The organism is Pseudonocardia sp. (genome assembly GCF_029263155.1).
GTDB lineage: Bacteria > Actinomycetota > Actinomycetes > Mycobacteriales > Pseudonocardiaceae > Pseudonocardia.
This window is the reverse complement of sequence record NZ_JAJCYB010000073.1, coordinates 1-55580: the sequence shown is the minus strand read 5'-3', so window position 1 is coordinate 55580 and position 55580 is coordinate 1. Positions and strand designations below refer to the sequence as shown.

57 protein-coding genes (1 of these 57 running past the window's edge) are annotated in these 55580 nt (G+C 72.6%); 33 read left to right on the top strand and 24 right to left on the bottom strand.

Going from position 1 to position 55580, the window contains the following annotated elements; translation table 11 throughout:
* Both Q1K26_RS14395 and Q1K26_RS14390 read right to left on the bottom strand, forming a co-directional pair.
* Positions 1 to 276, bottom strand: the 5' portion of a protein-coding gene (locus Q1K26_RS14395; RefSeq protein WP_300012014.1) for a DUF779 domain-containing protein. The gene continues 102 nt to the left of window position 1, outside the view; only the first 276 of its 378 coding nucleotides appear in the window; its start codon is at positions 274 to 276; the stop codon falls past the left edge of the window.
* Positions 276 to 1799 carry an aldehyde dehydrogenase family protein gene (locus Q1K26_RS14390; protein ID WP_300012011.1) on the bottom strand — a complete coding sequence of 508 codons (1524 nt, stop codon included), beginning with the start codon at positions 1797 to 1799 and terminating at the stop codon, positions 276 to 278. Before Q1K26_RS14390 ends, Q1K26_RS14395 begins: the two co-directional genes overlap by 1 nt.
* Before the next feature lie 165 nt (positions 1800 to 1964).
* Here Q1K26_RS14390 and Q1K26_RS14385 point away from each other — a divergent pair, with 165 nt between their 5' ends.
* Positions 1965 to 3422 carry a GAF domain-containing protein gene (locus tag Q1K26_RS14385; RefSeq protein WP_300012009.1) on the top strand — a complete coding sequence of 486 codons (1458 nt, stop codon included), beginning with the start codon at positions 1965 to 1967 and terminating at the stop codon, positions 3420 to 3422.
* On the opposite strand, the gene Q1K26_RS14380 is transcribed toward Q1K26_RS14385, so the two are convergent.
* Entirely contained in the window at positions 3409 to 4107 is a 699-nt protein-coding gene (locus Q1K26_RS14380) for an alpha/beta hydrolase (RefSeq protein WP_300012007.1), read from the bottom strand. The genes Q1K26_RS14385 and Q1K26_RS14380 overlap by 14 nt on opposite strands.
* A gap of 60 nt (positions 4108 to 4167) precedes the next feature.
* On the opposite strand from Q1K26_RS14380, the gene Q1K26_RS14375 reads away from it, so the two are divergent.
* Positions 4168 to 4812 (top strand): helix-turn-helix domain-containing protein, encoded by a 645-nt coding sequence (locus tag Q1K26_RS14375; RefSeq protein WP_300012005.1) that lies wholly within the window; start codon positions 4168 to 4170, stop codon positions 4810 to 4812.
* Here the strand turns inward: Q1K26_RS14375 and Q1K26_RS14370 are convergent.
* The 4 genes from Q1K26_RS14370 to lysS form a co-directional block, all read right to left on the bottom strand.
* The gene (locus Q1K26_RS14370) at positions 4798 to 5796 is read right to left on the bottom strand and encodes a YihY/virulence factor BrkB family protein (RefSeq protein ID WP_300012002.1); all 999 of its coding nucleotides are present in this window, start codon (positions 5794 to 5796) and stop codon (positions 4798 to 4800) included. The genes Q1K26_RS14375 and Q1K26_RS14370 overlap by 15 nt on opposite strands.
* Positions 5797 to 5933: 137 nt before the next feature.
* Entirely contained in the window at positions 5934 to 8477 is a 2544-nt protein-coding gene (locus tag Q1K26_RS14365; RefSeq protein WP_300011999.1) for an ATP-dependent Clp protease ATP-binding subunit, read from the bottom strand.
* A gap of 228 nt (positions 8478 to 8705) precedes the next feature.
* Positions 8706 to 9047 (bottom strand): Lsr2 family protein, encoded by a 342-nt coding sequence (locus tag Q1K26_RS14360; protein ID WP_300011996.1) that lies wholly within the window; start codon positions 9045 to 9047, stop codon positions 8706 to 8708.
* Positions 9048 to 9117: 70 nt separating this feature from the next.
* Positions 9118 to 10575 carry a lysine--tRNA ligase gene (lysS, locus tag Q1K26_RS14355; RefSeq protein ID WP_300012121.1) on the bottom strand — a complete coding sequence of 486 codons (1458 nt, stop codon included), beginning with the start codon at positions 10573 to 10575 and terminating at the stop codon, positions 9118 to 9120.
* Positions 10576 to 10993: 418 nt separating this feature from the next.
* Here lysS and Q1K26_RS14350 point away from each other — a divergent pair, with 418 nt between their 5' ends.
* The gene (locus tag Q1K26_RS14350; protein ID WP_300011994.1) at positions 10994 to 11746 is read left to right on the top strand and encodes a class I SAM-dependent methyltransferase; all 753 of its coding nucleotides are present in this window, start codon (positions 10994 to 10996) and stop codon (positions 11744 to 11746) included.
* On the opposite strand, the gene Q1K26_RS14345 is transcribed toward Q1K26_RS14350, so the two are convergent.
* From Q1K26_RS14345 to Q1K26_RS14320, 6 genes are all read right to left on the bottom strand, one after another.
* A complete protein-coding gene (locus tag Q1K26_RS14345; RefSeq protein ID WP_300011991.1) occupies positions 11665 to 12507 on the bottom strand; it encodes a type III pantothenate kinase in 843 nt (280 codons plus the stop codon). The genes Q1K26_RS14350 and Q1K26_RS14345 overlap by 82 nt on opposite strands.
* Before the next feature lie 5 nt (positions 12508 to 12512).
* The gene (gene panD, locus Q1K26_RS14340) at positions 12513 to 12920 is read right to left on the bottom strand and encodes an aspartate 1-decarboxylase (RefSeq protein ID WP_300011988.1); all 408 of its coding nucleotides are present in this window, start codon (positions 12918 to 12920) and stop codon (positions 12513 to 12515) included.
* 11 nt (positions 12921 to 12931) lie between these two features.
* Positions 12932 to 13795, bottom strand: coding sequence for a pantoate--beta-alanine ligase (gene panC / locus Q1K26_RS14335; RefSeq protein ID WP_300011985.1), 864 nt, complete (start codon positions 13793 to 13795; stop codon positions 12932 to 12934).
* Positions 13792 to 14685, bottom strand: a complete 894-nt coding sequence (locus Q1K26_RS14330) for a DUF2520 domain-containing protein (protein ID WP_300011982.1) — start codon at positions 14683 to 14685, stop codon at positions 13792 to 13794. The genes panC and Q1K26_RS14330 overlap by 4 nt, the downstream gene beginning before the upstream one ends.
* A gap of 311 nt (positions 14686 to 14996) precedes the next feature.
* Positions 14997 to 16076 (bottom strand): inositol-3-phosphate synthase, encoded by a 1080-nt coding sequence (locus Q1K26_RS14325; protein ID WP_300011979.1) that lies wholly within the window; start codon positions 16074 to 16076, stop codon positions 14997 to 14999.
* Positions 16077 to 16089: 13 nt separating this feature from the next.
* Positions 16090 to 16668 (bottom strand): PadR family transcriptional regulator, encoded by a 579-nt coding sequence (locus tag Q1K26_RS14320; protein ID WP_300011976.1) that lies wholly within the window; start codon positions 16666 to 16668, stop codon positions 16090 to 16092.
* A 157-nt stretch (positions 16669 to 16825) separates the two neighbouring features.
* On the opposite strand from Q1K26_RS14320, the gene Q1K26_RS14315 reads away from it, so the two are divergent.
* The 4 genes from Q1K26_RS14315 (at position 16826) to Q1K26_RS14300 (ending at position 21988) form a co-directional block, all read left to right on the top strand.
* Entirely contained in the window at positions 16826 to 17236 is a 411-nt protein-coding gene (locus tag Q1K26_RS14315) for a DUF5318 family protein (RefSeq protein WP_300011973.1), read from the top strand.
* 314 nt (positions 17237 to 17550) lie between these two features.
* Positions 17551 to 19872 (top strand): transglycosylase domain-containing protein, encoded by a 2322-nt coding sequence (locus Q1K26_RS14310; RefSeq protein ID WP_300011970.1) that lies wholly within the window; start codon positions 17551 to 17553, stop codon positions 19870 to 19872.
* 80 nt (positions 19873 to 19952) lie between these two features.
* Positions 19953 to 21464, top strand: coding sequence for a glycosyltransferase 87 family protein (locus Q1K26_RS14305; protein WP_300012118.1), 1512 nt, complete (start codon positions 19953 to 19955; stop codon positions 21462 to 21464).
* Positions 21392 to 21988 (top strand): CoA pyrophosphatase, encoded by a 597-nt coding sequence (locus tag Q1K26_RS14300; protein WP_300011967.1) that lies wholly within the window; start codon positions 21392 to 21394, stop codon positions 21986 to 21988. Before Q1K26_RS14305 ends, Q1K26_RS14300 begins: the two co-directional genes overlap by 73 nt.
* Here the strand turns inward: Q1K26_RS14300 and Q1K26_RS14295 are convergent.
* Together Q1K26_RS14295 and Q1K26_RS14290 are read right to left on the bottom strand one after the other, a co-directional pair.
* Positions 21942 to 23306: a glycosyltransferase 87 family protein gene (locus tag Q1K26_RS14295; RefSeq protein ID WP_300012115.1), complete on the bottom strand. Its 1365-nt coding sequence runs from the start codon at positions 23304 to 23306 to the stop codon at positions 21942 to 21944. The two genes, Q1K26_RS14300 and Q1K26_RS14295, sit on opposite strands and share 47 nt — an antisense overlap.
* Before the next feature lie 47 nt (positions 23307 to 23353).
* Positions 23354 to 24124: a deoxyribonuclease IV gene (locus tag Q1K26_RS14290; RefSeq protein WP_300011964.1), complete on the bottom strand. Its 771-nt coding sequence runs from the start codon at positions 24122 to 24124 to the stop codon at positions 23354 to 23356.
* A gap of 251 nt (positions 24125 to 24375) precedes the next feature.
* On the opposite strand from Q1K26_RS14290, the gene rpsF reads away from it, so the two are divergent.
* From rpsF to dnaB, 5 genes are all read left to right on the top strand, one after another.
* Positions 24376 to 24714: a 30S ribosomal protein S6 gene (rpsF, locus tag Q1K26_RS14285; RefSeq protein ID WP_300011961.1), complete on the top strand. Its 339-nt coding sequence runs from the start codon at positions 24376 to 24378 to the stop codon at positions 24712 to 24714.
* Positions 24715 to 24724: 10 nt separating this feature from the next.
* The gene (locus tag Q1K26_RS14280) at positions 24725 to 25246 is read left to right on the top strand and encodes a single-stranded DNA-binding protein (protein ID WP_300011958.1); all 522 of its coding nucleotides are present in this window, start codon (positions 24725 to 24727) and stop codon (positions 25244 to 25246) included.
* 52 nt (positions 25247 to 25298) lie between these two features.
* Positions 25299 to 25535 (top strand): 30S ribosomal protein S18, encoded by a 237-nt coding sequence (gene rpsR, locus Q1K26_RS14275; protein ID WP_094923024.1) that lies wholly within the window; start codon positions 25299 to 25301, stop codon positions 25533 to 25535.
* Positions 25536 to 25549: 14 nt separating this feature from the next.
* Positions 25550 to 25999 carry a 50S ribosomal protein L9 gene (gene rplI, locus Q1K26_RS14270; RefSeq protein ID WP_300011955.1) on the top strand — a complete coding sequence of 150 codons (450 nt, stop codon included), beginning with the start codon at positions 25550 to 25552 and terminating at the stop codon, positions 25997 to 25999.
* Positions 26000 to 26513: 514 nt separating this feature from the next.
* Positions 26514 to 27968 carry a replicative DNA helicase gene (gene dnaB, locus Q1K26_RS14265; protein ID WP_300011952.1) on the top strand — a complete coding sequence of 485 codons (1455 nt, stop codon included), beginning with the start codon at positions 26514 to 26516 and terminating at the stop codon, positions 27966 to 27968.
* Between the two features lie 184 nt (positions 27969 to 28152).
* Here the strand turns inward: dnaB and Q1K26_RS14260 are convergent, their stop codons facing one another.
* The 4 genes from Q1K26_RS14260 to Q1K26_RS14245 all read right to left on the bottom strand — a co-directional run bounded on the left by Q1K26_RS14260 (position 28153) and on the right by Q1K26_RS14245 (position 30869).
* Complete coding sequence (locus tag Q1K26_RS14260; protein ID WP_300011949.1) at positions 28153 to 28422, bottom strand: DUF3040 domain-containing protein; 270 nt, start codon at positions 28420 to 28422, stop codon at positions 28153 to 28155.
* 112 nt (positions 28423 to 28534) lie between these two features.
* Positions 28535 to 29299 carry a 3-oxoadipate enol-lactonase gene (gene pcaD, locus Q1K26_RS14255; protein ID WP_300011946.1) on the bottom strand — a complete coding sequence of 255 codons (765 nt, stop codon included), beginning with the start codon at positions 29297 to 29299 and terminating at the stop codon, positions 28535 to 28537.
* The gene (locus tag Q1K26_RS14250) at positions 29296 to 30027 is read right to left on the bottom strand and encodes a CoA-transferase (RefSeq protein ID WP_300012112.1); all 732 of its coding nucleotides are present in this window, start codon (positions 30025 to 30027) and stop codon (positions 29296 to 29298) included. Before Q1K26_RS14250 ends, pcaD begins: the two co-directional genes overlap by 4 nt.
* 32 nt (positions 30028 to 30059) lie before the next feature.
* Positions 30060 to 30869 (bottom strand): CoA-transferase, encoded by an 810-nt coding sequence (locus Q1K26_RS14245; RefSeq protein WP_300012109.1) that lies wholly within the window; start codon positions 30867 to 30869, stop codon positions 30060 to 30062.
* Positions 30870 to 31013: 144 nt separating this feature from the next.
* On the opposite strand from Q1K26_RS14245, the gene Q1K26_RS14240 reads away from it, so the two are divergent.
* The 9 genes from Q1K26_RS14240 (at position 31014) to Q1K26_RS14200 (ending at position 38228) form a co-directional block, all read left to right on the top strand.
* Positions 31014 to 31856 carry an aldo/keto reductase gene (locus Q1K26_RS14240; protein ID WP_300011942.1) on the top strand — a complete coding sequence of 281 codons (843 nt, stop codon included), beginning with the start codon at positions 31014 to 31016 and terminating at the stop codon, positions 31854 to 31856.
* A 188-nt stretch (positions 31857 to 32044) separates the two neighbouring features.
* Positions 32045 to 32857 carry an ABC transporter ATP-binding protein gene (locus tag Q1K26_RS14235; protein WP_300011939.1) on the top strand — a complete coding sequence of 271 codons (813 nt, stop codon included), beginning with the start codon at positions 32045 to 32047 and terminating at the stop codon, positions 32855 to 32857.
* The gene (locus tag Q1K26_RS14230) at positions 32854 to 33654 is read left to right on the top strand and encodes an ABC transporter ATP-binding protein (protein ID WP_300011936.1); all 801 of its coding nucleotides are present in this window, start codon (positions 32854 to 32856) and stop codon (positions 33652 to 33654) included. Before Q1K26_RS14235 ends, Q1K26_RS14230 begins: the two co-directional genes overlap by 4 nt.
* Positions 33654 to 34532: a branched-chain amino acid ABC transporter permease gene (locus Q1K26_RS14225; RefSeq protein ID WP_300011933.1), complete on the top strand. Its 879-nt coding sequence runs from the start codon at positions 33654 to 33656 to the stop codon at positions 34530 to 34532. Before Q1K26_RS14230 ends, Q1K26_RS14225 begins: the two co-directional genes overlap by 1 nt.
* 94 nt (positions 34533 to 34626) lie before the next feature.
* Positions 34627 to 35754 (top strand): branched-chain amino acid ABC transporter permease, encoded by a 1128-nt coding sequence (locus Q1K26_RS14220; protein ID WP_300012106.1) that lies wholly within the window; start codon positions 34627 to 34629, stop codon positions 35752 to 35754.
* Positions 35751 to 37031 (top strand): ABC transporter substrate-binding protein, encoded by a 1281-nt coding sequence (locus tag Q1K26_RS14215; protein WP_300011930.1) that lies wholly within the window; start codon positions 35751 to 35753, stop codon positions 37029 to 37031. The genes Q1K26_RS14220 and Q1K26_RS14215 overlap by 4 nt, the downstream gene beginning before the upstream one ends.
* 137 nt (positions 37032 to 37168) lie before the next feature.
* Positions 37169 to 37396 (top strand): PspC domain-containing protein, encoded by a 228-nt coding sequence (locus tag Q1K26_RS14210; protein ID WP_300011927.1) that lies wholly within the window; start codon positions 37169 to 37171, stop codon positions 37394 to 37396.
* Between the two features lie 114 nt (positions 37397 to 37510).
* Positions 37511 to 37780 carry a prevent-host-death protein gene (locus Q1K26_RS14205; protein ID WP_300011924.1) on the top strand — a complete coding sequence of 90 codons (270 nt, stop codon included), beginning with the start codon at positions 37511 to 37513 and terminating at the stop codon, positions 37778 to 37780.
* Positions 37770 to 38228 carry a type II toxin-antitoxin system VapC family toxin gene (locus Q1K26_RS14200; RefSeq protein ID WP_300011920.1) on the top strand — a complete coding sequence of 153 codons (459 nt, stop codon included), beginning with the start codon at positions 37770 to 37772 and terminating at the stop codon, positions 38226 to 38228. The genes Q1K26_RS14205 and Q1K26_RS14200 overlap by 11 nt, the downstream gene beginning before the upstream one ends.
* Positions 38229 to 38308: 80 nt before the next feature.
* Here the strand turns inward: Q1K26_RS14200 and groL are convergent, their stop codons facing one another.
* Positions 38309 to 39949 (bottom strand): chaperonin GroEL, encoded by a 1641-nt coding sequence (groL, locus tag Q1K26_RS14195; protein WP_300011917.1) that lies wholly within the window; start codon positions 39947 to 39949, stop codon positions 38309 to 38311.
* A gap of 193 nt (positions 39950 to 40142) precedes the next feature.
* On the opposite strand from groL, the gene glp reads away from it, so the two are divergent.
* The 8 genes from glp (at position 40143) to Q1K26_RS14155 (ending at position 48851) form a co-directional block, all read left to right on the top strand.
* Positions 40143 to 41354, top strand: a complete 1212-nt coding sequence (gene glp, locus Q1K26_RS14190; RefSeq protein WP_300011914.1) for a gephyrin-like molybdotransferase Glp — start codon at positions 40143 to 40145, stop codon at positions 41352 to 41354.
* A 359-nt stretch (positions 41355 to 41713) separates the two neighbouring features.
* On the top strand, positions 41714 to 42442 hold the full coding sequence (locus tag Q1K26_RS14185; protein WP_300011911.1) for a phosphatidylserine decarboxylase: 729 nt from the start codon (positions 41714 to 41716) through the stop codon (positions 42440 to 42442).
* Between the two features lie 4 nt (positions 42443 to 42446).
* Positions 42447 to 43445 carry a phosphatidylcholine/phosphatidylserine synthase gene (locus tag Q1K26_RS14180; RefSeq protein ID WP_300011908.1) on the top strand — a complete coding sequence of 333 codons (999 nt, stop codon included), beginning with the start codon at positions 42447 to 42449 and terminating at the stop codon, positions 43443 to 43445.
* A gap of 71 nt (positions 43446 to 43516) precedes the next feature.
* On the top strand, positions 43517 to 43963 hold the full coding sequence (locus tag Q1K26_RS14175; protein ID WP_300011905.1) for a hypothetical protein: 447 nt from the start codon (positions 43517 to 43519) through the stop codon (positions 43961 to 43963).
* Position 43964: 1 nt separating this feature from the next.
* A complete protein-coding gene (locus Q1K26_RS14170) occupies positions 43965 to 44780 on the top strand; it encodes a hypothetical protein (protein ID WP_300011902.1) in 816 nt (271 codons plus the stop codon).
* Positions 44781 to 44807: 27 nt separating this feature from the next.
* A complete protein-coding gene (locus Q1K26_RS14165; protein WP_300011899.1) occupies positions 44808 to 47075 on the top strand; it encodes an AAA family ATPase in 2268 nt (755 codons plus the stop codon).
* 112 nt (positions 47076 to 47187) lie between these two features.
* Positions 47188 to 48405 carry an aminoglycoside phosphotransferase family protein gene (locus tag Q1K26_RS14160; RefSeq protein WP_300011896.1) on the top strand — a complete coding sequence of 406 codons (1218 nt, stop codon included), beginning with the start codon at positions 47188 to 47190 and terminating at the stop codon, positions 48403 to 48405.
* A gap of 86 nt (positions 48406 to 48491) precedes the next feature.
* The gene (locus Q1K26_RS14155) at positions 48492 to 48851 is read left to right on the top strand and encodes a hypothetical protein (RefSeq protein ID WP_300011893.1); all 360 of its coding nucleotides are present in this window, start codon (positions 48492 to 48494) and stop codon (positions 48849 to 48851) included.
* Between the two features lie 6 nt (positions 48852 to 48857).
* Here Q1K26_RS14155 and Q1K26_RS14150 read toward each other — a convergent pair whose 3' ends face one another.
* Both Q1K26_RS14150 and Q1K26_RS14145 read right to left on the bottom strand, forming a co-directional pair.
* On the bottom strand, positions 48858 to 49568 hold the full coding sequence (locus Q1K26_RS14150) for a LytR C-terminal domain-containing protein (protein WP_300011891.1): 711 nt from the start codon (positions 49566 to 49568) through the stop codon (positions 48858 to 48860).
* 47 nt (positions 49569 to 49615) lie between these two features.
* Positions 49616 to 49921 (bottom strand): DUF3263 domain-containing protein, encoded by a 306-nt coding sequence (locus Q1K26_RS14145; protein WP_300011888.1) that lies wholly within the window; start codon positions 49919 to 49921, stop codon positions 49616 to 49618.
* Positions 49922 to 50050: 129 nt separating this feature from the next.
* Here Q1K26_RS14145 and Q1K26_RS14140 point away from each other — a divergent pair, with 129 nt between their 5' ends.
* Positions 50051 to 50626 (top strand): peptide deformylase, encoded by a 576-nt coding sequence (locus tag Q1K26_RS14140; RefSeq protein ID WP_300011885.1) that lies wholly within the window; start codon positions 50051 to 50053, stop codon positions 50624 to 50626.
* Between the two features lie 28 nt (positions 50627 to 50654).
* On the opposite strand, the gene Q1K26_RS14135 is transcribed toward Q1K26_RS14140, so the two are convergent.
* Together Q1K26_RS14135 and Q1K26_RS14130 are read right to left on the bottom strand one after the other, a co-directional pair.
* Positions 50655 to 51245, bottom strand: coding sequence for a Uma2 family endonuclease (locus Q1K26_RS14135; protein WP_300011882.1), 591 nt, complete (start codon positions 51243 to 51245; stop codon positions 50655 to 50657).
* Between the two features lie 80 nt (positions 51246 to 51325).
* On the bottom strand, positions 51326 to 51766 hold the full coding sequence (locus Q1K26_RS14130) for a nitroreductase family deazaflavin-dependent oxidoreductase (protein WP_300011879.1): 441 nt from the start codon (positions 51764 to 51766) through the stop codon (positions 51326 to 51328).
* A gap of 154 nt (positions 51767 to 51920) precedes the next feature.
* Between Q1K26_RS14130 and thiD the strand changes: the two genes are divergently transcribed.
* The 3 genes from thiD to Q1K26_RS14115 all read left to right on the top strand — a co-directional run.
* Positions 51921 to 52757 (top strand): bifunctional hydroxymethylpyrimidine kinase/phosphomethylpyrimidine kinase, encoded by an 837-nt coding sequence (thiD, locus tag Q1K26_RS14125; RefSeq protein ID WP_300011876.1) that lies wholly within the window; start codon positions 51921 to 51923, stop codon positions 52755 to 52757.
* Between the two features lie 139 nt (positions 52758 to 52896).
* On the top strand, positions 52897 to 55158 hold the full coding sequence (locus Q1K26_RS14120) for a xanthine dehydrogenase family protein molybdopterin-binding subunit (protein WP_300011873.1): 2262 nt from the start codon (positions 52897 to 52899) through the stop codon (positions 55156 to 55158).
* On the top strand, positions 55155 to 55580 hold a 426-nt coding region (locus Q1K26_RS14115; RefSeq protein ID WP_300011870.1), incomplete at its 3' end, for a (2Fe-2S)-binding protein. The genes Q1K26_RS14120 and Q1K26_RS14115, both read left to right, overlap by 4 nt.

The window sequence follows — 55580 nt, the reverse complement described above, 5'->3', positions numbered from 1 at the left end:
GCCGGGCACCACGTCGACGGTGAGGTGGGTGTGGCGCCAGTACGCGAACTGGGACTCCGACATGTGGAACCCGATCGGCGCGTCGAGCCCGTCGACGACCAGGTCGCCGAGATGGACGTCGGATCCGCCGATCGTGAAGTCCCCGGCCGGGTAGCACATGGGTGAGCTGCCGTCGCAGCACCCGCCGGACTGGTGGAACATCAGCGGGCCGTGGATCTCCGTCAGCTTCACGAGGAGATCCGCAGCCGCCGGCGTGAGGACGACCCGCCGCGCCATCAGAAGAAGCCCTGGGCGTTCTGCGAGTAGCTGACCAGCATGTTCTTGGTGTTCTGGTAGTGGTCGAGCATCATCTTGTGGTTCTCCCGACCCACGCCGGACTGCTTGTAGCCGCCGAACGCCGCGTGCGCGGGGTAGGCGTGGTAGTTGTTCACCCATACCCGGCCCGCCTGGATGTCGCGCCCCGCGCGGTAGGCCACGTTGCCGTCGCGCGACCAGACCGCCGCGCCGAGGCCGTACAGCGTGTCGTTGGCGGTCGAGATGGCGTCGTCGTAGTCGGAGAACCGGGCCACCGACACGACCGGACCGAAGATCTCCTCCTGGAAGATCCGCATCGAGTTGTCGCCCTCGAAGACGGTCGGCTGCACGTAGTAGCCGCCGGACAGCGCCCCGCCAAGGTCGGCGCGCTCACCGCCGGTGAGCACCTTCGCGCCCTCCTGCCGGCCGATGTCGACGTAGGACAGGATCTTCTCGAGCTGGTCGTTGGACGCCTGGGCACCCATCATGGTGTCGGTGTCGAGCGGGTCGCCCTGCTTGATCTGCTCGGTGCGCTTCACCGCGTCCTGGAGAAAGTCCGTGTAGATGTCGCCCTGGACGAGCGCGCGCGACGGGCAGGTGCAGACCTCGCCCTGGTTGAGGGCGAACATCGCGAAGCCCTCGAGGCACTTGTCGTAGAAGCTGTCGTTGTGCGCCGCCACGTCGTTGAAGAAGACGTTGGGGCTCTTGCCGCCCAGCTCCAGCGTCACCGGGATCAGGTTCTCGCTCGCGTACTGCATGATCAGCCGGCCGGTGGTGGTCTCCCCGGTGAAGGCGATCTTGCGGATGCGCTTGTTGGCCGCCAGCGGTTTGCCGGCCTCCACGCCGAAGCCGTTGACGATGTTCAGCACGCCCGCCGGCAGCAGGTCCCCGACCAGCTCGTTGAGCACGTGGATCGACGCCGGGGTCTGCTCGGCGGGCTTGAGGACGACGCAGTTGCCCGCGGCCAGTGCGGGGGCGAGCTTCCAGATCGCCATGAGGATCGGGAAGTTCCACGGGATGATCTGCCCGACGACGCCGAGCGGCTCGTGGAAGTGGTAGGCGATCGTGTCCTTGTCGATCTCGGAGATGCCGCCTTCCTGCGCGCGGATCGCGCCGGCGAAGTACCGCAGGTGGTCGATCGCGAGCGGGATGTCGGCGGCCAGGGTCTCGCGGCAGGCCTTGCCGTTCTCCCAGCTCTCCGCGATGGCGATCATCTCGAGGTTGGCCTCGATGCGATCGGCCATCTTGTTCAGGATGTTGGCGCGCTCGGTGACCGAGGTCCTGCCCCACGCGTCGGCGGCCCCCCACGCGGCGTCGAGCGCGAGCTCGACGTCCTCCGCGGTGCTGCGCGCGACCTCGCAGAAGTTCTCACCGGTCTGGGGCGTGGGGTTCTCGAAGTACTGGCCCCTGACCGGGGCCGAGTACTCCCCGCCGATGAAGTTCTCGTAGCGGGGCTTGAAGCTGACGACACTGCCGGGCTGACCCGGAGCCGCGTACGTGGCCATCTGTGGTCCTTCCACATCGTCTTCGGACAGGTGATGTCGGACACTAGGAAGGTGGGGGTTGCAGACGGGTTGCACGCACATGCGGTGCGTCTAACCTGTCCATACCGCCAGTGCGATTTCAAGTCAGGTTTGCCTGCACTGACTTGATGGCGGACGATGGAGGCCGTGCCGGCCGACGACGAGCTGCGGCGCGCCCGCATCCTCGCGCGGGCGCGGGAGGACGTGCTGTCCGGTGACCGGCCTGCGGCCACACCGCGCGAGATCGTCTCGGAGTCGTGGCGGCGCTCGCTCGCGGCGCGTGTCGACCCGGAGCGAGGCGACCCGCCGCACGTCTACTCCCCGTCGGAGATCGGCGGCATCAGGGGTCGCCACCCGCTGGCGGGAGTGATCCCGGTCCTGCGGGAGACGTTGGTGGCCATCGCCGACGAGGCGATGCACATGATGATCGTGACCGACGCACAGGGGCACATCCTGTGGCGCGAGGGCCAGCGCGACGTACTGCGCCGGGCCGAGGGTGTCGGGCTGGTGGAGGGCACTCGTTGGACCGAGGACAGCATCGGCACCAACGCCATGGGCACCGCGCTCGCCGCCGACCGGGCTGTACAGATCCACTCCGCCGAGCACCTCGTCCGGACCTACCACAGCTGGACGTGCGCGGCCAGCCCGATACACGACCCCGACTCCGGCGAGGTGATCGGCGCCGTCGACGTCACCGGGCCGGTGCGGACGTTCCACCCCACGACGCTCGCGCTCGTCGTCGCCGCGGCCCGGCTGGCCGAGAGCCACCTCGGCGCGCAGCTGGCCGTGCGCAACGAGCGGCTGCTGGCGCGCAACCTGACCCACCTCATCGGTCTGCGCGACGAGCCCGGTGCCCTGCTCACCCCGACGGGGCGGGTGCTCGCCGCCAATCCACCGAACTGGCTGCCCTCGAGGGTCGAGCTGCCCGACGTCGGCGACCGGGTGGCGCTGGGCGACGGCGGCGAGGGCGTGCTGGAGCAGCTGGCCGAGGGATGGCTGATGCGGCTGCACCGCACCGGGTCCCCGCCGCGTCCGGTGCTGTCGCTGCCCTTTCTCGGGACCACCCGCGCGATCGCCTGCCTCGACGGTGGGCCCGTGCGACTGACGCTGCGTCACGCCGAGGTGCTCACCCTGCTCGCCCTGAGACGCGACGGTCTCACCGCCGACGAGCTCGCCGCCGCGCTGCACGGAGACGCGGGCAAGGCCGTCACGGTCCGGGCGGAGATGCACCGCCTGCGGGTCGCACTCGGGGCGGGGATGCTGCGCACGCAGCCCTACCGACTGCGGGCCCGCGTCGACGCCGACTTCGTGTCGGTCCGCGCCGCGCTGGCCGCGGGGCACGTCCGCGACGCCGCCCGCGCCTACCGCGGCCCGCTGCTGCCCCGCTCGGAGGCACCCGGTGTCCGGGAGGAGCGCGAGCTGCTCGCCGCGGCACTGCGCCGCGCGGTGCTCGACAGCCGCGACGTCGAAGCGATGTGGGCGCTGGCCGGGACCGCCGACGGCGCCGACGACCCGGAGCTCTCCCAGCGCCTCCTGCGCGCGCTCCCGGCCTGCGACCCCCGCCGTCCCGTCCTCACCGCACGCCTCACGATCACCGCGCCCTGACCCCGCGGCCGTCCCGGAGTCCCGACTCGCGCGCACGCAGCCCCCGACTCGCGCGCACGCAAGGTGACCGCCGGCCATCTCGTCGGGCTCGATGCCGAGGCGCTCGCGGGCGACGCGGCGCTGGAACCCGACCGGGAAGAAGCGGTCCTCGCGGGGTGGCGAGCACGCGGATGGGGGCCGCGGGCCACCCGTCGGCGGGCCAGGCGTCCACGAGGACCCCTTCCTCCTGCGCGAAGGGGCGCGCGAACGCCTGCGCCGCCACCTCCGGCGGCACGTCGTGGAACATCGTCTCCCGCTGGTCGGGATCCGCTGCGAGGTCCCGGCCGTCCCGCGCGGCGGCGTCGGTGATCGCCGCCTCGAATCCGGTGGTCTCCCACCACTCGCCCGCCGTCTCGCCCGGCATCGGGATCATCGCGTTGACCAGTACCAGCCCGACGGCCTCCAGCGACCGGCAGGCCGGCGGGGCGCTGAACCCGCCCAGGGAATGGCCCACGACGACCACGCCGCGGCGCCCGTCCGCTGCGGCGACCACCGCGTCGACGTAGTCGGTGAGGCGGGCGGAGGGGTCGGCCGCCGGCAGGTCGACGGCGGTCGCCCGATGACCGCGACGCCCGAAGGTTGCGCCACCTGCGCCGGGGACCAGCACGAACTCGTTGGCTGCGGACGCGTGGGCGACCCGCGTCATCGATCGCATGCTACTAAATTAGAAGTAACTAGTCCTGATAAGCAAGCTACTGTTGCGGGCATGCGGAGCTACGACGATCCCTGCGGCGTCGCGCGAGCGCTGGACGCCGTCGGTGAGCGCTGGTGCTTGCTGGTGGTGCGCGACCTGCTGCTCGGGCCGAAGCGCTTCACCGATCTCGCCGCCGGGCTGCCGGGGATGAGCCAGAACGTCCTCGTGCAGCGGTTGCGCGACCTGGAGGGCCGCGGCCTCGTGCACCGCCGGGTCCTCGGACCGCCGTCCGGGGCCCGGGTCTACGAGCTCACCGGTGCCGGGTACGAGCTGGAGGACGTGCTGGTCGCGCTGGCCCGCTGGGGCAGCCGGGCCCCGCTCGTGCCGCGCGCCGCGCTCACCGCCGACGCGCTCGCCCTCGCCCTGAGCACCACCTTCGACGTCGCGGCGGCCGGCGACCTGCGGGCCACGGTGGCCCTGCATCTGGGCGCGGACCGGCTGGTAGCCGAGGTCGCCGGGGGACGCTTCCGGATCTCCCGACGCGAGACCTCCGACCCCGATGCCGTGCTCACCGTCGACGCCGGCACGCTGCAGGGGATCGTGTTCGGCGGAGCGGAGCTGCCCGCCGCGGCCGTACGCGGCGACCGGAGACTGGCGGAGCGCTTCGTGCGGCTCTTCCCGCGCCCCCGACCGCGCGCGGTGTCAGCGGGCGGGTGAGCCCGGGTGCTCGTCGAGCTGGTCGGGGATGCCGTCGTCGTCGCTGTCGAGCAGCAGCGGATCGGGTATCCCGGCCCGCACGGCCTCCAGCTGCGCGGCCAGCGCGATGCCGGCGAGCAGGGCGATGCCGGTGAGGTTGGCCCAGATCAGCAGGGCCATGACGGCGGTGAGCGGGCCGTAGGTCTCGTCGAACCCGGCCGCGGCCACGACGTAGAGGGCGAGCAGCCCGGACCCGGCGAGCCAGGCGAGCACGGTCACGCTCGCCCCGACCGCGAGCCAGCTCAGCTTCGGCTGGCGCCGCCGCGGGGCGAAGCGGAACAGCATCGTGACGGCGACGACGAGGGCGGCGAGGCCGATCGGCCAGCGCACGACGTCCCAGACGGTCTCGGCGGCGTCGCCCCAGTCGTACACCTCCTCCAGAGCCTCCCCGAACGGCTCGCCGGCCACGATCAGCAGCAGCCCGACGGCCATCGCGACGCCTGCGGAGGCCGTCAGCAGCGCGGCGCGCCCGTACTTGCGCAGGACCGGGCGGTCGCGCTTGGTGCCGTAGATCCGGTTGATGCCGCGCTCGAGCTGCGCGAACGCCGACGTGGCGGCCAGGAAGGCGGTGACCAATCCGAGCACCAGCACGACCTCGCCACGCTCGCTGCCCTCCTCGTCGGCGTCGATCACGTCGGCGAGCAACGCGTCGCTGCTGCCGGGTGAGATCGCCACGACGGTGCGCGCCACGACCTCGGCGATCGACTCGGCGCCGAGCGAGGTGGCCAACCCCGCCCCGGCGATGACGAGCGGCACGGCGGCGAGCGCGAGCTGCAGGCCGAAGGCCCGCGCGTGGCTGAACCCGTCGCCGTAGCGGAACCGGACGAAGGCGGTGGCGAACAGGGGCCCGAGATGGATGCGGCGAACCGTGTGCCAGGCGTCGTCGGCGGAGAGCTCCTCGCCCGACATCAGTTCCGTCTCCGGGACGGCCCGCACCGAGCTCACGGGAAGGAATGTAGCCGCACGGGGCCCTGAGAGCCCGACTCGCGCGCACGCAGGGCCCGACTCGCGGGGTGGGATACGGCGAACGGCCCGCCGGGACCGGGGTCCGGGCGGGCCGTTCGGGTCGTGCCTGGGCGTGGTTACTCGTCGCCCGACTTCGCCAGGTCGACCGGCGGGGAGTCGGGGACCGTGACGGGCTTGGGCTCACCGCGGAAGGTGAACACGGCCTTGTCGTCGGCGTTCCTGGACTCGGCCGCGTCCGGGTCGATCCCCTCGACGTCGACGACCACGATCTGGCCGGACTCGATCTCCCCGAACAGGATCTTCTCGGAGAGCTGGTCCTCGATCTCGCGCTGGATGGTGCGGCGCAGCGGCCGCGCTCCCAGCACCGGGTCCCACCCGCGGCGGGCCAGCAGGCCCTTCGCGGCTGGGGTGAGCTCGATGGCCATGTCCTTGTTGGCCAGCGCAGCCTCCACGCGGGTGATCATCAGGTCCACCATCGTGACGATCTGCTCCTGGGTGAGCTGGTGGAACACCACGACGTCGTCGATGCGGTTGAGGAACTCCGGGCGGAAGTGCTTCTTCAGCTCGTCGTTGACCTTGTTCTTCATCCGCTCGTAGTTCGACTGCTCGTCGTTGCCCTGGGCGAACCCGAGACCGACCGCCTTCGAGATGTCCTGGGTGCCCAGGTTCGAGGTGAAGATGATGACGGTGTTCTTGAAGTCCACCGTGCGGCCCTGGCCGTCGGTGAGGCGACCGTCCTCCAGCACCTGCAGGAGCGTGTTGTAGATCTCCTGGTGCGCCTTCTCGATCTCGTCGAACAGCACCACCGAGAACGGCTTGCGACGCACCTTCTCCGTGAGCTGGCCGCCCTCCTCGTAGCCCACGTACCCGGGAGGGGCACCGAACAGCCGCGAGGCGGTGTAGCGGTCGTGGAACTCGCCCATGTCGATCTGGATGAGCGCGTCGTCCTCGCCGAACAGGAAGTTGGCGAGCGCCTTGGACAGCTCCGTCTTCCCGACGCCGGACGGGCCGGCGAAGATGAACGAGCCGGACGGGCGCTTGGGGTCCTTCAGGCCGGCACGCGTGCGGCGGATCGCCTTCGCGACCGACTTGACGGCCTCCTCCTGCCCGATGATCCGCTTGTGGAGCTCGTCCTCCATCTTGAGCAGACGGGTCGTCTCCTCCTCGGTCAGCTTGAAGACCGGGATACCCGTCCAGTTCGCCAGGACCTCGGCGATCTGCTCCTCGTCGACCTCGGCGACGACGTCGAGGTCGCCGGACTTCCACTGCTTCTCCCGCTCGCCCTTCTGGCTGAGCAGTGTCTTCTCCGAGTCGCGCAGGTGCGCGGCCCGCTCGAAGTCCTGCGCGTCGATCGCGGACTCCTTGTCCCGACGCACGTTCGCGATCTTCTCGTCGAACTCGCGCAGGTCCGGCGGCGCGGTCATCCGGCGGATGCGCATCCGGGCGCCGGCCTCGTCGATCAGGTCGATCGCCTTGTCCGGGAGGTACCGGTCGGAGATGTAGCGGTCGGCCAGCGTGGCCGCCGCGACCAGCGCGTTGTCGGTGATGGTGACCCGGTGGTGCGACTCGTACCGGTCGCGCAGGCCCTTGAGGATCTCGATCGAGTGCGTGACCGTCGGCTCGCCCACCTGGATCGGCTGGAAGCGGCGCTCCAGCGCCGGGTCCTTCTCGACGTACTTGCGGTACTCGTCGAGCGTGGTGGCGCCGACGGTCTGCAGCTCGCCACGGGCCAGCATCGGCTTGAGGATGCTGGCGGCGTCGATCGCGCCCTCGGCGGCACCCGCACCCACCAGGGTGTGGATCTCGTCGATGAACAGGATGATGTCGCCGCGCGTGCGGATCTCCTTGAGCACCTTCTTGAGACGCTCCTCGAAGTCACCGCGGTAGCGGGACCCGGCGACCAGCGAACCCAGGTCGAGCGTGTAGAGCTGCTTGTCCTTGAGCGTCTCGGGCACCTCGCCCTTGACGATGTCCTGGGCCAGGCCCTCGACCACGGCGGTCTTGCCGACGCCGGGCTCGCCGATCAGGACGGGGTTGTTCTTGGTCCTCCGGGAGAGGACCTGCATGACCCGCTCGATCTCCTTCTCCCGGCCGATGACCGGGTCCAGCTTGCCCTCGCGGGCCTGCTGGGTGAGGTTGCGACCGAATTGGTCGAGCACCAGCGACGAGCTGGGGGTGCCCTCGCCGCGGCCACCGGAGGTGCCCTCGGCGGGCTCCTTGCCCTGGTAGCCCGACAGCAGCTGCAGGACCTGCTGGCGGACGCGGTTGAGATCCGCCCCCAGCTTGACCAGCACCTGCGCCGCGACGCCCTCGCCCTCGCGGATCAGGCCGAGCAGGATGTGCTCGGTGCCGATGTAGTTGTGACCGAGCTGGAGCGCCTCGCGGAGGGACAGCTCCAGCACCTTCTTGGCCCGCGGCGTGAACGGGATGTGCCCGCTCGGTGCCTGCTGGCCCTGGCCGATGATCTCCTCGACCTGCTGTCGGACGCCCTCCAGGGCGATCCCGAGGGACTCCAGGGCCTTCGCGGCCACGCCCTCGCCCTCGTGGATGAGGCCGAGGAGGATGTGCTCGGTGCCGATGTAGTTGTGGTTGAGCATCCGGGCCTCTTCTTGGGCCAGGACGACAACACGCCTTGCTCGGTCGGTGAACCTCTCGAACATTCGCTCTCCTCGCCTACTGCGCCATGCTGCGCCGTGCTGACGCGCGCGCCTGCGCCCAGTACCGCCTACGCCTGCCCGTACCACTGTATCGGGCGTTCGGGGGTGGGCGCCTGTAGTGCGCGCCGAGCGCACACGGCCGTGACCGCGCGTCAGGTCATTCAACGCGCCGCGGGGCCGGGTGATTCCGCCCGGCAACGGGGATGGGCAGGCCCGCGGAACAGGGAAGGGCTAGTGCTCCCTGTGGTAGGTCTCCAGCACCTCGGAGGGGATCCGACCGCGGTCGGAGACCTTCATGCCCCGCTTGCGGGCCCACTCGCGGATCGCCTGGTTCTGCTCGCGGTCGATCGCGGGGCGTCGAGCCGCGCCGGCACCCGATGCGCCGCGGCGGCGTCCGGTCGTGGTGCGTCGGGCGGCGGCGACGAACTCGGCGAGCGCGTCGCGCAGCGTTCCGGCGTTCTTCTCCGACAGGTCGATCTCGTAGTTCTTGCCGTCGAGGCCGAACTCCACGGTCTCGTCGGCTTCCGCTCCGTCCAGGTCGTCGACGAGCCGGATCTCCCGAATCTGTGCCACTGCGGCAGCCTCCACACCATTGTTGCCCCGAGTACGGCTGACACCGTCCATGGACAACATATATCTGTGGCTACTCGGAACGTACCAGCGGGTACAGGATCGTCTCGCGGATTCCCAACCCGGTCAGCGTCATCAGCAACCGGTCCACGCCCATTCCCATCCCGCCGGTGGGTGGCATTCCGTACTCGAGCGCGCGGATGAAGTCCTCGTCGAGCTGCATGGCGTCCGGATCGCCGGCCGCGGCCAGCAGGGACTGGGCGGTGAGGCGCTCGCGCTGGACGACCGGATCGACGAGCTCCGAGTAGCCGACGGCCACCTCGGTGCCGAACACGAACAGGTCCCAGGCCTCGGCCAGACGCGGGTCGGAGCGGTGCTGGCGGGCCAGGGGCCGGACCTCGACGGGGTAGTCCCGAACGAACGTCGGCTCGATCAGGGTGTGCTCGACGAGCTTCTCGAACAGCTCCAGGGTGATCTCCCCGGCGCCCCAGGAATCCTTGAGCTCGACGGAGTGGGTCGCCGCGATCGTGCGCAGTTCCTCGGTCGAGGTGTCCGGCGTCACATTCGTTCCGACCGTTTCGGACAATGCACCGTGCAAGGTGACCGAACGCCACTCGCCGCCGAGATCGTGTTCCGAGCCGTCGGCGTGTCGCACGATCGGGGAGCCGAACACGGTACGTGCACACTCGACCACGAGTTGCTGGGTCAGATCGGCGATCTCGTCGTAGGTGGCGTAGGCCTGGTACGCCTCCAGCATGGTGAACTCGGGCGAATGCGTGGAGTCGATACCCTCGTTGCGCATCACCCGATTGATCTCGAAGACGCGCTCCACCCCGCCGACGACGCAGCGCTTGAGGAACAGTTCCAGCGCGATGCGCAGGTAGAGATCCTGGCCGCCGAGCGCGTTCGCGTGGGTGACGAACGGGCGCGCCGTGGCGCCGCCGTGCAGCGTCTGCAGGATCGGCGTCTCGACCTCGACGAAGGACTGCTCGTGCAGCACCGACCGCAGCGTCCGCACGACCTCGGAGCGGGTACGGACCATCTCGCGGGCCTGCGGGCGCACGATGAGGTCGACGTAGCGTTGCCGGACGCGGGTCTCCTCGGACAGCTCGTGGTGGGCCACCGGCAGCGGGCGCACCGCCTTGGACGCCATCGACCAGCGGTCGGCCATCACCGACAGCTCGCCGCGCCGCGAGGTGGCGACCTCACCGTGCACCGCGACGTGGTCGCCGAGGTCGACGCCCGTCTTCCAGGCGGCGAGGGCCTCCTCCCCGACGGCCGCGAGGCTGAGCATCGCCTGGAGTTCCGTGCCGTCGCCCTCGCGCAGGGTGGCGAAGCACAGCTTGCCGGTGTTGCGCATGAAGATCACTCGACCGGCGACGCTCACGACCTCACCGGTGGCGCTGTCCGGGGGGAGATCGGGGTGCCGGTCGCGGACCTGACGCAGGCTCGCGGTGCGCTCGACGGCCACGGGGTAGGGCTCGATGCCCTTGTCGAGCATGTCGGCCCGCTTCGCGCGGCGCACGCGCATCTGCTCGGGCAGCTCGGACTCGGGCGGTTCGGTACTCACACACCGAGGGTAGTGAGGCCCGCATGCCGGTTTCGCGGTGCCCCGGGCCGCGCGGACCGGCGGCGCAGCGCAGGCCGGGTGGCGTGCCGCAGGCCGGGTGGGGCGCCGCGGGCCGGGTGGCCTGCCGCAGGCAGGGCGGGCGCCGCGGGCCGGGTGGGGCGCCGCGGGCCGGGTGGCCTGCCGCAGGCAGGGCGGGCGCCGCGGGCCGGGTGGGGCGCCGCGGGCCGGGTGGCGACGGAACGTGCACACGGGGCGCCGGTGTCGAGACGCCGGTGGCGCCGGTGGGTGGCCACATCGCCGGTGCGGCGGCCGCGCCGGTGGCCACATCGCCGGCGCGGTGCGTCGGCGAACGCGCGTTTCGCCACCCGTACGGTCGGGGGTGGACGACGAACGCTCCCGCCGGTCCCTGAGCTTCGGCTCGGTCGCCGCCGCGTACGCCGCGCACCGGCCCGGCTACCCGCTCGCGGCCGTGGCCTGGGCGCTGGAACCGCTGACCGGCCGCGCGGCACCCCAGCTGCTCGATCTCGCCGCCGGCACCGGGAAGCTCACGGCAGCCCTGCTGACGCGGCGCGGCGGGTCCGTCACCGCCGTGGACCCGGACCGGGCGATGCTCGCGGAGCTGCGCGCCCGGCACCCGACCGTCCGGGCGGTGGAGGGGCGGGCCGAAGCCATCCCGCTGCCGGACGCCTCGGTCGACGCCGTGCTGGTCGGCCAGGCGTGGCACTGGTTCGACACCGGGCGAGCGGAGGCGGAGATCGTTCGGGTGCTGCGTCCGGGCGGGGTGCTGGCGGTCGTGCGCAACGACGAGGACCCCGACGCCCGACTGATGAACGAGTTCCTCGACTTCGACGTCCTCTCCGCCCGAGAGGGCGGACACGACCACGGTCTGACCCCGCCGTCGCACGAGGTGCTCGGCCCGGTCGAGCAGCGACGTTTCGCGAACCCGCACCGGACCGACATCGACTCCACGGTCGCCCGGGTCGGGACGTTCTCCTGGATGCTCGCCGCGCGACCCGCTGAGCGCGCCGCGTTCGAGCGCCGCCTCCGGGCCTACCTCGCGAGCCGCTCGGAGACCTCGGGCGCCTTCACGCTCCCGCTGGTGACGACGGTGCTGCGGGCGTTGCGCAGGTAGGTCAGGCGCAGGCCGATCAGCGTCAGGTCCGGCACGTAGGAGGTGATCGTGTCCGACACCCCGGTCATCAGGGGGGCGAGGCCGCCGGTGCCCAGCACCGTGACCGGTCCGGCCTTGGGTCCCAGCTCGGCCAGAATCCGGCGCACCAGTCCGTCGACCTGACCGGCGAACCCGTAGAGCACTCCGGACTGCAGGCACTCCACCGTGTTCTTGCCGATCACCGAACGAGGCGCCGCCAGCTCGACGGAGCGCAGGGCGGCGGCCCGCTGGGCCAGCGCGTCCATGGAGATCTCGATGCCCGGCGCCAGCGCCCCGCCCAGGAACTCGCCCTTCGCGGAGACGACGTCGATGTTGGTGGAGGTCCCGAAGTCGACGACCACGCACGCCGTGCCGAACAGGTGGTGGGCGGCGAGGGTGTTCATGACGCGGTCCGCGCCGACCTCGCGCGGGTTGTCGACGAGCAGCGGCACGCCCGTGCGCACCCCGGGGCCGACGACGACGGCCGGGTCGCCGCGCCGGGAGATCAGCAGCCGCATCTCGCGCAGCAGGCTGGGCACGGTCGACAGCGCCGCCACGCCCGTGACCTCACCCGCGTACCGGCCGAGCAGCCCGCCCACCGCCACCTCCAGCTCGTCGGCGGTCATCCGCGGGTCGGTGCGCATCCGCCAGTCGCGCACCAGCGCGGGGTGTTCCTCGACGGGCGCGTCGGGGTAGAGGCCCAGCGCGATCTGGGTGTTGCCGACGTCGACGCAGAGCAGCACCGCGGCTACGCCGCCCCGGACAGCAGCCCGGAGCCCGCCGGCGCGTGGGCCGGGTCGGACCCGAGATCGACGATCCGGTTGGCGTCGTCGACGAACACCACCCGGGGTGCGTACGCGGCGACCTCGGCCTCGTCGAGCTGTCCGTAGGCGATGAGGATGACCAGGTCGCCGGGGTGTACGAGATGGGCGGCGGCCCCGTTGATGCCGATGACGCCGCTGCCGCGCGCGCCGGGGATCACGTAGGTCTCCAGCCGGGCCCCGTTGGTGACGTCGACGATCGCCACCTGCTCGCCCTCGCGCAGGTCGGCGGCGTCCATCAGGTCGCGGTCGACGGTGACCGAGCCGACGTAGTGCAGGTCGGCCTGCGTCACGGTCGCACGGTGGATCTTGGACGTCATCATCGTGCGGAGCATCGTGGTTCCTCCTACAGCCGGACGGCGATGTTGTCGATCAGGCGGGTACGGCCCAGGCGGGCCGCGACGAGCAGCCGCGCCGGGCCCGCCTGCGGGTCGGGCCGCAGGTCGGGGTCGCGCAGCTCCAGGTAGTCGACCTCCAGCGCGGGCTCCAGCGCGAGCACCGCACGCGCGGCGTCGAGCACCACTTCGGGACCGTGGGCCGACACCGACGAGCCCGCCCGCAGCGCCTTCTGCAGGACGGCGGCCCGGGGGCGGTCCTCGGCGGAGAGGTAGGCGTTGCGGCTGGACAGGGCCAGGCCGTCGGGCTCGCGGACGGTGGGGACGCCGACGACGTCGACCGGGAAGTCCAGGTCGCGGGCCATCTTCCTGATCAGGACGAGCTGCTGGTAGTCCTTCTCGCCGAAGTACGCGACGTCCGGGGTGACCGCGTGGAACAGCTTCGCGACGACGGTCAGCACGCCCGCGAAGTGGCCGGGCCGGACCGCTCCCTCCAGCTCCGCGCCCAGCGGCCCGGGAGCGACGGTGGTGTCGGCGCCCGAGGGGTACATGTCCTCGACGCCGGGGTTGAGGACCAGTTCGACGCCCTCGGCCCGGCAGAGGTCCAGGTCGGCCTCCAGCGGACGCGGGTAGCGCTCCAGGTCCTCGCCCGCGCCGAACTGCAGCGGGTTCACGAAGATCGAGACGACGGTGACCGCCGCACCCTTGGCCAGCCGCGCGTGTCGGATCAGCTCCCGGTGGCCCTCGTGCAGCGCGCCCATCGTGGGAACCAACACGATCCGGCGACCGGCCCCGCGCAGCGTGCGGGTGACAGCGTGAACGTCCGCGGGCGAGCGGTGCACGGTCAGCCGTCCCGGGGCGTAGCGGGTCGTCACGGGTCCTCCGTCAGGATGCGCAGGACGTCCTGCGCGGCGTGGTCGGGGAGCAGCCCGGCGGACCGTGCGCGGTGCGCCGTGCGGGCGGCCAGGGCGCGGTAGGTCCGCGCGAGACCGGGATCGGCGGTGTCGAGCTCGCGCAGGTGGGTGCGCACGGTGCCGGTGTCGCCGCGGGCCACCGGGCCGGTGAGCGCGCGGTCACCGAGGCGCAGGGCGTTGTCCAGCGCGGCCGAGAGCAGCGGGGCGATGAGCCGCTCGGCGGGGCGAATGCCGGCGCGGTCGAGCAGGTCGGCGCAGTCGCGCACGAGCGTGACCAGGTGGTTCGCGCCGTGGGCCAGCGCGGCGTGGTAGAGCGGGCGGACCTCCTCGGGCACCCGCACCGGCTCCGCGCCGAGCTCCACGACGAGTGCCTCGCCGACGCTCCAACCGACCTCGTCGCCGTCCGTGGCGGTCACCCCGACGCTCGCCCCGGCCAGGCGGGCGACGTCCTCGGATCGTCCGGCGAAGGTCAGCACGGGGTGCAGGGCCAGCGGCAGCACCCCGTGCTCGACGGCGGCCGCGAGCACGCCGGTCCCGTGCGCACCGGAGGTGTGCACGACGATCTGGCCGGGCCGGAAGCACCCGGCCGCGGCGAGGCCGCGGACCAGACCGGGCAGCACGTCGTCAGGGACCGCGAGCAGGGCGAGATCGGCCCCGGCGACGACGTCGTCGGGGGATTTGAGCGGTACGCCGGGCAGCAGTGCCTCGGCCCGGTTCACCGATTCCCGCGACACCCCGGAGGTGGCGACGACCTGGTGGCCCACCCTGGTCAGCGCCGCGCCCAGCACGGCGCCCACCCGCCCGGCGGAGACCACTCCGACGGCGAGCCGCGCAGGACGGCCGGCTGGCATGCCCACTCCTTCACCCGTTCCAGTCCCCGCAGGGGTACCGGACATCGGCCCGCCCTCGTCGGCGGCGCGAGCACAGGCTAGGGCCAGCCCGGTCCCGCCGACGAGCAGCCGTGACGGGCTTCACCGGGACGTGCGCCGCGCCGGGGGCCCGACTCGCGCGCACGCAGGCCCCGACTCGCGCGCACGCAGGCCCCGACTCGCGCGCACGCAGGCCCCGACTCGCGCGCACGCAGGCCCCGACTCGCGGGTGGGTGCGCGCGAGTCGGGGTATGCGTGCGGCTGTGTCGCGGTCTCCGTGCGACCGGGCCCGATCAGTCGTCGCGGTCGCCGCGGATGAAGGCCTCCACCGCGTCACGGGCGACGTCGTCGCCGAACTGCTCGGGCGGGGACTTCATGAAGTAGCTGCTGGCCGAGCGGATCGGGCCGCCCACACCCCGGTCGAGCGCGATCTTCGCGGCCCGCACGGCGTCGATGATGATGCCCGCGGAGTTGGGGGAGTCCCAGACCTCGAGCTTGTACTCCAGGCTCAGCGGCACGTCGCCGAACGCGCGGCCCTCGAGGCGGACGTAGGCCCACTTGCGGTCGTCGAGCCACGCCACGTAGTCGGACGGTCCGATGTGGACGTTGTCGCGGCCCATGTCGCGGTCGACCTGCGATGTGACCGACTGCGTCTTGGAGACCTTCTTGCTCTCCAGCCGCTCCAGCTCCTTCATGTTCAGGAAGTCCATGTTCCCGCCCACGTTGAGCTGCATGGTGCGGTCGAGCTGCACCCCGCGGTCCTCGAACAGCTTCGCCAGCACCCGGTGGGTGATGGTGGCGCCGACCTGGCTCTTGATGTCGTCGCCGACGATCGGCACGCCCGCGGCGCGGAACTTCTCGGCCCACACCGGATCGGAGGCGATGAACACCGGCAGCGCGTTGACGAACGCCACGCCCGCGTCGATCGCGCACTGGGCGTAGAACCGGTCCGCGTCCTCGCTGCCGACGGGGAGGTAGGAGACGAGCACGTCGACGCGGGCCTCGCGCAGCGCCGCGACGACGTCGACGGCGGGCTCGTCGGACTCGGTGATCGTCTCGCGGTAGAAGCGACCGAGACCGTCGAGCGTGTGGCCGCGCTGCACCGGTACGTTGAGCGGCGGCACGTCAGCGATCTTGATGGTGTTGTTCTCGCTGGCGCTGATGGCCTCGGACAGGTCGCGGCCGACCTTCTTGGCGTCGACGTCGAACGCGGCGACGAACTCGACGTCGCGGACGTGGTACCCGCCGAAGTCGACGTGCATCAGACCGGGGACCCGCTGGGCGGGGTCGGCATCCGCGTAGTACTGCACGCCCTGGACGAGCGACGCCGCACAGTTGCCGACGCCCACGATGGCCACACGAACCTGACTCATGGCCGGCTCCCTTTCATTCACTGTTGTCCCTGGGGGCACTGCTGGTTCCGGGGGCGTCGCGAAGCTCGGCCCGTTCGCTCTCGATCAGTTCGTTCAGCCATCGGACCTCGCGCTCACACCCGTCGAGGCCCAGCTGATGCAGCTGGGCGGTGTACCGGTCGATCTGCTCGCTCGCCCGGGAGAGCGCGGCCCGCAGACCCTCCCTGCGTTCCTCCACCGCCCGCCGTCGGCCCTCCAGGATCCGCATCCTGGTCTCGGCGGGTGTGCGGGAGAAGAACGCCAGGTGCACACCGAAGCCCTCGTCGTCGAAGGCATGCGGACCGGAGTCGGCGAGCATCTCCGCGAACCGCTCCTTGCCCTCTGCGGTGATGCGGTACACCCGCTTCGCCCGCCGGGACCACGTGCCGGACTCCGGCTGCGGCTCGGCGTCCTCGACGATGAGGCCGGCGCGGGTGAGCCTGCGCAGCGCCGGGTAGAGCGAGCCGTAGGAGAACAGCCGGAAGCCTCCGAGCCGGACGCCGAGCTGCTTGCGCAGCTCGTAGCCGTGGACGGGTGCCTCGTGGAGGAGCCCGAGGATCGCCAGCTCCAGCATCGTCGACTCCCTCCGCTCCGGGCCCTGCGACCCAGCATATCGAACCGATACATCACGTCGACCGATCGAGACGGGGGTCACCGGCCGGTGCGGGGCCGTCGACGCGATCACCGGGCGTTCCCGACACGCCGTCGGGCACGCCGCGTACCCTGACCGGGTGCGCACCCAGCGACAGGTGGTCGACTACGCGTTGCAGCGCCGGGCGCTGCTCGCCGACGTCGCGTCCGGTCGGGTCGGGGTGGCCTCCGTGTGCGATGCGGGCCCCTACCTGCTCCGGGCCGCCCGCTTCCACGGCCAGCCCGGCGAGCAGACGTGCCCGGTGTGTCGCAAGGAGCACCTGACGAACGTCTCCTGGATCTTCGGGGACTCGCTGAAGCACGCCTCGGGCTCGGCCCGCAATCCCGCCGAGCTCGACGAGCTCGCCGAACGGCACGACGACTTCTCCGTGTACGTGGTCGAGGTGTGCCGCTCGTGCAGCTGGAACCACCTCGTGCTGTCCTACGTACTGGGCGCCGGCCCCACCGACCGGGCCCGGTCCGCACGACGACGCCGGACCGCCGCCGAGTGAACCCCAGCACTCCGGCACGCGTGTCCTGACCAGACCCGCACCCAGCCCCCGAACCGCAGGAGCCAGTGGTGAGCGACCAGCGCGACCCCCGTCTCGACGGGGCCCGGCCCCCCCGACCGCGGCCCCCCGGGCCCGTGGCGGGTCGGCCCGTCCCGCCCCAGCGCCCGGGTGCCGGTCCCGCGATGCCTCCCCTGTACGGTCCACCGCCCCCCAGGCCCCCGTTGCCGGGCCGGCCGTCGCCGCACGGGGGGCCGCAGCCTGGTCCACCACAGCCCGGTCCACCCCGGCCCGGTCCACCGCCGCCCGGTGGCCGCGTGCCGCCGCAGCGACACCAGCCCTCCCCTCCGCCCGGTCCCGAGGACCGTGGCCCCTACCAGTCCGGCGACATGCCGCTGCTCACCCACGAGGAGACGGGCACCGAGTCCGTCGCCCGCACCCGGGCGGTCGCGCTGGCCGAGCGCCCGCCTCCGGGCGCGCGCGCCGGGCGGGCACCGGGCTCGCCGACGTCCGTCCCGCTGAGCGGCTGGGCGAAGGTCCGCCGTGCGGTCTACGTGCTGCTCGGACTCGCGGTGCTCGGACCGCTGCTCGCCTTCGCGATCGGGTGGTTCCTGTTCAGGGTGCCCACGCCCGAGGAGGTGGCGGTCCAGCAGGTCGCCACGTTCACCTACGCCGACGGCAGCGACCTCGCCGTCGAGCGCCCGGACGGGGTCAACCGGGTGGTGGTCCGGCTGCCCGACGTACCCGAGCACGTCATCGACGCCGTGCTGGCCGCGGAGAACCGCTCGTTCTTCACCGACCCCGGGTTCGACATCACCGGCATCATGCGCGCGGTCTACAACCAGCTCACCGGCGGCGTCGGCGGCGGCTCCACGATCACGCAGCAGTACGTCAAGGTGGTCACCGAGGACGACGCCTTCTCGCTGTTCCGCAAGTACAAGGAAGTGGTCCTCGCGGTGAAGATCTCCCGCGAGCAGTCCAAGGAGCAGATCCTCGAGAACTACCTCAACGTCATCTACCTGGGCCGCGGGGCGTACGGGATCCAGGCGGCGAGCGAGGCCTTCTTCGGCAAGCCGGTGCAGGAGATCAGCGTCTCGGAGGCCGCGATGCTCGCCGGGGCGATCCAGGCCCCCTCGCGCTGGGACCCGGAGAAGGACCTCGAGGGCTCCCAGCGCCGTTGGACCTACGTCCTGGACCAGATGGAGCAGGCCGGTTTCCTCACCCCGGCGCAGCGGGCGGAGCAGACCTTCCCCGCCACGGTGCCGACCGAGGGTGAGGGTGCCGCGGACACCACCGGTATCCCGAACGACGCGAACTTCTATGTCTGGGAGCGGGCACGGCAGGAGGTTCTCGACCGCGGGATCGTCACCGAGCAGGAGTTCCTGACCGAGGGGCTGACGGTCACGACCACCGTGGAACCGGCGCGCCAGCGGGAGGCGGTGGCCGCGGTCACCGACCAGCTCGACGGGCAGCCCGAGCAGTTGCGCGCCGCGCTGGTGTCGGTCGACCCGCGTACCGGCGGGATCGTCGCCTACTACGGCGGCGCGCAGGGCTCCGGGCTCGACTACGCCCAGACGCTGCACCAGCCCGGTTCGTCGTTCAAGCCGTTCGTCTTCGCCGCGGCGCTGCAGGGTGACGAGGGAGTGGGCCTCGGCACGATGTACGACGGCCGTTCGGGGCAGGAGCTCGCCGGCACCGTCGTCCGCAACTCCGAGGGGTACGACTGCGGCCAGTGCACGGTCCGTACCGCCATGACCCGGTCGATCAACACGGTCTTCTACCGGATGGGGCTCGACGTCGGGCCGGCCGCGGTGGCCGAGGCCGCGCACCGGGCGGGGATCCCCGAGGACCTGCTCCCCGACCCCACCGGCGGGATCGCACTGGGCGACAAGGAGGTCCACCCGATCGACATGGCCTCCGCGTTCGGCACGCTGGCCGCCGACGGTGTGCACCGGGAGCCCTACTTCGTCTCGCGGGTCACCGCGGCCGACGGGCGCGTGCTGTACGAGTCGCCCGAGGCCCCGGAGGGCACGCAGGCCTTCCCTGCGCAGGTCGCCCGCAACGTCACCGAGGCGATGAGGGACGTCCCCGGTTTCGCGGGGATCGGCCTCGACGGCGGGCGCCCCGTCGCCGGCAAGACCGGCACGGTGCAGCTGGGTCGGGACGGGCAGAACAAGGACGCCTGGATGGTCGGCTACACACCGTCCCTGGCCACCGCGGTCTGGCTGGGCACCGACCGGAACGAGCCGCTGGTGAACGCCGCGGGTCGGCCGGTGTACGGCAGCATGATCCCCGGACCGATCTGGCAGCAGTACATGAACGCCGCGCTCGACGGTGAGCCGGTCGAGCGGTTCCCCGACTTCGAGCCGATCGGGCGGGGACCGGTGGCGGAGTACGTCGACGAGGACGAGGACGAGGACGCCCCCGAGACCAGCGAGCCACCCGTCACCGAGGAACCCGAAGGGGACGGGGACGGCGAGAGCGGTGTCGACGGTGACTTCGACGGCGACGGATCCGACGCCACCGAACAGCCGCAGGACTCGTTCGACGACTCGTTCTTCGGCGACGACGGTGATCGACCGGGCCAGGGCCGGGCCGACCCCGGTGACGACGACGGCGACCCGGATCCCGGCGAGTGACGGTGCCCGGCCCCGCGGGTCGGCCCGACGGGGCCGGGGCACCTCCGCCGCGATCCGGCGACCCGGCGGCCGGGCGGGTCGTGCCGAGCTGGGCGGATCCGTTCGCGGCTGCGGCGAGCCGGCTGATCGGCGGGCCGTTGGGACGCCACGCCCTCGTCGGCCGGGCCCGGTTCTGGACCCCGCTGCGCGTGGTGCTGCTGATCGCCGTCGCGGTGCTCGCGCTGGGCTGGCTGGGCAAGGCGGGCTGCCTGCAGCAGTACACCACCGACGACGGCGCGCTGGCCCTCGACTGGCGGGACGACCGCCAGTACGTGGCGATGTGCTACTCGGACACGGTGCCGCTCTACGGCATCCAGAACCTCGACGACCCGGCCGCGCTGCCCTACCGCGACCCGTGGATCGAGAACGCGGGCGGCCCGGACGAGCGGGTGCGGTACATGGAGTACCCGGTGCTCACCGGCTTCTACCAGTGGTTCGCCGCCCGCGCCGCCGACGTCTGGCGGGGGGTCGGCTGGCTGCCCTCGGCGCTGCCCGTGGTCGTCTACTTCGACATCTCCGCGGCGTGGCTCGCACTGGCGTGGCTGGCCACGGTGTGGGCCGCGCACGCGCTGCGCCCGTCGCGGCCGTGGGACGCCACGCTGGTGGCGCTGTCCCCGCTGGTCGCGGTGCACGTGTTCACCAACTTCGACGCACTGGCCGTCGGGTCGGCCACCCTCGGGATGCTCGCGCTGGCCAGGGGGCGGCCATGGCTGGCCGGGGTGCTGATCGGGGTGGGCGGCGGATTCAAGTTCTACCCGCTGCTGCTCCTGCTGCCGGTGCTGCTCGTGGGGCTGCGGCGCCGGCGCGACGGTGGCAGCCCGGCCGCCCCGCTGCGTGCGATCGGGGCGGCCGTGGCCACCGTGGTCGCGGTCAACCTCCCGGTGGCGCTCGCGTACCCCACGGGCTGGTGGGAGTTCTTCCGGCTCAACCGGTCGCGGCCGGCCGATCCGGACTCGCTCTACTTCGCGCTCAGCCACTTCAGCGGGTGGGCCGGGTTCGACGGCCCGCTGGCGGCGGGCGAGGCCCCCGCCGTGCTCAACGGCGTCTCCGCGCTGCTGTTCCTGGTGTGCTGCGCCGGGATCGGCGTGCTCGCCTGGTTCGCGCCACGCACTCCGCGCCTCGCGTCGCTGGCGTTCCTCGTGGTGGCGGCGTTCCTGCTGGCCAACAAGGTGTGGAGCCCCCAGTACTCGCTCTGGCTGGTGCCGCTGGCCGTCCTCGCGCTCCCCCACACGCGGCTGCTGCTGGCGTGGATGGTCGTGGACGCGCTGGTCTGGGTGCCCCGGATGTACTACTACCTCACCCCGGCCAACATGGGCCTCCCGCCGGACTGGTTCCTCGCAACCGTGCTCCTGCGCGACGCCGCCGTGCTCGGCCTCTGCGTGCTGGTGGTGCGAACGGTGCTGCGGCCGGGAACCGACCCGGTACGTGCGATCGGTCTCGACGACCCCGACTGGCCGGTCGCGTCGGGCAGGATCGCCCCATGGTCACCCGGTCCGCCGTCGCCGCCGCGCTCCGCCGTTTCGAGCGCAGGCCGGCTGCCCGGTCCGGGTTGACGGCCGCGGCCGTCGCGATCGCGCTGGTGGACGGGCCGGACGGGCTCTCGTTCCTGCTGACCCGTCGCGCCGCGGGCCTGCGCCGGCACGCGGGCCAGTGGGCGCTGCCCGGCGGACGCACCGACGACGGCGAGAGCGCGGGCGAGGCGGCGCGGCGCGAGCTCGCCGAGGAGCTCGGGCTGCAGCTGGCCGCGGGCGACGAGCTCGGCATGCTCGACGACTACGCCACCCGCTCCGGGTACGTCATCACCCCGGTCGTGGTGTGGGCCGGGGCGGCCACCGAACTCACCCCCAACCCGGACGAGGTGGGTGAGGTGCACCGCGTACCGCTGGACCTCATCGACGTGGAGCCGCGGTTCGTCACCATCCCGGAGTCGGATGCGCCGGTGATCCAGCTGCCGCTGTTCGACCGGTTCGTGCACGCCCCGACCGGTGCGGTGCTGCACCAGTTCCGCGAGGTGGTGCTGCGGGGGCGGGCTACCCGGGTGGCGCACCTGGAGCAGCCGGTGTTCGCCTGGCGCTAGCGGCGCCGGCAACTGTGGCGCCCTCGGCCAGGGGGTCCGGCGAGCGCAGGAACAGGACGAAGAGGGCGAGGAGCAGCGCGGCGCGGCCCCACACGCCGACCGCCACGGCCTGGGCGGAGAGCCCCTCGTAGATCCCGGCGCCCTCGCCGGTCTTCACCGCGTAGAACCACCGGAAGATCCCGATCCCCATCGCGGCGTCGGCCGCGAAGTAGGCGGCGACGTAGCCCCACGGCACGGCGAGCAGCACGAGGAACGGCAGCAGCCACAGCGTGTACTGCGGCGAGTGCACCTTGTGCAGCAGCATGAACCCGCACAGCATCGCGCCGCTCACGGCGACCCACGGGTACGTGCCGGAACGGCGGAACCGCCACCAGCCCACGGCGCACGCCAGCGCGAACGACAGCAGCACCAGCGCCGGTGAGAGCGTGTCCACCGCGTCCTGGAAGGCGGCGTCGCCGGGGTCGGAGCCGGGCCGGAAACCCCAGTACCAGATCGAGTTGGTGGTGAGGTCGACCGCGCGTTGCTGCTGGAACGCGAACGACGCCCGCCAGCCCTCGTAGCCGGCCAGCGCGAAGGGCAGGTTGACCGCCACCACGGTGACCGCGGCGGCGACCGGGACCCGCAGGGCGCCGCGCCAGTGCAGCGCGCCGGGCCGGGAGTGGGCCAGCACGTACAGCGCCAGCGGGAGCACGAACGCGCCCGGGTAGACCTTCAGTGCCACACCGAGGCCGAGCAGCACCGCGGCCACCGTGGCCCGATCGACCAGCGGCTGCCGCTCGCCGCGGCCGTGCACGACGTACACGGCTCCCACCGCGCAGGCCACGACCGGCAGGTCCCAGTTGTGGAACGCGTAGAGCACCACCGGCGGGCCCAGCGCCCACACCAGTGCGCGCCACCGGGCCAGCCGCCCCAGCATCCAGCCGGTGAGTAGCCCGAACGGCGCCATCAGCAACGCCGAGCCGAGCAGGAACCCGCCGTCGGTGTCGGCGAACAGTGCCCCGGCCCACATCAGCAGCCCTGTGAGCACCGGGTACTCGACCGCCCCTCCGGCGAGGCGCCCCTCCGGGGTGATCGACCCGGAGACGTACGGGAACACGTGCTGGTCGATCTCGCGACCCAGCCACAGGTACTGGATGTCGGAGTAGCAGACGTCGCGGTCGATGCGGACGCCGTAGTCGGGCGTGCTGCGGCCCGCCGCGTCGTACTCCGGACCGGTGCAGCGGGCCTTGTTGGCGTAGCCGAGCAGCAGGGTGAGGCCGGTGAGGGCGACCACCACGACCAGCACGATCCCGCCTCCCGCCGTGCCGAGGCGGCGCAGCGACGGTCGGTCGGACGCCGGGGTGGACGAGCCGAGGGCCGTCCCGATCACGGCCCCAGCCGCTCGCGGAGGAACGCGATGTCGGCGGCCTGCCCCTCCGCGGGTGTCTCCACGACGACCGGCGCCTGCGCGGCCGCGCAGACCGCGGCGAGCACCTCGGGGTCGATCGTGCCTGCGCCGATGTTGGCATGCCGGTCGCGGGCCGAGTCGAACTCGTCGCGCGAGTCGTTGAGGTGCACCAGATCGATCCGGCCGGTGATCGCCCGCGCGCGGTCGACGACCCCGACCAGCTCCTCGCCGCCCGCGTGGGCGTGGCAGGTGTCGAGGCAGAAGCCGGCCCCGTACTCGCCGACGGCGTCCCACAGCCGGGCGAGCGCGTCGAAGCGTCGGGCCATCGCGTGGTCGCCGCCCGCGGTGTTCTCGATGAGGATCGGCACCGCGAAGCCGCCCGCGTCGGCCTGGCGGGCGAAGAACTTGCGCCAGTTGTCCACGCCCGTGGCGGCGTCCTCGCCCTGGGTGACGTGCCCACCGTGCACGACGAGCCCGATCGCCCCGACCTCGGCCGCCACCTCGGCGTGCTGGACGACGAGCTTGCGCGACGGGATGCGGATGCGGTTGTTCAGCGACGCCAGGTTCACGACGTAGGGCGAGTGCACCACCACGGCGACCTCGCCCGCGCGCAGCGCCTCGGCCTGCGGGTGCGACGGTGGCTTCTTCCAGCCCTGCGGGTCGGCCAGGAACATCTGCACGATGTCGGCACCCCGCGCAGCCGCCGTGACGACCGGGTCGTCCTCCCGTACGTGGGCCCCGATGAGCATGGGCGAAGGATAGTGGCCCGCCCCGACGGTCCGGGGCGGGCGCGCGCCGGTCGCCGGCTCCCGACCGCCCGGCCGGTGCGGGGTGGGCACGTTCGCGCTGGTAGCCTCGACGGGCCACCCCGACCGGCGCCCACCTGGCCGCCGTCGTCCCCGCTCACCATCCGAGGGCCCGATTCTGTCGGGGCGGCGTGAGAACCTCCTGTCGCGGATTTCCCGCGACCGTTTCAGACCGTAGGAGGTGAGTGGTTCTCATGCGTCATTACGAGCTGATGGTCATCCTCGACCCCAGCCTCGACGAGCGCACCGTGACGCCGTCGCTGGAGCAGTTCCTCACTGTCGTCAAGAACGACAAGGGCACCGTCGAGAAGATCGAGGTCTGGGGCAAGCGCCGCATGGCCTTCGAGATCCTCAAGCACGCGGAGGGCATCTACGCCGTCCTCGAGATCACCTGCGAGCCGGCCACCGTCGCCGAGCTCGACCGCCAGCTGGGGCTCAACGAGTCCGTGCTGCGCACCAAGGTGATGCGCCGCGAGCCGAAGCGCGCCGTCGCGGCGCCAGCGCCCGTTCCCGCCACCGCCGCAGCCGGCTGAGGCGGCGGCGATGGCTGGCGAGACTGTCATCACCGTGGTCGGCAACCTCACCGCCGACCCGGAGCTGCGGTTCACCCCGTCCGGAGCCGCGGTCGCCAACTTCACCGTGGCCTCCACCCCCCGGAACTTCGACAAGCAGACCGGTGAGTGGAAGGACGGCGACGCGCTGTTCCTGCGCTGCAACGTGTGGCGCCAGGCCGCGGAGAACGTCGCCGAGACCCTCACCCGCGGTATGCGGGTGATGGTGTCGGGCCGGCTGCGGCAGCGCTCCTTCGAGACCCGCGAGGGCGAGAAGCGCACCGTGGTCGAGCTGGAGGTCGACGAGGTCGGCCCCTCGCTCAAGTACGCCACGGCCAAGGTCAACAAGGTCAGCCGCGGCAGCGGTGGCGGTGGCTTCGGCGGCGACAGCGGCGGGGGTGGCGGCGGCTCGCGCGGCAGTACCGGTTCGGGCGGGCAAGGACTCGACGACCCGTGGGGCTCGGCCCCTCCCGCCGGGAGCGGCCCGGCCGCCGACGACGAGCCCCCCTTCTAGAACACCCCCTCCCGCACCTCGTGTGCGGTGACCGAGCACCAGGAGCACCCCCATGGCCAAGCCCGTCCTGCGCAAGCCCAAGAAGAAGGTGTGCGCGTTCTGCAAGGACAAGGCCCAGGACATCGACTACAAGGACACCGGCCTGCTGCGGAAGTTCATCTCCGACCGCGGAAAGATCCGGGCCCGTCGGGTCACCGGCAACTGCCGCCAGCACCAGCGTGACGTCGCGGTCGCGGTCAAGAACTCCCGCGAGGTCGCCCTGCTGCCCTACACCTCCACCGCACGGTAGAGGGGAGTAATCAGATGAAGCTCATCCTCACCGCCGACGTCCCGAACCTGGGCGGGCCCGGCGACATCGTGGAGGTCAAGGACGGCTACGGCCGCAACTACCTGCTGCCCCGCTCGATGGCCGTCGTGGCCACCCGCGGCGCGGAGAAGCAGGTGGCCTCGATCCAGCGCGCCCAGAAGGCCCGCCAGATCCGCGACCTCGGCCACGCCAAGGAGGTCGCGGGCGAGCTCGGGGCCCTGACCGTCACCGTGAAGGCGAAGTCCGCTGGATCGTCGGGCCGGCTGTTCGGCTCCGTCACCACCGCCGACATCGTCGACGCCGTGCGGGCTGCGGGCGGTCCGCCGCTCGACCGGCGCGCCGTCGAGGTGCCCGGGCAGATCAAGACCACCGGCACCCACGTGGTCACGGTCCGCCTGCACCCGGAGGTCACCAGCGACCTGAACGTCGCGGTCGTCGCGCAGTAGCAGTATCACGCTCTGTGATCGGGGCGGGATCGGGGCCGTGAGCCCGGGTCCCGCCCCGTTCACGTTTCCACGGGCCGACGGGCGGCCGGCGGCGGATCGGTGGGGCGCGACCCGCCGGGGGATACGGTGACGTCGCCCGGTGACCGCCCGAACGCGCCCGGTGGCGCCGGCGCGACACGCCGGAAGGCGCGATCCGCGCGACACGCCCACAATGTTGTCCACAGCGACGGATGGGCAGCTGATCAGGCAATATCTGGGAAATCGCCCAGTTGTCCCCACTCTGTCCACAGCACGGTCACCGGCCCGTCCTGGGGATCCGCCGATCCGTCCCCAGGTGCTCCCCAGCTCCGTCAACAGGCTGGTTCGACCGCACCCCCGGTGGTGTCCTACCGTCGCGGCGGGGTTCGGAGGACGGGCCGCATGTCGGGTTCCGTTCACCGGGACGTCGACGGCGCGCCACCCCGTGCGCATCGAACGCACGTTCGATACACTGAGGTTGGGGGTGACGCAGCGTATGGCTCTGAGCGATGTCACGCGGCCGGACGCGACCGGTTCCGACGACCGCGCGGCGGACCGGTCGCGCCCGGGCCCCGAGCGCGGTCTGCGGGCCGCCGGGGGCGGGTCCGACGGTGCCGCGGCGTCGCCGTTCGACCGGCAGCCTCCCCAGGACCTCACCGCGGAGCAGTCCGTGCTGGGCGGGATGCTGCTGAGCAAGGACGCGATCGCCGACGTGGTCGAGGTGCTGCGGCCCGACGACTTCTACAAGCCTGCGCACCAGACGGTCTACGACACCATCCTCGACCTCTACGGCCGCGGGGAGCCCGCCGACGCCGTCACGGTCTCCGCGGAGCTGCAACGCCACGGCGATCTGATCCGTCTCGGCGGTGCGCCCTACCTGCACACGCTCATCGCCACGGTCCCCACCGCCGCCAACGCGGCCTACTACGCCGAGATCGTCGCGGAGAAGGCGATCCTGCGCCGGCTGGTGCAGGCGGGCACCCGCATCGTGCAGCTGGGCTACCACGGGGCGGACGGCGCCGACGTCGCCGACGTCGTCGACCGCGCGCAGGCCACGCTCTACGACGTCAGCGAGCGTTCCACCAGCGAGGACTACGTCGCGCTGGAGGAGCTGCTGCAGCCCACGATGGACGAGATCGACGCCATCGCCTCCCGCGGCGGCGTGGCGCTGGGGGTGCCCACCGGCTTCACCGACCTCGACGCGGCCACCAACGGCCTGCACCCCGGCCAGATGATCGTCGTCGCGGCGCGACCGGGGCTGGGCAAGTCGACCCTCGGACTGGATTTCGCCCGGTCCTGCTCGGTCAAGCACGGCATGACGAGCGCGGTGTTCTCGCTGGAGATGAGCAAGTCCGAGATCGTCATGCGGCTGCTGTCGGCGGAGGCGCGGATCCGGCTGGCCGACATGCGCGCCGGCCGGATGAGCGACGACGACTGGACGCGCATGGCGCGGCGGATGTCCGAGATCAGCGAGGCGCCGCTGTTCATCGACGACTCGCCCAACCTCACGCTGATGGAGATCCGGGCCAAGGCGCGGCGGCTCAAGCAGCGCAACGACCTCAAGCTCGTGATCCTGGACTACCTGCAGCTGATGTCGTCGGGCCGCAAGGTCGAGTCGCGCCAGCAGGAGGTGTCGGAGTTCTCCCGGCAGATCAAGCTGCTGGCCAAGGAGCTCGAGGTGCCGGTGGTGGCCATCAGCCAGCTCAACCGCGGCCCCGAGCAGCGCACCGACAAGCGGCCGATGCTGTCGGACCTGCGCGAGTCGGGGTCCATCGAGCAGGACGCCGACATGGTGATCCTGCTGCACCGCCCCGACGCGTTCGAGCGTGACGACCCCCGCGCGGGGGAGGCGGACCTGATCCTGGCCAAGCACCGCAACGGCCCCACGAACACGATCACCGTGGCCCACCAGCTGCACTACAGCCGCTTCGCCGACCTCGCCCACGGCTAGTGTCCCCCGCCGGAACTTCACCACATATCTCGGCGGCCCAGCTCCCCGCTGACCAGGCCGCCGGACGGCCCGAGTACGCCCGGTACGAGGGCCATCCGACGACCCGGCCAGCGGAAACCTGCATCCACCGATATACGCAACGAACTTCCGGCGCGGGACACTAGGTCGTCCCGTCCGGCCGCGGTCAGGCTGCGCTGAACCCCGCCATGCCGTTGCGCTGGAACGCCGCGACGATCGCGAGCGCCGAGATCAGCATCCCGAACACCGCCACCGGCACGGCGGCGACCGCGGCGCCGAGCACCATCAGGGCCAGGCCCATCACCAGCAGCGCGCGGGGCGTCGTGCCGGACTGGCGGCGCGCCGCGGTGCGGAACATCCGCGCGAAGTCGGGATCCGACGCCACGAGGTGCTGCTCGATGCGGGCCAGCGTGCGTCTTTCACGTTCGTTGAGCATGCGCCGTCGCCTCCGGGTGAACTCGTCCACTGTCCCGAGCTCTCCGTCGACCCCGGCACCTCCGTCGTGGACAGAGTAGGCGGCGCGCGTCCTCACCAAACGGAGGGGTTGGTCACGTGCCGGAGTTGACTGCGATCAGCTCAGTGGCTTGCTCCGAACGCTCTATCGTCGCGAGGTGTGCGGCGTCGAGCACCTCCAGGCGCGCCCCCGGGACGCCCTCGGCGATGGTCCGCGCGTGCGGTTCGACCGGGGTGGACGGGTCCACGGCCCCGGCGATCACGAGGGTCGGTGCGGTGATCGCGCCGAGCCGCTCGCGGTGGTCGAACCCGCGCAGGGCCTCGCAGCAGCCGAGGTAGCCCTCGTCGGGGGTGCCGGTGACCTGCGCGACGGCGTCCGCGACCACGTCCGGGTGCGCGGCGGCGAACGACGGGGTGAACCAGCGCTCCACCACGGCCTCCGCGATCGGCCCGGTGCCCCCCGCCGAGACCGCGGCGATGCGGTCGGTCCAGACGCTCGCGTCCGGCCAGTACGAGGACGTGCAGCACAGCGTCAGCCTGCTGATCCGCTCCGGGGTCTCGGAAGCCAGGTGCAGGCCCACGCAACCGCCCATCGACAGCCCGCACCACGCCGCCCGCTCGACGCCGAGCGAGTCGAGCAGGGCGAGCGCGTCGCCGGCGAGGTCGGCGATCGTGTACGGGCCGGTCGGCACGGGGGAGCCGCCGTGACCGCGGTGGTCGATGCGGATCAGCCGGAACCGCCGGGTCAGCACGTCGACCTGCGGACGCCACATCTCGAGGGTCGACCCGAGAGACCCGGACAGCACCAGCACCGGCGCGTCGCGCGGTCCCTCGTCGACATGGTGCAGGGCCACGCTCATGACGACCCCACCGTGCGCAGCCCGCGCAGCGTCGTCAGCTCCTGCTCGGTGGGCGGGGTGGTCGTCATCAGGTCCGGTGAGACCTCCAGCTCCCAGCCCGTCTCCGAGCGGACCTGCTCGACGGTGACACCGGTGTGCATCGCGGTGAGCACCAGCTCGGCGGAGTCCGGGTCGGGTTCGAGCACGCCGAGGTCGGTGATGACCCGGACCGGTCCGGCGCCGCGCAGGCCCAGCCGCCCGCGGTCGCCGGGGCCACTGCCGTGGCCGACCGAGGTCACGAAGTCGACCTGCGAGACGAACGAGCGCAGCCGCTGGCGCATGACGACGACCACCTCGCGGCACGAGGCCGCGATCTCCGGGGCGCCACCCGATCCGGGCAGCCGCACCGAGGGTTCGTCGTACTCGCCGATGACGGTGGTGTTGATGTTGGCGAAGCGGTCGATCTGGGCGCCGGAGAGGAACCCGACGTCGATGCGGCCGGGCTGCAGCCAGTAGTTGAAGATCTCGGGTACCGAGACGACCGACAGGGCCGAGTCGACGAGTATCCCGTCGCCGATCGAGAGGGGCAGCTCGTCGGGCTCGGTGCCGACGGTGCCGGACTCGTAGATCAGCACCAGCCCCGGAGCATGCAGCCGCCGGGCCAGGTTGGCCGCGGTGGACGGCAGCCCGATCCCGACGAAGCACGCCTGCCCGTCGCGCAGCGCCCGCGCCGCGGCGACACTCATCATCTCGTCGGCGGTCCAGCCGACCTCGGCGCCGGTCACTTCCCCTCCAGGCTCTCGAGCCAGCCGGTGAACGCCCCGCGGTCCCGGCTGATCTTGTCCCAGGCCTGGTACGCGGCGTTGTCCCGGTCGTAGTACCCGTGCGCGTAGGACGGCGCGGCACCGCGGGGGGCCACCGACACCGCCGCGATCACCCAGGCCGGCAGCACCACCGAGCCGGGAACGGGGGTGAGCTCGTCGACGATCTCCTCGACGGTGACGATCGCCCGCTTCGCCGCGAGCACCGCCTCCTTCTGGACGCCGAGGATGCCCCACAGCTGCACGTTGCCCGCCCGGTCGGCGCGTTGCGCGTGGATCACGGTGACGTCCGGGTTCAGCGCGCTGACCGCGGCGAGCTCCTCGCCGGTGAACGGGCAGGTGACCGTGGCGATGGTGTCGGTGTGCAGCGGCAGGTCGGTGCCCGCGTAGCCGCGCAGCACCGCGAAGGGCAGCCCGGACGCGCCCGCGACGTAGCGGTTGGCCATGCCCGCGTGGCTGTGCTCCTCGATCTCCAGCGGCGCGGGCCAGCCGGTGGCGAGCGCGTCGCGCATGCGGTGCAGCGATCCGACACCGGGGTTGCCGCCCCAGGAGAACACCAGTCTCGCCACGCAGCCCGCGCCGATGAGCTGGTCGTACACCAGGTCGGGGGTCATGCGGACCAGCGTGAGGTCGCGGCGGCGCTGGCGGATGATCTCGTGCCCGGCGGCGAACGGGATGAGGTGCGTGAAGCCCTCCAGGGCCACGGTGTCGCCGTCGTGCACCAGCTCCGCCACCGCATCGGGCAGGGGGACGATCTTCGGGGAACCGATCTTCGACACCCCGGAACGCTAGCCCTCGGGACGGGGTCCGGCAACGTCGCGCCACACCTCGGGAGGCGCCGGTCACGATCGACTGACCGGGAGTGGGCCGAGGTGCACGCTGGCGGCGTGGCAATCCCTCACCGACACCGCCCCGTGGCCGCATCCGGTCGCTTCGCCCTCGGGGCCGGGCCGGGCGTGCACCGGCTCGGGTTCGGCACGATGCAGCTCACCGGGCCCGGGGTGTGGGGCCCGCCCGCCGATCCCGCTGCGGCCGTCGCGGTGCTGCGGCGGGCGGCCGAGCTGGGCACCGAACTGTTCGACACCGCCGACTCCTACGGGCCCGCGGTCGCCGAGGAGCTCCTGCACACGGCGCTGCACCCGTACCGGGGGCTGACGATCGCGACCAAGGCCGGGCTGCTGCGCACCGGTCCGGGGCAGTGGCACCCGTGCGGGCGTCCGGAGTACCTGCGTCAGCAGTGCGAGCTGTCGCTGCGCCGCCTGCACGTCGAGCGGATCGACCTGTTCCAGCTGCACCGACTCGACCCGGCCGTGCCCGCCGACGAGCAGTTCGGCGTGCTCGCGGCGTTGCAGGCCGAGGGCAAGATCGGAGCGGTCGGACTCTCCGAGGTGACGGTGGAGGAGATCGAGCAGGCCGGCCGCGTCGTCGACGTGGCCACGGTGCAGAACCGCTACAACCTCGTCGACCGGACGAGTGACACGGTGCTGCGGCACTGCACCGAGCACGGGATCGGCTTCCTGCCGTGGTTCCCGCTCGCGGCGGGCCGGCTCGCGGAGCCCGGCGGACCCGTCGTGGAGATCGCCGAGCGGGTCGGGGCCACCACCGCGCAGGTGGTTCTGGCCTGGCTGCTGCGCCGCTCGTCGGTGATGCTACCGATCCCCGGCACGTCGTCGGTCGCGCACGTCGAGGAGAACGCCTCGGCGGCGGAGCTCGTGCTCGACCCCGAGTCGGTGGACGAGCTCGACGCCGCCGCCTGACGCACGGCGAGCGGACCACTCCCCAGAGTGCTGTCCGGGCCCACGGGAGATAACGGACGGTCAACTATTGGCCGTACCCCTCTCCACGTGGGGGTGCCTGTGCGGAGTGACGCCCCACACGATGTGCCCGCCGGTCCGTCGGGGCCGTGACGAGGGCAAGGGGGCCGCATGTCGGTGCAGGTGCAGCAGTGCTGACGGTTCGCGGACTGTCGGTGCGGTACGGGCGCTCCGTGCGGGCGCTGGAGGACGTGAGTCTGGAGGTTGCGGGCGACGGGGTGCTGGCGGTACTGGGCGGGAACGGCGCGGGCAAGTCCACGCTGCTGCGCGCCGTGTCCGGGACCCTGAAGCTGCACCGCGGTGCGATCACCGCGGGCGAGGTGACGTTCGAGGGCGAGCGCATCGACCGGCTGGACCCGGCACTGATCGTGCGCCGCGGCGTCGTCGGTGTGCCGGAGGGCCGGCAGGTGTTCGCGCGGATGACGGTGGAGGAGAACCTGCGCGCCGGTGGTCTCGGTGCGAAGTCGGCCGCCGAGCGGACGGCCGCCCGGGAGCGGGTCGACGAGCTGTTCCCCATCCTCGCCGACCGGGTCACGCAGCGGGCCGGCCTGCTGTCGGGCGGCGAGCAGCAGATGCTCGCCATCGGCCGGGCCCTCATGTCGGGGCCGCAGCTGCTGCTGCTCGACGAGCCCTCCCTCGGGCTCGCTCCCCAGATGGTCGGCCGCATCGCCGGGGTCATCCGCGAGATCCACGCGCAGGGCACGGCGGTGGTGCTGGTCGAGCAGAACGCCACGATGGCGCTGCAGGTGGCCGATCACGCGGTGGCACTGGAGGTCGGACGGGTGGCGCTGTCCGGGCCGGCGGCCGAGCTCGCCGCCAGCGACGACGTGCAGCGGCTCTACCTGGGCGGGCACGCCGAGTCCGAGGAGACCGCGGAGGTGGAGGCCCGGGAGGCCGCGGCGCACCGCGCCGGGATCCGCAAGCTGTCGAGGTGGGGCGCATGACCGCGGACACCGACACGCGCACCGACGTCCCCGCGCTGCGGGTCGAGTCGGTCAGCCTGCGTTTCGGCGGCATCCGCGCGCTCGACGACGTCTCGTTCACGATGCAGCCGGGCACCATCCACGCTCTGATCGGGCCGAACGGCGCGGGCAAGTCGAGCTGCTTCAACGTCATCTGCGGGGTGTACAAGCCCACCGAGGGCTCGGTGCACCTCGGCGACACCCAGCTCACCGGCATGAAGCCCAACCGGCTCGCCCGCCTGGGCATCGGGCGCTCGTTCCAGAACATCGCGCTCTCGCTCGGCTCCACCGTGCTCGACAACGTGATGCTCGGCCGGCACACCCTGATGAGCGGCGGCTTCCTCGCGGCGGGGGTGCGCGCGCCCTGGATGGTGCGCCAGGAGCGCCGCCACGTCGAGCGGGCCACCGAGATCTGCGAGTTCCTCGGGATCGGGCGGCGCCTGCACGAGCCGGTCTCGGCGCTGCCCTACGGAGTGGCGAAGCTCGTCGACATCGCCCGCGCGCTGGCCGTCGAGCCCACGGTGCTGCTGCTCGACGAGCCCGCGGCCGGTCTGAACGCCGTGGAGACCGCGGAGATCGCGCTGACGATCCGTAGCCTGCGCGATGCGCTGGGCATCTCGATCCTGCTGGTGGAACACGACATGGGACTGGTGATGAGCATCGCGGACCGGGTCAGCGTCCTCGACTTCGGCAAGTTGATCGCCGACGGCGAGCCCGCCGCGGTGCGGGAGAACCCCGAGGTGATCCGGGCCTACCTGGGTGCGGGGGAGGAGAGCTGATGGACACCTTCCTGCAGCTGGTCGTCAACGGCCTGGGCAAGGGCGCGGTGTACGCGCTGCTCGCTCTGGGCTTCGTGGTCATCTTCAAGGCCACCGAGGTCATCAACTTCGCGCACGGCTCGCTCGCCCTGATCGGCGGCTACGTCGTCGCGGTGACGGTGCCGACGCTGGGGTTCCCGCTCGCCGCCACGCTGGGCATCGTCTCCGCGGCGCTGGCGGCACTGATCATCGAGCGGGTGCTGCTCTCCCGCAGCCGCAACGCCGACCACAACGCGCTGGCCCTGCTCACGATCGGCGTCGACGTGGTGGTGGTCGAGGACATCTTCCGGCGCCTGGGCACCTCGGTGCCGTTCCTCGGGGCGCCGTGGGACGCCAACCCGATCCAGTTCGGCACGGTCACGCTGTTCTCCACCCAGCTCGTGGCGCTGATCGTGGGGCTGGTGCTGATCACGGCCTTCTTCCTGGCCTTCCGGTACTCCAACTGGGGCATCGCGATGCGGGCCCAGGCCGAGAACCGCGAGGCCGCGGCGCTGATGGGCATCCGCAGCTCCCGGGTCACGGCCACGGCCTGGCTGGTCGCGGGAGCGCTCGCCGGGGTGGCGGTGATGTTCATCGTGACGCAGGACTTCTCCGGCTCCGGGCTCTCGCGCGGCACCCACGCGATCGCGTTCGCGGCGTTCCCGGCGGCGGTCATCGGTGGTCTGGACTCCACCGCGGGTGCGGTGGTCGGCGGGGTGATCGTCGGGCTGACGCAGGCCCTGTCCGAGATCTACATCTCGATCCCGTTCGCGAAGGTGGCGGTGTTCCTGGTGATGCTCGTGGTGCTCGTCGTCCGCCCGTCCGGGTTGTTCGGCACGAGGGAGCTGCAACGTGTCTGAGACGCCCACATCCGTCGGCGCGGCCTCCCGCACGGGCACGCCCCCCGCCGATCCGCCCGCTCCCTCGGCCCGGGGTGGTCGCGACCGTGGTCGACTGCTCCGCATCGCCGGCTGGGTCGTGCTGCTGGTCGTGCTGCTGGCGCTCCCGCTCTACATCGGGCCCGGTCTGCAGTCGGCCGGCCAGTACATGATGATCGGCGCGGTGGGGGCGATCGGCCTCACGATGGTGATCGGCCAGGCCGGGATGCTCTCGCTGGCCCACGCGTTCTTCCTGCTGGTCGGCGGCACGACCTACGCGGTGCTGTCCGGCGAGCCGGAGCAGCGCGGGGCGATCAGCCTCGTCGGGCTGGGCTGGCCCACGGAGATCGCGCTGATCGGGGCGGTGATCGTCAGCGGCCTGTTCGGGCTGGCGTTCGCGCCGGTCGCCGGGCGGCTGCGGGGCATCTACCTCGGCGTCGCGTCGCTGGCGCTGGTGTTCCTGGGCTTCTTCCTCGGACAGGCGGCGCCCGAGCTGACCGGCGGCGCGGCGAGCGGTCGCAACCCCGAGCCGTTCTCCCTGTTCGGGTTCTCCTTCTCCAACGAGGGCTACCTCGCGGTGCTGGGTGTTCCGTTCCGGCAGTCCGAGCGGCTCTGGTACCTGTTCCTCGTCCTGACCGTCATCTCCTACGTGCTCGCCAGAGGTGCGGTCAACAGCAGGGTCGGACGGTCCTGGCGGGCGGTGCGCGACAACGAGGCCGCGGCCGCCGTCATGGGTGTCGACGTGCTGCGCGCCAAGGCCGGCGCGTTCGCCGTCAGCGCCGCCTACGCCGGGCTGGCCGGCGTGATGATCGTGCTCTGGTACGGGCTGCTCAAGCCGGACGAGAGCGAGTTCGGCACCTACGGGCTCAACCAGTCGATCGCCTTCCTCGCGATGGCGATCATCGGTGGGCTCGGCTCCATCCCCGGCGCCGTCGTCGGCGCGATGATCGTGTTCGGCACCGGCCAGATCCTCACGATCTACGCCGCGGAGCTCGGCCTGGGCGACACGCTCTCCGGCGTGTCCCCGACGGTCATCGGGCTCTACGTCTACGGCATCGCGGTCATCCTCGTCGTGCTGTTCGAACCCGGCGGGCTGGCCGCCATCGGCCGCAGGCTGAGCGGGTCGCTCGGCAGGCGTTTCACCCCGAATCAGGTCGGCGCGCCCGCGCGCAGGCCGGCACCCCCCCGAGAGGACGGATCATGACTCAACGTCGAGCGAAGCAGGTGGCCGCGTCGGTCGCCCTGCTGGCGACCGTGGCCCTGGCCGGCTGCAGCACGCGGGCACCCGACGCCGCTGCCCCCGGCGACGCGGCGGGCGGGGAGGTGGCGACCGACGTCGGCGTCACGGCGGACACGATCACGCTGGGCGTGCTCGGTGACACCTCGGGCCCGTTCCGGAACCTGGGGACGAACCTGATCCAGGGCAACCAGATCTGGGCGGACGAGGTCAACGCCGCGGGCGGCATCTGCGGGCGGCAGATCGAGCTGAACATCGCCGACAGCGGCTACAAGGCCGACATCGCCACCACCCAGTACCGGACACAGCAGCCGGAGATCCTCGGCTACCTGCAGCTGCTCGGGTCACCGATCAACGCGGCGCTGCGTGGCAACCTGGAGACCGACGAGGTCACCTCGCTGGCCCTGTCCTGGTCCTCGTTCATCCTGGACAACCCCTACCAGATCATCCCGGGCACCACCTACGACCTCGAGATGATCAACGGGATGCGGTACCTGCAGGACCAGGGTCTGATCAACGACGGTGACACCGTCGGGCACATCTACATCGGCGGCGAGTACGGGGACAACGGCTTCCTCGGGTCCACCACCTACGCCGAGCAGCACGGCATGACGGTGGCGCCGGCGCAGATCGCGGCCACCGACACCGACATGACCAACATCGTCACCGGGTTCCAGGGCCAGGGTGTGACGGCGATCCTGCTGACCACCTCGCCCGCCCAGACCGCGTCGGTGCTCAACGCCGCCACCGCGCTCGGCCTGGACGTTCCCGTGCTGGGCAACAACCCCACGTTCGACCCGGGCACCAACCTCGCAGGCCCGGCCGCCGACACCGTCGGCAACCTCTACGTCGCGGCCAGCTCGGTGCCGTTCTCGGCCGACGTGCCCAAGGCGCAGGAGGTCGCGACCGCGTTCAACGAGGCCTACCCGGACGCCACGGCGAGCGCGGGCGTGCCCTACGGCTACGCGGGTGGACTGATCTGGCAGCAGATCCTCGAGCAGGCCTGTGAGGCCGGCGACCTGACCCGGGCGGGCGTGCACGACACGTTCCTGGCCAGCGAGGCGATCACCACCGAGGACCTGGTGGCGAGCGAGCTGAACTACTCGGAGGCCGGAGCGCCGCCGAGCCGCTCGGTGTACATCGCGCAGGCCGACGCGTCGACGCCGGGCGGGCTGCTGCAGGTCGTCGAGCCGTTCACGGCTCCCGAGGCGGAGAGCTACGTGGCTCCGCAGCAGCAGCAGTAGGACCGACCCGCAAGGACGGACGGCGTCGCGGTGACCACCGGCTTCCCGGTCACCGAGGCGCCGTCCGGCATTTCTCGGGGACGCCCTCAGGGGCGTCCCGGAGGTCCCGGAGGCAGGGTCGGCGCACGCTGGACGGCATGGAACCTCACGAGCCCAGCACCCTCCCGACCACCCGCCACCCCCTCACGCGCAGCCGCTCCGACCGCATGATCGCGGGCGTCTGCGGCGGCGCGGGACGGCACCTCGACATCGATCCGGCCCTGCTGCGCATCGCGCTCGTGCTGCTCACCGTCTTCGGCGCGGGCGTCGGGGCCGTGCTCTACGTCGCGGCCTGGATCCTCGTGCCGGAGGACGGACGCGGGTGACCGCTCGGCCGGGAGGTGCTCGCGGGGGCCGCCGCGCCTCCCGGACTGGATCAATGCCCTGAACAGGCGTGCTACCCGGTAGCACCGGGTGAGCCAGGCGGGTAGCATCGGAGCATGAGCGCCCAGCCCGAGATCACGCAGCGCGACCTCCGCAGTCGATCCAAGGAGATCATGGACGCCGTCGAAGGCGGTCAGGGCTTCGTGGTCACCAGGGACGGGCGCCAGATCGGCGAGCTGATCCCCCTGCGTCGACGGCGGCGCTTCGTCCCCCGGGAAGAGTTCGCCGCGATGTCCCGCGTCGCGCCGGCCATGGACATCCAGGCGTTCCGAGCGGATCAGGACGCCGCCCTCGAGCAGGGCATGGACGATCCGTATGCCCGTTGAGCTCGTCCAGGGCCTGCTCGACACGAACATCGTGATCCTGCGACGGTGGATCGACGCCGCCGATCTTCCGGCCGAGATGGCCATCTGCACCATCACGCTCGCGGAGCTGTCGGCAGGGCCGCACCTGGTCAGACGGGACAACGAGCAGGACCACTACCAGGAGCTGGCCGAGCGGGCCCGCCGGCTCGATGTACTGCAGCGCGCCGAGAACGAGTTCGACCCGATCCCCTTCGACGCCGACGCCGCCCGGACCTACGGGCGCGTCGCGGCCGGTGTCGTCGCGGCCGGTCGATCGCCCCGGCGGCGAACGGCGGACCTGATGATCGCCTCGGTGGCCATCACCCACGAGCTACCGCTGTTCACCACGAACCCGGCCGACTTCCGCGGGCTCGGGGACCTGCTGTCGGTGGTTGCGGTCCGGCTGCCCGGCGCTGCACCCCGATCCTGATCACCGGTCGCACGCCGCAGGGGCGGTACCCGGCGAAACGGGTACCGCCCCTGCGTGGACGTGCGGGTGGAGCGGTGGACTCAGAAGTCCATGCCGCCCATGCCACCCATGCCGCCGGTGGGGTCGCCCCCGCCGCCGCCGCCGTTCTTCTCCGGCTTGTCGGCGATGACCGCCTCGGTGGTGAGGAACAGGGCCGCGATCGAGGCCGCGTTCTGCAGCGCCGAGCGCGTCACCTTGGCCGGGTCGATGATCCCGGCCTCGATCAGGTCGATGTACTCGCCGGTGGCCGCGTTGAGACCGTGCCCGGCCTGCAGGCCACGCACCTTCTCCGCCACGACGCCGCCCTCGAGGCCGGCGTTGACGGCGATCTGCTTGAGCGGAGCCTCCAGCGCGACCTTGACGATGTTCGCACCGGTGGCCTCGTCACCGTCGAGACCGAGGCCCTCGAACAGGCCGGCACCGGCCTGGATGAGCGCCACGCCGCCACCGGCGACGATGCCCTCCTCGACGGCCGCCTTCGCGTTGCGCACGGCGTCCTCGATGCGGTGCTTGCGCTCCTTGAGCTCGACCTCGGTCGCGGCTCCGGCCTTGATGACCGCAACACCGCCGGCGAGCTTCGCCAGGCGCTCCTGCAGCTTCTCGCGGTCGTAGTCGGAGTCGGTCTTCTCGATCTCGTTGCGGATCTGGCTGACCCGACCGGCGATCTGGTCGGCGTCGCCGGCACCGTCGACGATGGTGGTCTCGTCCTTGGACACGACGACCTTGCGGGCCGAGCCCAGCAGCGACAGGTCGGCGTTCTCCAGCTTGAGGCCGACCTTCTCCGAGATGACCTCGCCACCGGTGAGGATGGCCATGTCGGCCAGCATCGCCTCGCGGCGGTCACCGAAGCCGGGCGCCTTGACGGCGACGGACTTGAAGGTGCCACGGATCTTGTTGACGACGAGCGTGGCCAGGGCCTCGCCCTCGACGTCCTCGGAGATGATGGCGAGCGGCTTGCCGCCCTGCATGACCTTCTCCAGCAGCGGGAGCAGGTCCTTCACCGTGGAGATCTTGGAGGAGACCAGGAGGATGTAGGGGTCCTCCAGCTCGGCCTCCATGCGCTCGGCGTCGGTGACGAAGTAGGGCGAGATGTAGCCCTTGTCGAACCGCATGCCCTCGGTGAGCTCGAGCTCCAGACCGAAGGTCTGGCTCTCCTCGACCGTGATGACGCCTTCCTTGCCGACCTTGTCCATCGCCTCGGCGATGAGCTCGCCGATCGAGGCGTCGGCGGCGGAGATCGAGGCGGTGGCCGCGATCTGCTCCTTGGTCTCGACCTCCTTGGCGGTCTTGAGCAGCTGCTGCGAGACGGCCTCGACCGCCTTCTCGATGCCACGCTTGAGCGCCATCGGGTTCGCGCCGGCCGCCACGTTGCGCAGGCCCTCGCGGACCATCGCCTGGGCGAGCACGGTGGCGGTGGTGGTGCCGTCACCCGCGACGTCGTCGGTCTTCTTGGCAACTTCCTTGACGAGCTCGGCCCCGATCTTCTCCCACGGGTCCTCGAGCTCGATCTCCTTGGCGATCGACACACCATCGTTGGTGATGGTGGGCGCGCCCCACTTCTTCTCCAGGACGACGTTGCGGCCACGCGGGCCGAGCGTCACACGGACGGCGTCGGCGAGGACGTTCATGCCGCGCTCGAGCCCGCGCCGCGCCTCCTCGTCGAAAGCGATCATCTTCGCCATGGGGGTGTGGTCCTCCGATTGGGATGACACGAAAAAAATCTGTTCGCCGGGTGGCGCCCGCGACGGACGACCGACAACCCTGCGCCGATCTCACCGGCCCGACGTCTGGCACTCTACCGTGTCGAGTGCCAACGCCGTTCTAGCACTCGCCCCGGTCGACTGCAAGGCAGGTGGGGGCGGGCAGGATGGAGCGGTGACCCGTTCTGTCGAAGAGCATCGCGCCGCCGTCGCCGCACTGATCGACACGCAGCCGGGCGAGGTGGTGCCGCTGTCCCGAGCGCGCGGGCGGGTGTTGGCCCACGACCTGGTCGCCCCGATCTCGCTGCCGTCGTTCGACAACTCCGCGATGGACGGGTACGCCGTGCGGGCCGGGGACGTCACCGGGGCCTCGGAGGAGTCGCCGGTGGTGCTGCCGGTGGCCGCCGACATCCCGGCCGGACGCACCGACGTCCCACCGTTGGAGCCGGGTACCGCGCACCGGATCATGACCGGCGCCCCGATGCCCGCGGGCGCCGACGCCGTCGTTCCGGTGGAGCGCACCGACGGCGGCACCGACCGGGTGTCGCTGCGGCACGCCCCGGCCCCCGGCACGCACGTGCGCTCGGTGGGCGAGGACGTGGGTGCCGGCAGCGTGGTGGTGGCCGGGGGCACCGTGCTGCAGGCCGCCCAGATCGGGGTGGCCGCCGCGGTGGGGTACGCGGAGCTGGAGGTGCGGCGCCGGCCCGTCGTGCTGGTGCTGTCCACCGGTTCCGAGCTCGTGGCGCCCGGCACGCCCCTGCGGCCCGGACAGATCTACGAGTCGAACGGGCCGATGCTGGCCGCGGCGGTCGAGGAGGCGGGCGCGCAGGCGCGGCTGCTGCGCTACGTGCCCGACGACGTCGAGGAGTTCCTGGCCCGACTCGGGGAGCAGATCGCCGGTGTCGATCTCGTGCTCACCTCCGGCGGTGTGAGCGCCGGGGCGTACGAGGTGGTCAAGGACGCGTTCACCGGGCGCGGCGTGGAGTTCGTCAAGGTCGGGATGCAGCCCGGCGGGCCCCAGGGCGCCGGCCGGATCGACGCGCTCGGCGGGGTCGCCGTGGTGACGTTGCCCGGCAATCCGGTCAGCTCACAGGTGTCGTTCGAGGTGTTCGTGCGGCCGGCGCTGCGGGCCGCCATGGGGCACCCACACCCCGATCGCCCGGTGGTCACGGCCACGCTGGGTGAGCGCTGGATCTCGCCCGCGGGGCGACGCCAGTTCCGCCGAGGGGTGCTGGACGCGGTCCGCGGCACCGTCGCCGAGGTGGGGGATCCGGCCTCGCACCTGCTCGCGGCGCTCGCCAGGGCGGAGTGCCTGGTCGTGGTGCCGTCCGAGGTGACGGAGCTGGAGGAGGGGTCCCCCGTGGAGGTCTGGCTGCTGGACGGGTGACCGACGCGCTCCGATGTGGTACAGATCACAGTCAAGTGATGCAACAAACGGAGCCTCGGGAACGTCATACCGGTGAACGTTCGGCCGATCGGTGCACATCGCGGTCTTCATCTCTCCGCGACCTGGACGATCGATCGCATGCTCAGGGATACTTTCCCTGTACCCGGGTACTCGACGGGTGCGGTGCAAAGGGCCTACCGCCCGTCGCTGGGGAGCGGACGAGCGGTTCCACGGCCGGGGTCGTCGTCTCGGGGGATGGCGGCCCCGGCCCTTTTGTGTCCCGTCCGTCGCGTACCGTAGCCGCCGCGACGGCCATCCCGGGTCGCCACGCCGCAGCGAAGAAGTCGAGAACGCACCCCATGTCCGCGCCGCCCCCCACGCCCTCCGGGTTCTCCCCCCGCCACGTCGCCGGGTTGATCCGGGACGCGATCCCGCCGATGCATCCGGGCGGCCGCCCGCTCGTGGCCACGGTCGCGCTCGGCGCGGGGGTGCTCCGCGCCGTCACCGGCCGCGGCACCGGCCCGGGGCTGCTCGCCACCGCCGCCACCGCGGCGTTCTTCCGCAATCCGCGCCGGGTGCCGCCGCCGCGCACCGGCGTGGTGCTCGCCGCAGCGGACGGCACGGTCGCCACGGTGTCCGATGTCGCGCCCCCGCCCGAGCTCGCCCTGCCGGCGGGCACCGTGTCGCGGGTGAGCGTGTTCCTGTCCGTGCTCGACGTGCACACGCAGCGCATCCCCGCCGACGGCCGGGTGCTCGAGGTGCGCTACACGCCCGGCACCTTCCTCTCCGCCGACCTGGACAAGGCCAGCGAGGACAACGAGCGCAACGCCGTGCTGCTGGAGACCGCGGACGGGCACCGCATCGGGATCGTCCAGATCGCCGGACTGCTCGCGCGCCGCATCGTCTGCGACGTGGCGCCGGGTGCCGAGGTGGCCGCGGGGGAGACCTACGGGCTGATCCGCTTCGGCTCCCGCGTGGACGTGTACCTGCCCGCCGGCAGCCGGGTCGAGGTGGCGGTCGGGCAACGGACGATCGGCGGCGAGACGGTGCTGGCGACCCTGCCGGCCGCCCCGCCCCGGGAGGGCTGAGCGGGTGCCGGCTCCCTACCCCGTCGGCGTCCGGCTGCTGCCCAACGCGGTCACCGTGGTCGCGCTGAGCGCGGGCCTCTCGTCGGTGTACTTCGCGCTCGGCGGGCGGTTCGAGCTGGCGGTGCTGGCCGTCGGTGTCGCCGCCCTGTGCGATGCGCTCGACGGGCGCCTCGCCCGGCTGCTCGACGCCAGCACCCGCATCGGCGCCGAGCTCGACTCGCTCGCCGATCTCGTCTCGTTCGGGGTGTCCCCCGCGCTGGTGCTCTACGTCTGGCAGGTCGGCCTGGTGGACGGGGGCGCCGGGCGCTTCGCATGGGTCGTCGCACTGGTGTACGCGGTGTGCATGGCGCTGCGGCTCGCCCGGTTCAACACCCTGCTCGACGCGGAGGATCCCTACCCGTTCACCAAGGAGTTCTTCGTCGGGGTGCCGGCCCCGGCCGCCGCCCTGCTGGCCGGGATCCCGCTCTACCTGTTCCTGCACTTCGGCGCGGGCTGGTGGTCCTCGGCGGTCGTGGTCGCGCTGAGCATGCTGCTCGCCGCCGGCCTCATGGTGAGCAGGCTGCCGACGCTGTCGTTCAAGACGGCCCGGGTGGGGCCGCGCTTCGTCGCCCCGCTGCTCGTGCTCGTCGGGCTGCTGGCGGCGGTACTGGTGACCGTGCCCTACCTGACGCTCGCCGTCGTCGGCGTGCTCTACCTCGCGGCGCTGCCGTACACGGTGTACCGGTACCGGTGGCTGTCGCGGCATCCGGAGGCATGGGACGTGCCGATGCGGGAGCGGCGCGCCGTCGCCCGCGCCGCGCGCTCGGCCCGCAGGCTGGGGCTGCGCCCGCCGCTGCGCCGACGCGTGGCGGGCCGGGCCAGCGCGGTCGCCGGCCGCGCGCGGGCCGTGGCCGGGGCCGTCCGGCGGCTCGGCGACGACGGCCCTCCACCCCGCCGCGCCCCCGGCCCCGCTCCGCAACCCCCGCGCAACCGGCTGCGGCTGGGCCTGCGCCGCCGCCGCTGACGGCGACACCCACCGTCCGCCCCCGATCCAGATCTTGTGAGTCGGTCGGTGACCCCGCTAGCGTCCGAGGAATGATCAACTCGCGGACTCGGCGGGTCGTCTGGGCGGTGCCGGTCGTCTGTGCCCTGCTGCTGTGCCTTCCCGGCGCGGCGGCGGCGGACGCGGTGCAGGACAGGGTCTTCGACACCCGGGGCGACAACGTGCATCTCTCCAGGACGCCGCCGCCGACCGCTTCCGGTCACGGGTGGTGGCTCCGGGGGTCGAGCGACGCAGAGCTGGCGGACGTGACCGTTCAGCTGCAGGTCCTCAACAACGGCAACTGGGTGGACGTCGGGCCCCCGGGAAGGAAGCGGGTCAAGCCCGGTGGTGGCTCGGCCAACCGGGCCAACGCCCGATACCTGTGTGCCAACTCGCTCCAGGTGAACTGGCGCAGTGTCATCGACGTCGATCTGGTCGGCTACGCGGACAGCTCGAACGTCGCCGTCACACCCCCGCGCCTGCTCTCCTGCGGCGCCTGAGATGGGTGACGCCGCCTCGGACCGGGACAAGATCGTCGATGCCACGCTGATGATCGGTTGGTACGGGCGCATCGTGCGGCACCCCTGGTTGTCCCCGGACTGGGCCGAGGAGGACATGTACAGCCTCTTCGCCGCCGGCGCCGAGGCGATGGGATGGTCGTCCTCCGGCCCCGGGGATGACGACGGCCTGTGGGGGATGAACGACGCGGGGCAGGACCGGGCGGGCGGTGCAACGACCCGGCTCGCCTGGTTCCAGGTGGGCCTGCCGACCCACCGCGCGGGCGGGCCCCGGCCGCTCCCGCTGCAGCCGCTCGCCACATGCTCGTGGGACGCCGTCGCCCGGATCGGCGACGTGGCGGCCGATGGCGTCCAGTTCCTCGTGCCGCTGCAGCTCGCCGGCCCGTCGGCCGGTCGGCTCGAAGCCGGCCTGAACCCGTTCCACGCAGCGGATCCAGCCGCCCGGACGGCGGCGACCGTCACGGTCGACACCGGCTCGAACGACATCGGACGGCGCCGTGCGAAGGACCTGCTCGAGGGGATGGCGGCCCTCCGCACCGGCCCCTTCCGGGTGACGGGGCCCGTGCGCATCGCCCCGACGGTCGACGCGCCGCAGCCGCCGCTGGTCGGGGACATGTGGATGGGGCCCTCCCGGCACCCGGTCGAGTTCGACGCGGACCTGCCGGAATGGACGCCGGACGCCCTCGGCTGGCTCGCCCTGCTCGTCGCGGAGGGCGCCCGGCGCGCCGGGATCGCCACGACGGCCCTGGTCGGCATCAGCCGGGAGGGCGCGGCGGGACCCGGCGGTCGCCGCCGGTGACCGGCGGGCGGTGGATAGCGTGATCGCGTGACGTCGCCTGAGATCGCGCTCGTGGCCCGGCTCGCCGCCACCGCCGCCGACGCCCGGCGGGGGGTGGTGCGACTGCACCCGGAGGTGCTCGACGCCCTCGGCCTGCGTTCGTGGGATGCCGTCACGCTGACCGGTGCGCGGGTCACCACCGCCCTCGCGGCACCGGGCGACGGGCCGCCGGGGCAGGCCACCCTCGACGACGTGACGCTGTCGAACGCGGGACTCACCGACGGGGCCGAGGTGGTGGTGGCCGTGGCCGGTGTGCGACCGGCGCGCCGCGTGCTGGTCACCGGGTCGCAGCTGGCCCGGGCGTCCGTCACGCCGGAGACGCTGCGGCTCGCGCTGCTCGGCAAGGTCCTGACCAGCGGGGACGCGGTGTCGCTTCGCCCTCAGGACCTCGGGCCCGTGGCCGGTCTGGACGTCTCCGACGCCCGCAGGCGGGTGGCCGGGGCGTTGGGCGGGTCGTGGACCACCGAGCTGCTGACGGTGGTCGCGGTCGAGCCGTCCGGAGCCGTCGCGGTGCGGCCGAGCAGCGTCGTCGGGTGGCGGGACGGCGCGAGCACGGCCGACGCACCGCACGATCCCACGGCGGTCCCGCTTCCGGAGCCGCGGCCGGTGCGCCCCGGGCCCGGACCCGCCGCACCCGGGTCCGCCGCACCCGGGTCCGCGCCCGCTGCGGCGCAGATGACTCCGGTGGAGCCGCCCGTGCCGGTGGCGGATCTCGTCGGCAACACCGAGCCCGCCCGCAGGCTGCTCGAGTGGCTGGAGCTGAGCCTCGACCGGCCCGAGCTGCTCGCCCGCCTCGGCGGCTCGGCCCGGCTCGGGGTGCTGCTCGTGGGGCCGGAGGGGGTGGGGAAGGCGACGCTGGTGCACAGCGTCGCCGCGGCCGTGGGCGCGCGCTGCGTCGAGCTGGCGGCACCCGCGGCGGTGGCGCTGGCGGCGGCGTCGGAGCGGGTGCACGATGTCGTCGGTGCGGCCCGGGCGGCGGCCCGGGGCGGTGAACGCGTGGTGCTCCTGGTCACCGACGTCGACGCCCTGCTGCCCGCGGCGGCCCCGCCGCCGCTGTCCACGCTCGTGCTCGACGTGCTGCGCGACGCCCTGTCCACACCCGGGCTCGCGCTGGTCGCCACCACCGCCGCCCCAGAGTCGGTGGACCCGCGGCTGCGCGCGCCCGATCTCGCCGACCGCGAGCTGGGACTGGCCCTGCCCGACCTTCGCGTACGCACCGAGCTGCTGCGCAGGTTGCTGGCGTCGGTGCCGATGGTGGAGGGGGTGGACCTGCGCGCCGTCGCCGAACGCACGCCCGGGTTCGTGGTCGCCGACCTCACCGCCGTGCGCCGGGAGGCGGCCGTGCGTGCCGCGCTGCGCGGGGCCGAGGAGATCGGCCAGGCCGACCTGCTCGACGCCGTCGGGTCGGTGCGGCCGATCTCGATGTCCTCGTCGGACACGCTGCAGACCGGCGGGATCACCCTCGACCAGGTCGGGGACATGGTCGAGGTCAAGCAGGCGCTCACCGAGGCCGTGCTGTGGCCGTTGCAGTACCCGGACTCGTTCGCGCGGCTGGGTGTCGACCCGCCGCGCGGCGTGCTCGTCTACGGACCGCCCGGGTGCGGCAAGACGTTCCTGCTGCGCGCGCTGGCCGGTACCGGGCAGCTCAACGTGCTGTCGGTGAAGGGTGCCGAGCTGCTCGACAAGTACGTCGGCGAGTCCGAGCGGGCCGTGCGCGAGCTGTTCCGCCGGGCCGCCGACGCCGCACCCGCGCTGGTCTTCCTCGACGAGGTGGACGCGCTCGCTCCGCGCCGCGGGCAGTCCACCGACTCCGGCGTCGCCGACCGCGTGGTCGCCGCCCTGCTCACCGAGCTCGACGGCGCCGAGCCGCTGCGCGACGTGATCGTCGTCGGCGCCACCAACCGGCCCGAATTGATCGATCCCGCGCTGCTGCGTCCCGGGCGCCTGGAGCGCCTGGTCTACGTGCCGCCGCCGGACGCGGCCGCCCGTGCCGACATCCTGCGCGCGGCGAGCCGCAACACCCCGCTGGCCGGCGACGTCGACCTCGATGTGATCGGTGCGGAGCTGGACGGCTACAGCGCGGCCGACTGCTCCGCGGTGCTGCGCGAGGCGGCGTTGACGGCGATGCGCGAGTCACGTGACGCGGCCGAGGTCACGGCGGGGCACATCGCCTCGGCCCGGGCCGTCGTCCCGGCCTCGCTGGACCCGGGGCAGCTGGCCGAGCTGGCGGCGTACGCGGAGCAGCGCCGCCGCTGAGCACGCCCCGACCACGTGACGTCGACGGGCCCGGGGCCGGCCCGTGCCGCGATGAGCGCCCTCTCATCCCGGTCTCATGCCCGGGCGGCACCGCGCGGGCGAACCTGGACCGGTGTTCTCCGTGCCGATGCTCGACCCCCGCTGGCCCGCCTCTCTCGCTCTGCTGCTCGGCCCCGGCGCGGGCGAGCTGATCCAGGTCGCGCTGCACGGCGTCGGCGGGCGGCTGCGTGCGCTGCGGGTCGCGACGGTGGGGGTGCAGCCCACCGGGGCCACCGTCGTCCAGTACACCGCGACCGTCGACCGCGCCGACGGCACCACGAGCACGGAGACGCTCGCGGCCACCACCGGTTCGCGCATCCCGGACGGCGCGGCCGTCGTCGCCGGGGAGGTCGGTGGCGAGCCGGTGGAGGTGGGGTTGTGGCGCTGGCCCCAGGATCCGGCGCTGCCGGCGCTGGCGACGGCGACCGACCCGCACCTGCTGGCAGCGGCCCTCGATGCGGCCGGCCTGCCGCACCGGGGGGTGGCGCGGGTGCGGGTGCGCGCCTACCGGCCCGGGCGGCGCGCCGTGCTCGAGGTGACCGGCGAGTGCACCCGCCTGTTCTGCAAGGTCGTGCGGCCCGCTGCGGTCGACGCGCTGCGCGTCCGCCACGACCTGCTCGCGCCGGTGCTTCCCGTTCCGCCGGTCCTCGCCGCCACCGGGGGTGGCCTCGTGGTGCTGCCCGCCGCGGCGGGCACCCCCGTGCGCGCCCTGCTGTCCGAGGGCGGCGCGCCTCCCGGCGGCCCCGAGCTCGATGCGCTCCTCGACCGGCTGCCCCCGGCGCTCGTCGACCTGCCGACCCGGCGGAGCGCGCCCGGCGGCCATCTCGACCGTGCCCGGCACTTCGCCGACGTCCTCGCGCTGACCTCGCACACCGGCTGCACCGCCCGGCTCGACGCGCTGGTGGAGCGGCTCGCCGTCGCCGACCGCGGGGACCACCCCACGGTCGCCGTGCACGGCGACTTCTACGAGTCGCAGCTCCACGCCGAGGGCGGGCGCGTGACCGCGCTGCTCGACGTCGACACCGCGGGCGGCGGGAGGCGCATCGACGACTGGGCGACCCTGCTGGCCCACCTGTCCGTACTCGGCGGGCCGGCCCGCAGCTGGGGTGCGGAGCTGCTGGCGCACGCGGAGCGCCGGTTCGCCAGGGCACAGCTGCGTCCCCGCGTCGCCGCTGCGGTGCTCGGCCTGGCGACCGGTCCCTTCCGGGTCCAGCAGCCGGGATGGGCGGACCACAGCGAGTGGCGGGTCGCGCTCGCCGAGCGGTGGCTCGCCGGCGTGCCGGACCTGTGAACCTCCTCATCGGCCTCTCCCGGTGTGCTCACCTGCCGTGGCGAACCTGGAGGACGTGAGCACACCGACAGAACCTGGAGCCGGACATGACATCCCGACCCGCCCCCTGGAAGATCGTCACCCTCGGCGTCGCCATCAGTGGCCTCGGCCTGGCCGGCGCCGGCATCGCACTCGCGGGCGACGACGGCGCGCAGAGCGAGACGCCGCGCCCGGTCGCGGTGTCCGCGGCCGACGCCGCGGCCGCCCCCGTCCCGCTCGCCCCCGCAGCGGTCGACATGTCGCCGGAGTCCGCGGACTCGCCGTTCGAGAGCCCGTTCGACTCGGCCGGATCGCCGTTCGACAGCCCGCAGTCCGCGACCTCCCCGATCACGCCGGACTCCCCGGTCTCCCCGGACAGCCCGGTCTCCCCGGACTCCCCGGACTCGGCCGACTCCCCGGACGACTGACCGGCGTCAGGCGCCCTGGTAGTCCTTCGTCAGGATGACGATCACGCCGGGGCTGGCGTCCTCGATGCCCTCGAAGCGGGGCTTGGAGCGCAGGTCGAACGCCTTCGCGAGGAAGTCGGCGGCGTCCTTCTCGGCGGTGCCCTCGCGGTAGTACACGGTGGACACGGGGATGAGGCCGTTGTAGCCGCCGATCTCGGTGACGGTCCAGCCGGCGGCCTCGAAGTCGGCCGCGCCGCGGGCGGCGAGCCCGGTGATCGTGCTGTTGTTGTAGACGCGCAGCGGCATGCGGACGTCCTCGGCGCCGCCGCGGCCGGAGTCGATCCCCGAGCCCCCGGAACCGCTCGAGCCCCCGGAACCGCCCGTACCCCCGCCACTCTGCTCCGGAGCGCCGATCCCACCGGTCGGCGCGGGGCCGAACGAGGGGATGGGGACGCCGCCGTCACCGGGGTCGGCGCCCGGCGCGGCGCCGTCGGACGCGGTGTCGCCGGGGGCGGTGTCGTCGGTCGGGGGCGTCGCCCCGTCGGTCGGGGTGAATCCGGACCCGGCGTCGGGCGACGCGCTGATCGACGTCGACGGGGCGGCGCTGGAGCCGCTTCCGTCCCCGCCGGTGGCGAGCGTGGCCAGGCCGATGATGCCGGCGACCGCGCCCACCCCGAGCAGGGCGAGCCCGCCCACCCGAAGTGGCGACGGGCCGCCGGACGGGGCGGGTGCGGTCACGGCGTCCTCCGGATGTCGGTCAGTGCGAACTGCGGATCATGGTGTCGTCACCAGGGTTCGATGCCCAGCCGACGCGCCGCACGGGTGCGCTGCCTGCTGGCGCGCAGCCTGCGCAGCCGCTTGACGAGCAGGGGATCGGCCTCCAGCGCCTCCGGCCGGTCCACCAGCGCGTTGAGCACCTGGTAGTAGCGGGTGGCCGACATGTCGAACAGCTCACGGATCGCCTGTTCCTTCGCGCCCGCGTACTTCCACCACTGGCCCTCGAAGGCGAGGATCTCGTGGTCCCGGCGGTCCAGCCCGCGGACCTTCCTGCCCGTAGTGGACACTCCACTAGGTTCGGTGGCGGACTCCATCACGCTCCTCGCAGCCTCGCTCGAACTGAATGACACATGTGTCATTCACGGCGGCCATTAGACCACGGGGCACCGACAGGACCGGGTCAGGGACGCGCCACAGAAGAGTGGGAAATATGCTCCTCGACCGTGGCCGTCCGACCCATCCGCATCATCGGTGATCCCGTCCTGCACACCGCGACCCGCCGCGTCGAGACGTTCGACGAGGAGCTGAAGGCGCTGGTCGGCGACATGTTCGACACGATGGCGGCGGCCGAGGGTGTCGGGCTCGCGGCCAACCAGATCGGCGTGGACCGCCGGGTGTTCGTCTACGACTGCCCGGACGAGACGCTGCGCACCCGCGTGCGCGGCGTCGTGGTCAACCCGGTGCTGGAGACCTCGCAGCGCCCCGAGGGCATGCCCGATCCCGAGGACGACGAGGAGGGCTGCCTGTCGGTACCCGCGGAGTCGTTCCCGACCGGGCGCGCCGAGTGGGCGAAGGTCACCGGCGCCGACGCCGACGGGGAACCGGTGGAGGTGGAAGGCCGCGGGTTCCTGGCCCGCTGCCTGCAGCACGAGGTCGACCACCTCGACGGGGTGATCTACGTCGACCGGCTCGTGGGTCGCAACGCCCGCGCGGCGAAGAAGGCCCTGCGCCGCAACGGCTGGGGCGCGCCCGGGCTGAGCTGGGACCCGTCGACCGAGCACGCCGAGGACGTCTCGTGAGTGCGTAGCACTCCAGCACCGTGCGCGCTCACGGCCCGGTCGGCGCCGGCGGATCGAGGTCGATCTCGACGGCGAAGGGTGCGGTGGGCGAGAAGAGCCCGGTCACCGCACCGCCGTCGCGGTAGCCGAAGTCACCGGCGAGGTGGCAGGCGATCAGGGACACCGGGTCGTCCAGGTCGACGATCCAGTAGTGCGGGATGCCGGCGTCGGCGTACTCCCCGCGCTTGACGACGTGGTCGGTGCGCACCGAGCTCGGCGAGACGACCTCGACGACCAGGACGACCTCGGACGCTCGCAGCACGCCGCCCTCGCGGCGCAGGCGCAGCTGCGCCTCCCGCGTCGCCACGACGAGGTCTGGCCGGCGGACCGTGCCCGGCCCGTCGGCCGGGACGAGCTGGAGGTCGAGATCGAGGTCCTGGGCCGCGACCAGGCCGGGAGGCAGCTGGGACCTGACCTGGGAGTGGAGCTCGAACAGGAAATCCTGGTGATCGAACACCGGGCTCGCGCACATGACCAACCGCCCCTCGACCAGCTCGGAGTAGCCCGGCTCGATCTCCCCGATGGCGAGGTACTCGGCCACGGTGAGGGGATGTGGTGGGGCGACCGGCTGCAGCGTCACCATCCCAGTGTGGCACCCGACCCCGACGGGACCGGGCCGTCCCGCCGCCGACACGGCGGGAACGGCCCGGGGACGACCGATCAGGCCCCGCGCGGCTCCAGCACGAACACCGGGATCTCGCGTTCGGTCTTGCGCTGGTAGTCCTCGTAGTCGGCATAGGTGGCGACGGCGCGCTTCCACCACAGCGCCTTCTCCTCACCGGTGACCTCGCGCGCGGTGTAGTCGTTGGTCACCGTGCCGTCCTGCAGCTCGACGTGCGGCTCGGCCCGCACGTTGAAGTACCAGACGGGGTGCTGGGGTGCACCGCCCAGCGACGCGACCACGGCGTAGGTGCCCTCGTGCTCCACCCGCATCAGCGGCACCTTGCGCAGCTTGCCGGTCTTCGCGCCGCGCGTCGTCAGCAGGATCACCGGGCGGCCCTTGATGTCGACGCTGTCGGTGGTGCCGGTCTCGAGGATCTTCTCGGTCTGGTCGCGGACCCAGCCGGTGGGGCTCAGTTCGTACTCTCCGTCAAGTGGCATGGCCCCGATCCAACACGCCTTCCCCGTCCGCCGCCGGGCGGCTACGGTCGAGATCACAATCGGGAGCTCGCGCGCTGCGGGCTGAGAGGGCGTGGCGGGATGCGGCCGCCGACCGTCGAACCAGTCCGGGCAATGCCGGCTGACGGAGGTGGACGTGCACGACACCATCGGTGTCACCCCGCCGCGGGTGCTGACGATCGCCGGCACCGACTCCGGCGGCGGCGCGGGGGTGGCCGCGGACCTGCGCACGATGGCGGCCTGCGGCGCCCACGGCTGCGTGGCCGTCACCGCGGTCACCGTGCAGAACTCGGTGGGCGTCACCGGCGTGCACACGGTGCCGCCGGAGACGGTCGCCGCGCAGATCGTCTCGGTCGCCACCGACATCGGGCTCGACGCGGCCAAGACCGGGATGCTCGCCGGGCGGGAGATCATCGAGGCCGTCGCCGAGGCGTGCGACCGGGTCGGCATCGGGGAGCGGATCCCGCTCGTCGTCGACCCGGTGGCCGCGTCCATGCACGGCGACCCGCTGCTCGCGGGCGACGCGCTCGACGCCTACCGGAACCTGCTGTTCCCGCGCGCGACGCTCGTCACCCCCAACCTCGACGAGGTGCGCCTGCTCGTCGGCGTCGACGTGCACGACCGCGCGGGCCAGCGCGACGCCGCGACGGTGCTGCACGCGCTCGGGCCGCGCCACGTGCTGGTCAAGGGCGGGCACATGAGCGAGGACGGCTGCGTCGACCTGCTCTACGACGGCCACACCTTCACCGAACTGCCCGGCCCGCGCTTCGACACCATCCACACCCACGGCGGCGGCGACTCGATGGCCTCGGCCATCGCCTGCGGGCTGGCCCGTGGCCTGCCCGTTCCCGGCGCCGTGGCGTTCGGCAAGCGCTACATCACCGAGGCCGTCCGGCACTCCTACCCGCTCGGAGCCGGGCACGGTCCGGTGTCGCCGCTGTGGGCCGTCCGTCCGTGGTGGGCGGGCGGGTAGCGACGCAGGCGCTGCGCGCCCGCCGTGGGCACGGGTGTGCGCGACAGGGCGGGCCCGGCGGTCGCGGGTTACGCTCGCCGACGACGAGCCAGGCGACCCGTGCACCCCGATCCACGTGTGTCGCAGCGAGGGAGAATTCATGAGCATCATGGGCACGCGCGTGGTCCGCACCGAGGATCCGCTGTTCCTCTCGCGGGGGGCCACCTACACCGACGACCTCACCGACGAGCGGCTCTCCGGTGCGCTGCACCTGACGCTGGTGCGATCGCCGCTGGCCCACGCGCGGATCACCGCGGTCGACGTCGAGGAGGCGCGCACGGCCCCCGGCGTCGTCGCCGTGATCACCGGTGCCGACGTCGACCTGCCTCCCGCGCTGCTGTTCGGGGGCGCGAACAAGGGCATGGTCCGGCCGTGGCTCGCCACCGAGAAGGTGCGGTTCGTCGGCGAGCCGGTGGTCGCCGTCGTCACCGAGGAGGCCTACCAGGGCCAGGACGCCGCCGACCTCGTGGCCGTCGACTACGACCCGTTGCCCGCGGTCATCGATCTGAAGGCGGCGGCCACCGACGAGGTGCTGGTGTTCGAGGAGGTCGGCACCAACACCTCCAACGGCTTCGGGCTCAAGGACGAGTTCGACGAGCACCTGTTCGACGACTGCGAGGTCGTCGTCACCAAGGAGATCGTCAACCAGCGCCTCGCCGCGGCGTCGCTGGAGACCCGCGCCGCGAGCGCCGTCTGGGGTGCGGACGGGCGGGTCACGCTCTGGTGCTCCACGCAGGCCGCGCAGGCGGCCAAGGGTGAGGTGGCCGGCTGGCTCGGTGTCGACGCCGACCTCGTCCACGTGATCACGCCCGACGTCGGCGGCGGTTTCGGCGCCAAGATCGGCGCGGACCCCGAGTTCGCCCTCGTCGCCTGGCTCGCCCGGCACACCGGTCGCCCGGTGCGCTGGAACGAGACGCGCTCGGAGAACATGACCGGGATGGTGCAGGGTCGTGCGCAGGCCCAGACGATCACGATCGGCGGCAACCGCGAGGGCGACGTGCTCGCCTACCGCCTCGACGTGCTCGCCGACGCCGGGGCCTACCCGCGCCTGGGCGCGCTGCTGCCGATGTTCACGCGGATGATGGCGCCCGGCGTCTACGACATTCCGAAGGTGGAGTCGCGCGCCCGGGTGCTGGTGACCACCACCACGTCCACCGCGGCCTACCGCGGTGCGGGCCGGCCCGAGGCCACGGCCGCGATCGAGCGCGCGATGGACCTGTTCGCCGCCGAGATCGGCAAGGACCCGGTGGAGGTGCGCCGGCGCAACCTGCTGCGGCCCGAGCAGTTCCCGCTCACGACCAAGGGCGGGGCGCCCTACGACTCCGGCGAGTACGGGAAGGCCCTGGACGCGGTGCTCGAGGCCGCGGACTACGCCGGCCTGCGTGCCGAGCAGAAGCGGCGCCGGGATGCCGGTGAGGTCGTGCAGCTGGGCATCGGGGTGTCGGTGTTCGTCGAGATCACCGGCGGCGGCGCGTTCTCCGAGGACGCCGCGGTCGAGGTGCACCCCGACGGCACCGTCACCGTGCTCACCGGCACGTCGCCGCACGGGCAGGGCCACGCCACCGCGTGGGCGATGCTCGCGAGCGAGCACCTCGGCATCGAGATCTCGAAGATCACGGTCAAGCACGGCGACACCGACCTGATCCCGCGCGGGTCCGGCACGATGGGCTCGCGCAGCCTGCAGACCGGTGGCGTCGCGGTCCACCAGGCCGCGGGCGAGCTGGTCGAGCTGGCCAAGCAGCGCGCCGCCGACCTGCTGGAGGCGAACGTCGACGACCTGGAGGTCGGCGACGGGCGGGGCGCGGTGAAGGGCACCGACTCCGGTGTCACGCTCGCGCAGCTCGCGGAGTCCGAGCCGCTCAAGGTCGACACGAACTTCGACAGCGGAGCGCCGTCGTTCCCGTTCGGTGCGCACGTCGCCGTCGTCGAGGTCGACGTCGAGTCCGGCAAGGCGGTGGTCGACCGGATCGTCACCGTCGACGACGCGGGCCCCGTGCTCAACCCCCTGCTGTGCGAGGGGCAGCGCCACGGCGGCATCGCCCAGGGCATCTCGCAGGCCCTGCTCGAGGAGGTCGTCTACGACGACGACGGCAACCCCCTGACGGCCACGTTCGCCGACTACGCGTTCCCCTCGGCCGCCGAGCTGCCCAGCTTCACGCTGCTGGACATGGCCACCCCGACACACCTCAACCCGCTGGGCGTCAAGGGGATCGGCGAGGCCGGCACGATCGGGGCCACCCCGGCGGTGCAGTCGGCCGTCATCGACGCCGTGTCGCACCTCGGCGTCCGCCACATCGACATGCCGACCAGCCCGCTGCGGGTGTGGACGGCGATCAACGCCGCGTCTGGAGAGAACGCATGAAGATCGCGATGACGGTGAACGGCGAGGCGAACTCCGCCGACGTCGAGCCCCGCCTGCTGCTCGCGCACTACCTGCGCGACACGCTCGGGCTCAAGGCCACCAACATCGGCTGCGACACCACCTCCTGCGGCGCGTGCACCGTGCTGCTCGACGGGGAGTCGGTGAAGTCCTGCACGATGCTGGCGGTGCAGGCCGACGAGTCGTCGGTGCAGACGATGGAGGGCCTCTCGCCCTCCCCCGAGGACCTGCATCCCGTCGCGGCCGCGTTCCGGGCCGAGCACGGCCTGCAGTGCGGGTTCTGCACACCTGGCATGATCATGTCCGCCCTCGACCTTCTGAAACACAACTCCGACCCCAGCGAGGCCGATGTCCGCCACTGGCTCGAAGGCAATATCTGTCGCTGTACGGGCTACCACAATATC

Excerpts from the sequence above, each read along its gene's own strand:
- Q1K26_RS14330 (WP_300011982.1), bottom strand. The coding sequence starts at position 14,685 with ATGCCAGCCGGCCGTCCTGCGCGGCTCGCCGTCGGAGTGGTCTCCGCC.
- Q1K26_RS14250 (WP_300012112.1), bottom strand. The coding sequence starts at position 30,027 with ATGATGAGTGTCGCCGCGGCGCGGGCGCTGCGCGACGGGCAGGCGTGC.
- Q1K26_RS14215 (WP_300011930.1), top strand. The coding sequence starts at position 35,751 with ATGACTCAACGTCGAGCGAAGCAGGTGGCCGCGTCGGTCGCCCTGCTG.
- rpsR (WP_094923024.1), top strand. The coding sequence starts at position 25,299 with ATGGCCAAGCCCGTCCTGCGCAAGCCCAAGAAGAAGGTGTGCGCGTTC.
- rplI (WP_300011955.1), top strand. The coding sequence starts at position 25,550 with ATGAAGCTCATCCTCACCGCCGACGTCCCGAACCTGGGCGGGCCCGGC.
- Q1K26_RS14205 (WP_300011924.1), top strand. The coding sequence starts at position 37,511 with ATGAGCGCCCAGCCCGAGATCACGCAGCGCGACCTCCGCAGTCGATCC.
- Q1K26_RS14365 (WP_300011999.1), bottom strand. The coding sequence starts at position 8,477 with ATGTTCGAGAGGTTCACCGACCGAGCAAGGCGTGTTGTCGTCCTGGCC.
- Q1K26_RS14260 (WP_300011949.1), bottom strand. The coding sequence starts at position 28,422 with ATGCTCAACGAACGTGAAAGACGCACGCTGGCCCGCATCGAGCAGCAC.
- Q1K26_RS14300 (WP_300011967.1), top strand. The coding sequence starts at position 21,392 with ATGGTCACCCGGTCCGCCGTCGCCGCCGCGCTCCGCCGTTTCGAGCGC.
- Q1K26_RS14225 (WP_300011933.1), top strand. The coding sequence starts at position 33,654 with ATGGACACCTTCCTGCAGCTGGTCGTCAACGGCCTGGGCAAGGGCGCG.
- Q1K26_RS14130 (WP_300011879.1), bottom strand. The coding sequence starts at position 51,766 with ATGCCACTTGACGGAGAGTACGAACTGAGCCCCACCGGCTGGGTCCGC.
- lysS (WP_300012121.1), bottom strand. The coding sequence starts at position 10,575 with ATGCGCGTGCGCCGCGCGAAGCGGGCCGACATGCTCGACAAGGGCATC.
- Q1K26_RS14280 (WP_300011958.1), top strand. The coding sequence starts at position 24,725 with ATGGCTGGCGAGACTGTCATCACCGTGGTCGGCAACCTCACCGCCGAC.
- Q1K26_RS14325 (WP_300011979.1), bottom strand. The coding sequence starts at position 16,076 with ATGAGTCAGGTTCGTGTGGCCATCGTGGGCGTCGGCAACTGTGCGGCG.
- Q1K26_RS14185 (WP_300011911.1), top strand. The coding sequence starts at position 41,714 with ATGTCCGCGCCGCCCCCCACGCCCTCCGGGTTCTCCCCCCGCCACGTC.
- Q1K26_RS14120 (WP_300011873.1), top strand. The coding sequence starts at position 52,897 with ATGAGCATCATGGGCACGCGCGTGGTCCGCACCGAGGATCCGCTGTTC.
- Q1K26_RS14210 (WP_300011927.1), top strand. The coding sequence starts at position 37,169 with ATGGAACCTCACGAGCCCAGCACCCTCCCGACCACCCGCCACCCCCTC.
- Q1K26_RS14375 (WP_300012005.1), top strand. The coding sequence starts at position 4,168 with ATGCGGAGCTACGACGATCCCTGCGGCGTCGCGCGAGCGCTGGACGCC.
- Q1K26_RS14145 (WP_300011888.1), bottom strand. The coding sequence starts at position 49,921 with ATGGAGTCCGCCACCGAACCTAGTGGAGTGTCCACTACGGGCAGGAAG.
- Q1K26_RS14390 (WP_300012011.1), bottom strand. The coding sequence starts at position 1,799 with ATGGCCACGTACGCGGCTCCGGGTCAGCCCGGCAGTGTCGTCAGCTTC.
- Q1K26_RS14155 (WP_300011893.1), top strand. The coding sequence starts at position 48,492 with ATGACATCCCGACCCGCCCCCTGGAAGATCGTCACCCTCGGCGTCGCC.
- Q1K26_RS14170 (WP_300011902.1), top strand. The coding sequence starts at position 43,965 with ATGGGTGACGCCGCCTCGGACCGGGACAAGATCGTCGATGCCACGCTG.
- Q1K26_RS14230 (WP_300011936.1), top strand. The coding sequence starts at position 32,854 with ATGACCGCGGACACCGACACGCGCACCGACGTCCCCGCGCTGCGGGTC.
- rpsF (WP_300011961.1), top strand. The coding sequence starts at position 24,376 with ATGCGTCATTACGAGCTGATGGTCATCCTCGACCCCAGCCTCGACGAG.
- Q1K26_RS14175 (WP_300011905.1), top strand. The coding sequence starts at position 43,517 with ATGATCAACTCGCGGACTCGGCGGGTCGTCTGGGCGGTGCCGGTCGTC.
- groL (WP_300011917.1), bottom strand. The coding sequence starts at position 39,949 with ATGGCGAAGATGATCGCTTTCGACGAGGAGGCGCGGCGCGGGCTCGAG.
- Q1K26_RS14320 (WP_300011976.1), bottom strand. The coding sequence starts at position 16,668 with ATGCTGGAGCTGGCGATCCTCGGGCTCCTCCACGAGGCACCCGTCCAC.
- Q1K26_RS14380 (WP_300012007.1), bottom strand. The coding sequence starts at position 4,107 with ATGACGCGGGTCGCCCACGCGTCCGCAGCCAACGAGTTCGTGCTGGTC.
- panD (WP_300011988.1), bottom strand. The coding sequence starts at position 12,920 with ATGCTCCGCACGATGATGACGTCCAAGATCCACCGTGCGACCGTGACG.
- dnaB (WP_300011952.1), top strand. The coding sequence starts at position 26,514 with ATGGCTCTGAGCGATGTCACGCGGCCGGACGCGACCGGTTCCGACGAC.
- Q1K26_RS14200 (WP_300011920.1), top strand. The coding sequence starts at position 37,770 with ATGCCCGTTGAGCTCGTCCAGGGCCTGCTCGACACGAACATCGTGATC.
- Q1K26_RS14290 (WP_300011964.1), bottom strand. The coding sequence starts at position 24,124 with ATGCTCATCGGGGCCCACGTACGGGAGGACGACCCGGTCGTCACGGCG.
- pcaD (WP_300011946.1), bottom strand. The coding sequence starts at position 29,299 with ATGAGCGTGGCCCTGCACCATGTCGACGAGGGACCGCGCGACGCGCCG.